General features: G+C 49.4%; 60 protein-coding genes (2 of these 60 running past the window's edge). 23 read left to right on the top strand and 37 right to left on the bottom strand.

The window, feature by feature from the left end; translation table 11 throughout:
• Nucleotides 1–534, top strand: the 3' portion of a protein-coding gene (locus tag AC2T0J_RS02740; protein WP_489808656.1) for a CPBP family intramembrane glutamic endopeptidase. The gene continues 381 nt to the left of window position 1, outside the view; the window shows 534 of its 915 coding nt (coding positions 382–915); the start codon falls outside the window, past its left edge; the stop codon is at nt 532–534.
• 12 nt (nt 535–546) lie between these two features.
• Here AC2T0J_RS02740 and AC2T0J_RS02745 read toward each other — a convergent pair whose 3' ends face one another.
• Genes AC2T0J_RS02745 through AC2T0J_RS02755 form a run of 3 tightly spaced genes read right to left on the bottom strand, consistent with a single transcriptional unit; the run spans nt 547 to nt 3099 of the window.
• Nucleotides 547–1071, bottom strand: a complete 525-nt coding sequence (locus AC2T0J_RS02745) for a RidA family protein (protein ID WP_489808657.1) — start codon at nt 1069–1071, stop codon at nt 547–549.
• Between the two features lie 27 nt (nt 1072–1098).
• Nucleotides 1099–1497, bottom strand: coding sequence for a c-type cytochrome (locus tag AC2T0J_RS02750; protein WP_489808658.1), 399 nt, complete (start codon nt 1495–1497; stop codon nt 1099–1101).
• Between the two features lie 18 nt (nt 1498–1515).
• On the bottom strand, nt 1516–3099 hold the full coding sequence (locus AC2T0J_RS02755) for a flavin monoamine oxidase family protein (RefSeq protein ID WP_489808659.1): 1584 nt from the start codon (nt 3097–3099) through the stop codon (nt 1516–1518).
• A gap of 433 nt (nt 3100–3532) precedes the next feature.
• Between AC2T0J_RS02755 and AC2T0J_RS02760 the strand changes: the two genes are divergently transcribed.
• Nucleotides 3533–4414, top strand: coding sequence for an alpha/beta hydrolase family protein (locus AC2T0J_RS02760; protein WP_489808660.1), 882 nt, complete (start codon nt 3533–3535; stop codon nt 4412–4414).
• Between the two features lie 7 nt (nt 4415–4421).
• On the opposite strand, the gene AC2T0J_RS02765 is transcribed toward AC2T0J_RS02760, so the two are convergent.
• The 3 genes from AC2T0J_RS02765 to pyrC are packed head-to-tail and all read right to left on the bottom strand — an operon-like array spanning nt 4422 to nt 7251.
• Complete coding sequence (locus AC2T0J_RS02765) at nt 4422–4829, bottom strand: ACT domain-containing protein (protein ID WP_489808661.1); 408 nt, start codon at nt 4827–4829, stop codon at nt 4422–4424.
• A gap of 9 nt (nt 4830–4838) precedes the next feature.
• On the bottom strand, nt 4839–6212 hold the full coding sequence (gene dbpA / locus AC2T0J_RS02770; RefSeq protein WP_489808662.1) for an ATP-dependent RNA helicase DbpA: 1374 nt from the start codon (nt 6210–6212) through the stop codon (nt 4839–4841).
• Nucleotides 6213–6219: 7 nt separating this feature from the next.
• Entirely contained in the window at nt 6220–7251 is a 1032-nt protein-coding gene (pyrC, locus tag AC2T0J_RS02775) for a dihydroorotase (protein WP_489808663.1), read from the bottom strand.
• A 472-nt stretch (nt 7252–7723) separates the two neighbouring features.
• Here pyrC and AC2T0J_RS02780 point away from each other — a divergent pair, with 472 nt between their 5' ends.
• A complete protein-coding gene (locus AC2T0J_RS02780) occupies nt 7724–7909 on the top strand; it encodes a hypothetical protein (RefSeq protein WP_489808664.1) in 186 nt (61 codons plus the stop codon).
• 241 nt (nt 7910–8150) lie between these two features.
• On the opposite strand, the gene AC2T0J_RS02785 is transcribed toward AC2T0J_RS02780, so the two are convergent.
• Nucleotides 8151–8711, bottom strand: coding sequence for a DUF7010 family protein (locus AC2T0J_RS02785; RefSeq protein ID WP_489808665.1), 561 nt, complete (start codon nt 8709–8711; stop codon nt 8151–8153).
• 263 nt (nt 8712–8974) lie between these two features.
• On the opposite strand from AC2T0J_RS02785, the gene AC2T0J_RS02790 reads away from it, so the two are divergent.
• Nucleotides 8975–9307 (top strand): hypothetical protein, encoded by a 333-nt coding sequence (locus tag AC2T0J_RS02790; RefSeq protein ID WP_489808666.1) that lies wholly within the window; start codon nt 8975–8977, stop codon nt 9305–9307.
• Between the two features lie 21 nt (nt 9308–9328).
• On the opposite strand, the gene AC2T0J_RS02795 is transcribed toward AC2T0J_RS02790, so the two are convergent.
• From AC2T0J_RS02795 to AC2T0J_RS02805, 3 genes are all read right to left on the bottom strand, one after another.
• Complete coding sequence (locus AC2T0J_RS02795) at nt 9329–9616, bottom strand: response regulator (protein WP_489808667.1); 288 nt, start codon at nt 9614–9616, stop codon at nt 9329–9331.
• Nucleotides 9617–9656: 40 nt separating this feature from the next.
• Nucleotides 9657–10214 (bottom strand): PhnA domain-containing protein, encoded by a 558-nt coding sequence (locus AC2T0J_RS02800; protein WP_489808668.1) that lies wholly within the window; start codon nt 10212–10214, stop codon nt 9657–9659.
• Nucleotides 10215–10287: 73 nt separating this feature from the next.
• A complete protein-coding gene (locus AC2T0J_RS02805) occupies nt 10288–10818 on the bottom strand; it encodes a lipocalin family protein (RefSeq protein WP_489808669.1) in 531 nt (176 codons plus the stop codon).
• Nucleotides 10819–10932: 114 nt separating this feature from the next.
• Here AC2T0J_RS02805 and AC2T0J_RS02810 point away from each other — a divergent pair, with 114 nt between their 5' ends.
• Both AC2T0J_RS02810 and gloA2 read left to right on the top strand, forming a co-directional pair.
• On the top strand, nt 10933–11877 hold the full coding sequence (locus tag AC2T0J_RS02810; RefSeq protein ID WP_489808670.1) for an aldo/keto reductase: 945 nt from the start codon (nt 10933–10935) through the stop codon (nt 11875–11877).
• Nucleotide 11878: 1 nt separating this feature from the next.
• A complete protein-coding gene (gloA2, locus tag AC2T0J_RS02815; RefSeq protein WP_489808671.1) occupies nt 11879–12262 on the top strand; it encodes an SMU1112c/YaeR family gloxylase I-like metalloprotein in 384 nt (127 codons plus the stop codon).
• Here gloA2 and AC2T0J_RS02820 read toward each other — a convergent pair.
• On the bottom strand, nt 12259–13143 hold the full coding sequence (locus AC2T0J_RS02820) for an ROK family protein (protein WP_489808672.1): 885 nt from the start codon (nt 13141–13143) through the stop codon (nt 12259–12261). The genes gloA2 and AC2T0J_RS02820 overlap by 4 nt on opposite strands.
• 398 nt (nt 13144–13541) lie before the next feature.
• Here AC2T0J_RS02820 and AC2T0J_RS02825 point away from each other — a divergent pair, with 398 nt between their 5' ends.
• Both AC2T0J_RS02825 and AC2T0J_RS02830 read left to right on the top strand, forming a co-directional pair.
• Nucleotides 13542–15491, top strand: a complete 1950-nt coding sequence (locus AC2T0J_RS02825) for an alpha-amylase family protein (protein ID WP_489808673.1) — start codon at nt 13542–13544, stop codon at nt 15489–15491.
• A 299-nt stretch (nt 15492–15790) separates the two neighbouring features.
• The gene (locus AC2T0J_RS02830) at nt 15791–15994 is read left to right on the top strand and encodes a hypothetical protein (protein ID WP_489808674.1); all 204 of its coding nucleotides are present in this window, start codon (nt 15791–15793) and stop codon (nt 15992–15994) included.
• A gap of 70 nt (nt 15995–16064) precedes the next feature.
• Here AC2T0J_RS02830 and folE read toward each other — a convergent pair whose 3' ends face one another.
• Nucleotides 16065–16751, bottom strand: a complete 687-nt coding sequence (folE, locus tag AC2T0J_RS02835; RefSeq protein WP_489808675.1) for a GTP cyclohydrolase I FolE — start codon at nt 16749–16751, stop codon at nt 16065–16067.
• A gap of 142 nt (nt 16752–16893) precedes the next feature.
• Here folE and folM point away from each other — a divergent pair, with 142 nt between their 5' ends.
• From folM to AC2T0J_RS02850, 3 genes are all read left to right on the top strand, one after another.
• Entirely contained in the window at nt 16894–17604 is a 711-nt protein-coding gene (folM, locus tag AC2T0J_RS02840) for a dihydromonapterin reductase (protein ID WP_489808676.1), read from the top strand.
• A gap of 82 nt (nt 17605–17686) precedes the next feature.
• Nucleotides 17687–18736: an agmatine deiminase family protein gene (locus tag AC2T0J_RS02845; RefSeq protein WP_489808677.1), complete on the top strand. Its 1050-nt coding sequence runs from the start codon at nt 17687–17689 to the stop codon at nt 18734–18736.
• A complete protein-coding gene (locus AC2T0J_RS02850; protein WP_489808678.1) occupies nt 18729–19622 on the top strand; it encodes a carbon-nitrogen hydrolase in 894 nt (297 codons plus the stop codon). Before AC2T0J_RS02845 ends, AC2T0J_RS02850 begins: the two co-directional genes overlap by 8 nt.
• Before the next feature lies 1 nt (nt 19623).
• Here the strand turns inward: AC2T0J_RS02850 and pdeM are convergent, their stop codons facing one another.
• Nucleotides 19624–20349 (bottom strand): ligase-associated DNA damage response endonuclease PdeM, encoded by a 726-nt coding sequence (gene pdeM / locus AC2T0J_RS02855; protein WP_489808679.1) that lies wholly within the window; start codon nt 20347–20349, stop codon nt 19624–19626.
• Nucleotides 20350–20351: 2 nt separating this feature from the next.
• Nucleotides 20352–22889 carry a ligase-associated DNA damage response DEXH box helicase gene (locus tag AC2T0J_RS02860; RefSeq protein ID WP_489808680.1) on the bottom strand — a complete coding sequence of 846 codons (2538 nt, stop codon included), beginning with the start codon at nt 22887–22889 and terminating at the stop codon, nt 20352–20354.
• A gap of 41 nt (nt 22890–22930) precedes the next feature.
• Between AC2T0J_RS02860 and AC2T0J_RS02865 the strand changes: the two genes are divergently transcribed.
• Genes AC2T0J_RS02865 through AC2T0J_RS02875 form a run of 3 tightly spaced genes read left to right on the top strand, consistent with a single transcriptional unit; the run spans nt 22931 to nt 25908 of the window.
• Entirely contained in the window at nt 22931–23257 is a 327-nt protein-coding gene (locus AC2T0J_RS02865) for a hypothetical protein (protein WP_489808681.1), read from the top strand.
• Between the two features lie 57 nt (nt 23258–23314).
• On the top strand, nt 23315–24337 hold the full coding sequence (locus tag AC2T0J_RS02870) for a ligase-associated DNA damage response exonuclease (RefSeq protein WP_489808682.1): 1023 nt from the start codon (nt 23315–23317) through the stop codon (nt 24335–24337).
• Nucleotides 24337–25908 carry a cisplatin damage response ATP-dependent DNA ligase gene (locus AC2T0J_RS02875; RefSeq protein ID WP_489808683.1) on the top strand — a complete coding sequence of 524 codons (1572 nt, stop codon included), beginning with the start codon at nt 24337–24339 and terminating at the stop codon, nt 25906–25908. The genes AC2T0J_RS02870 and AC2T0J_RS02875 overlap by 1 nt, the downstream gene beginning before the upstream one ends.
• A gap of 43 nt (nt 25909–25951) precedes the next feature.
• Here AC2T0J_RS02875 and AC2T0J_RS02880 read toward each other — a convergent pair whose 3' ends face one another.
• The 18 genes from AC2T0J_RS02880 to AC2T0J_RS02965 all read right to left on the bottom strand — a co-directional run bounded on the left by AC2T0J_RS02880 (nt 25952) and on the right by AC2T0J_RS02965 (nt 46096).
• A complete protein-coding gene (locus AC2T0J_RS02880) occupies nt 25952–26560 on the bottom strand; it encodes a glutathione S-transferase family protein (RefSeq protein WP_489808684.1) in 609 nt (202 codons plus the stop codon).
• A 145-nt stretch (nt 26561–26705) separates the two neighbouring features.
• The gene (locus tag AC2T0J_RS02885; RefSeq protein ID WP_489808685.1) at nt 26706–27158 is read right to left on the bottom strand and encodes a response regulator; all 453 of its coding nucleotides are present in this window, start codon (nt 27156–27158) and stop codon (nt 26706–26708) included.
• A 45-nt stretch (nt 27159–27203) separates the two neighbouring features.
• Nucleotides 27204–29528 (bottom strand): ATP-binding protein, encoded by a 2325-nt coding sequence (locus tag AC2T0J_RS02890; RefSeq protein WP_489808686.1) that lies wholly within the window; start codon nt 29526–29528, stop codon nt 27204–27206.
• The gene (locus tag AC2T0J_RS02895; protein ID WP_489808687.1) at nt 29521–30150 is read right to left on the bottom strand and encodes a biliverdin-producing heme oxygenase; all 630 of its coding nucleotides are present in this window, start codon (nt 30148–30150) and stop codon (nt 29521–29523) included. Before AC2T0J_RS02895 ends, AC2T0J_RS02890 begins: the two co-directional genes overlap by 8 nt.
• Nucleotides 30151–30328: 178 nt before the next feature.
• A complete protein-coding gene (ubiG, locus tag AC2T0J_RS02900; RefSeq protein ID WP_489808688.1) occupies nt 30329–31090 on the bottom strand; it encodes a bifunctional 2-polyprenyl-6-hydroxyphenol methylase/3-demethylubiquinol 3-O-methyltransferase UbiG in 762 nt (253 codons plus the stop codon).
• 13 nt (nt 31091–31103) lie between these two features.
• Nucleotides 31104–32744, bottom strand: coding sequence for an acetolactate synthase large subunit (locus tag AC2T0J_RS02905; protein ID WP_489808689.1), 1641 nt, complete (start codon nt 32742–32744; stop codon nt 31104–31106).
• An 83-nt stretch (nt 32745–32827) separates the two neighbouring features.
• Nucleotides 32828–33241, bottom strand: coding sequence for a DUF4112 domain-containing protein (locus tag AC2T0J_RS02910; RefSeq protein WP_489808690.1), 414 nt, complete (start codon nt 33239–33241; stop codon nt 32828–32830).
• Entirely contained in the window at nt 33238–34317 is a 1080-nt protein-coding gene (gene hemH / locus AC2T0J_RS02915) for a ferrochelatase (protein ID WP_489808691.1), read from the bottom strand. Before hemH ends, AC2T0J_RS02910 begins: the two co-directional genes overlap by 4 nt.
• 67 nt (nt 34318–34384) lie before the next feature.
• Complete coding sequence (locus tag AC2T0J_RS02920; RefSeq protein WP_489808692.1) at nt 34385–35965, bottom strand: AbgT family transporter; 1581 nt, start codon at nt 35963–35965, stop codon at nt 34385–34387.
• Nucleotides 35966–36225: 260 nt separating this feature from the next.
• Nucleotides 36226–37110, bottom strand: a complete 885-nt coding sequence (hflC, locus tag AC2T0J_RS02925; RefSeq protein WP_489808693.1) for a protease modulator HflC — start codon at nt 37108–37110, stop codon at nt 36226–36228.
• A 6-nt stretch (nt 37111–37116) separates the two neighbouring features.
• Nucleotides 37117–38289, bottom strand: a complete 1173-nt coding sequence (gene hflK, locus AC2T0J_RS02930) for an FtsH protease activity modulator HflK (protein WP_489808694.1) — start codon at nt 38287–38289, stop codon at nt 37117–37119.
• A 77-nt stretch (nt 38290–38366) separates the two neighbouring features.
• Entirely contained in the window at nt 38367–39656 is a 1290-nt protein-coding gene (gene hflX, locus AC2T0J_RS02935) for a ribosome rescue GTPase HflX (RefSeq protein WP_489808695.1), read from the bottom strand.
• A gap of 17 nt (nt 39657–39673) precedes the next feature.
• Nucleotides 39674–39922 (bottom strand): RNA chaperone Hfq, encoded by a 249-nt coding sequence (gene hfq, locus AC2T0J_RS02940; RefSeq protein WP_105935156.1) that lies wholly within the window; start codon nt 39920–39922, stop codon nt 39674–39676.
• 84 nt (nt 39923–40006) lie between these two features.
• On the bottom strand, nt 40007–40933 hold the full coding sequence (gene miaA, locus AC2T0J_RS02945) for a tRNA (adenosine(37)-N6)-dimethylallyltransferase MiaA (protein WP_489808696.1): 927 nt from the start codon (nt 40931–40933) through the stop codon (nt 40007–40009).
• Nucleotides 40926–42674, bottom strand: coding sequence for a DNA mismatch repair endonuclease MutL (gene mutL, locus AC2T0J_RS02950; RefSeq protein ID WP_489808697.1), 1749 nt, complete (start codon nt 42672–42674; stop codon nt 40926–40928). The genes miaA and mutL overlap by 8 nt, the downstream gene beginning before the upstream one ends.
• Nucleotides 42675–42697: 23 nt before the next feature.
• A complete protein-coding gene (locus tag AC2T0J_RS02955; protein ID WP_489808698.1) occupies nt 42698–44017 on the bottom strand; it encodes an N-acetylmuramoyl-L-alanine amidase in 1320 nt (439 codons plus the stop codon).
• A gap of 73 nt (nt 44018–44090) precedes the next feature.
• Complete coding sequence (gene tsaE / locus AC2T0J_RS02960; RefSeq protein ID WP_489808699.1) at nt 44091–44573, bottom strand: tRNA (adenosine(37)-N6)-threonylcarbamoyltransferase complex ATPase subunit type 1 TsaE; 483 nt, start codon at nt 44571–44573, stop codon at nt 44091–44093.
• Between the two features lie 23 nt (nt 44574–44596).
• Nucleotides 44597–46096 (bottom strand): NAD(P)H-hydrate dehydratase, encoded by a 1500-nt coding sequence (locus AC2T0J_RS02965; RefSeq protein WP_489808700.1) that lies wholly within the window; start codon nt 46094–46096, stop codon nt 44597–44599.
• 6 nt (nt 46097–46102) lie between these two features.
• On the opposite strand from AC2T0J_RS02965, the gene queG reads away from it, so the two are divergent.
• Complete coding sequence (gene queG / locus AC2T0J_RS02970; RefSeq protein WP_489808701.1) at nt 46103–47245, top strand: tRNA epoxyqueuosine(34) reductase QueG; 1143 nt, start codon at nt 46103–46105, stop codon at nt 47243–47245.
• 24 nt (nt 47246–47269) lie between these two features.
• Here the strand turns inward: queG and hemE are convergent, their stop codons facing one another.
• Both hemE and nudC read right to left on the bottom strand, forming a co-directional pair.
• Nucleotides 47270–48361, bottom strand: coding sequence for a uroporphyrinogen decarboxylase (hemE, locus tag AC2T0J_RS02975; protein ID WP_489808702.1), 1092 nt, complete (start codon nt 48359–48361; stop codon nt 47270–47272).
• A 242-nt stretch (nt 48362–48603) separates the two neighbouring features.
• On the bottom strand, nt 48604–49428 hold the full coding sequence (nudC, locus tag AC2T0J_RS02980) for an NAD(+) diphosphatase (RefSeq protein ID WP_489808703.1): 825 nt from the start codon (nt 49426–49428) through the stop codon (nt 48604–48606).
• A gap of 205 nt (nt 49429–49633) precedes the next feature.
• Here nudC and rsd point away from each other — a divergent pair, with 205 nt between their 5' ends.
• From rsd to AC2T0J_RS03010, 6 genes are all read left to right on the top strand, one after another.
• Nucleotides 49634–50098 carry a sigma D regulator gene (gene rsd, locus AC2T0J_RS02985; protein WP_489808704.1) on the top strand — a complete coding sequence of 155 codons (465 nt, stop codon included), beginning with the start codon at nt 49634–49636 and terminating at the stop codon, nt 50096–50098.
• A 71-nt stretch (nt 50099–50169) separates the two neighbouring features.
• Complete coding sequence (locus AC2T0J_RS02990) at nt 50170–50643, top strand: transcriptional repressor (RefSeq protein ID WP_105935147.1); 474 nt, start codon at nt 50170–50172, stop codon at nt 50641–50643.
• Nucleotides 50633–51097, top strand: a complete 465-nt coding sequence (locus AC2T0J_RS02995; RefSeq protein ID WP_489808705.1) for a chemotaxis protein CheX — start codon at nt 50633–50635, stop codon at nt 51095–51097. The genes AC2T0J_RS02990 and AC2T0J_RS02995 overlap by 11 nt, the downstream gene beginning before the upstream one ends.
• Nucleotides 51087–51527, top strand: coding sequence for a secondary thiamine-phosphate synthase enzyme YjbQ (locus AC2T0J_RS03000; RefSeq protein ID WP_489808706.1), 441 nt, complete (start codon nt 51087–51089; stop codon nt 51525–51527). The genes AC2T0J_RS02995 and AC2T0J_RS03000 overlap by 11 nt, the downstream gene beginning before the upstream one ends.
• Nucleotides 51528–51609: 82 nt before the next feature.
• The gene (locus tag AC2T0J_RS03005) at nt 51610–52821 is read left to right on the top strand and encodes an OmpA family protein (RefSeq protein WP_489808707.1); all 1212 of its coding nucleotides are present in this window, start codon (nt 51610–51612) and stop codon (nt 52819–52821) included.
• A 397-nt stretch (nt 52822–53218) separates the two neighbouring features.
• The gene (locus AC2T0J_RS03010; RefSeq protein WP_489810426.1) at nt 53219–54139 is read left to right on the top strand and encodes a glycosyltransferase; all 921 of its coding nucleotides are present in this window, start codon (nt 53219–53221) and stop codon (nt 54137–54139) included.
• A 20-nt stretch (nt 54140–54159) separates the two neighbouring features.
• On the opposite strand, the gene kynU is transcribed toward AC2T0J_RS03010, so the two are convergent.
• Together kynU and AC2T0J_RS03020 are read right to left on the bottom strand one after the other, a co-directional pair.
• On the bottom strand, nt 54160–55395 hold the full coding sequence (gene kynU / locus AC2T0J_RS03015; RefSeq protein WP_489808708.1) for a kynureninase: 1236 nt from the start codon (nt 55393–55395) through the stop codon (nt 54160–54162).
• Nucleotides 55392–56225 carry an alpha/beta hydrolase family protein gene (locus AC2T0J_RS03020; RefSeq protein ID WP_489808709.1) on the bottom strand — a complete coding sequence of 278 codons (834 nt, stop codon included), beginning with the start codon at nt 56223–56225 and terminating at the stop codon, nt 55392–55394. The genes kynU and AC2T0J_RS03020 overlap by 4 nt, the downstream gene beginning before the upstream one ends.
• A gap of 338 nt (nt 56226–56563) precedes the next feature.
• Between AC2T0J_RS03020 and AC2T0J_RS03025 the strand changes: the two genes are divergently transcribed.
• Nucleotides 56564–56995 (top strand): hypothetical protein, encoded by a 432-nt coding sequence (locus tag AC2T0J_RS03025; protein ID WP_489808710.1) that lies wholly within the window; start codon nt 56564–56566, stop codon nt 56993–56995.
• Nucleotides 56996–57006: 11 nt separating this feature from the next.
• Nucleotides 57007–57324 carry a helix-turn-helix domain-containing protein gene (locus AC2T0J_RS03030; protein ID WP_489808711.1) on the top strand — a complete coding sequence of 106 codons (318 nt, stop codon included), beginning with the start codon at nt 57007–57009 and terminating at the stop codon, nt 57322–57324.
• A gap of 21 nt (nt 57325–57345) precedes the next feature.
• Here the strand turns inward: AC2T0J_RS03030 and dnaB are convergent, their stop codons facing one another.
• Nucleotides 57346–57671: the 3' portion of a replicative DNA helicase gene (dnaB, locus tag AC2T0J_RS03035; RefSeq protein WP_105935178.1), read on the bottom strand. 1063 nt of this gene lie beyond the right edge of the window; the window shows 326 of its 1389 coding nt (coding positions 1064–1389); its start codon lies beyond the right edge, outside the window; it ends in the stop codon at nt 57346–57348.

The following is a 57671-nucleotide window of genomic DNA, read 5'->3' on the forward strand; positions in this document are numbered from 1 at the left end:
GTAAAAGCCAACAGTCTGGCTGCCAGCGTTTATCTGAATACCGACAAGGTACTTATCGCCTGGGCGTTACTACAATGGATACCGGTATGGAAAAAAAATACCCGCGTTTCCTCCACAGTGCCGGGGTGGTTTTCGCTGGTATTGCCATTGCTGGCGATACCGCTAATCATGCTGCTTGCAGTTCAGCTTGGCTTACTTAGATGGCAGCCGCAACTTTCCGGACTGTTGATTATTATCGTGGTATCCAATCTGCTTAATACCTGTTTTACTGAAGAATTACTGTTTCGTGGTGGACTGCAACATTACCTGCAAGAAAAACTGGGGATGTTTGGCGGGTTGGTGATTGCCAGTGGTTTGTTTGGTCTCGCACATTTTGCCGGTGGCGGCTGGTATATGCTGCTGGCCACATTGGCCGGACTGCTTTACGGCCTGGTATATCTGTTAAGCGGACGGCTGATGTGGGCAGTACTTTGTCACTGGGGACTCAATACCACCCACATGCTGTTGTTTACCTGGCCTGTGGCTCAGGCCTGACAATCATTTCTTTTATTCAGGGCGGACCGCGGTAACTTCAATTTCTACCAGATAGTTGGGGTTAGCCAGGCCGGCCACCTGAAAAGCCGAACGAGAAGGCAGGTTAGGTTGTTCTTCGGTTCCGAAAAACTGTTTATAGCCGCGCATAAACCCGGCGAAATCCATCTTACCGTCCATCGCCGGGTCACCTACTAAAAAGACCTGCATTTTCATTACATCGCCCATGGTCAGCCCCAGGCTCTTTAAGTTTTCGTCAATTCGGTTGAGCACGCTGACGGTTTGCATTTCGGTATCACCGTAGGCTTCCATACTGCCCTTGGGCGCATCAGGATTACTCACGCCGGGCACTGAACCGCTTAAAAAAACAATGGTGCTGGTAGCTGGCACTTCTGAAGCGCGCAGGATTGGAAAGTCTGAGCCAATCAAGCCATGGCGGATGACGGTTTCTTTGGCCGGTGAAGTTGCTTCAGCGTCATTACATCCGGTCGTGGCAATTACCGTGCTTAACAGCAGTGGGGCAAGGAATAATTTTTTCATGTTGTGTTCCTGTGTTCTGGTTAGTGTTTATCTTTTTGCAATGGTTTTAACGTCGTCGGCGTCAACCACGTCGGTAAAGTGATTACCAAAATGGCTACGGGTGTAATTCACCACTTCGGCGATTTGTTTATCAGACAGGTATTGCTTGAGCGGCGGCATCCCGCCCATGCCGTTGCTGACCATATAAACCACATAGGCACCCGCCGCCAGTTTGGGGTTCTTAGCCAATGCCGGATACCTGCCGGCGCCTTGCGCGCCTTCGGCGTTGGTCATATGACAGCCCTGGCAAATGGCATGATAAAGCGCTTCGCCGGTCACTTCCTCGAAGTTAGCGCCTTCAGAAAACCCGGCATCATCGGTGGCATGCAAGCAAGTACTTACAAACAGCATAGATCCGGCCAATAAATATTTTTTCATCTTATTCATGGATGCATCCTCGGTTAATTAAGCCACCGTGCTCAGGGCTTTGTGATGGAGTCGTTTAATCGCGTCGTGGGCCGATGAAATTGCGCCTTCCTGCCAGGCAGGTAAGTTGGAGGCATGTTCTCCTGCCAGCACAAGACGGCCGTCTACCTGACAAAGATTCTCGTAATGCTCTGCCCGCTTTTCTTCTGTCCATAAGCCAAAACAGCCTTGTGTCCAAGGCACCCGATGCCAGCCCACAGAAATACCATTGTCGAACTCTTCGGCATACTGAGGATGAATTTGTTTGCCATATTCCACGGCTTTCTTCACTCGTTCAGCAGGTGGCAATGAGGTAAATTCAAAGGCATTCGCTCCCCACACATAACCGCCCAATAATACACCCTTGCCTTTATCGCAAAATTTGGTGCTGGGATAACTGATATTGGTAATAGGTAAGTTGGTGTAGCTCACACCACCGTAAATGGCTTCGTCCTGTTCCCAGAAGCGACGCTTAAATTCCAGACCAACTTTTACCGAAGCAGCATAAGGTACGGAACGTATAGCAGCGCGCATTCCGCTACTTGCCTGAACGGGGATCTGACTTAAGATAGACAAAGGGATTGTACACACACACCAATCGGCCTGAGCGGATTTAGCCTCGCCGTTCTGCTCGAAGTTAACCGTAACGCCGCTGTCGCTCTGGTCAATTTTGGTCACTTTGGCACTGTATTCAATAAGATCGCCCACGCGCTTTTCAAACGCTTTGGCAATATTATCCATGCCGCCAACCGGCTGAAAAATACTACTTTGAAACTCAATATCCTGACCGTTGACGATGTACTTCCATAGTTCAGATTGTATTAGTGTACTTTGATCAAACGGTTCACTGGGTTCTGGCTTCGGTGATAACCCGCCACCCGGCGGGATGGCAAAACCGCGACGCAAACTGACTTCATGGGATTTTTTATAATCCCCTTTAGCATCCAGTGCTCCCCAGTGACGCAGAGATTCAAAAAGCTTTTCCCGATCTTCTAGTGTCAGCGCTTCATCCAACGCATTTTGATTTAATGCCTTACCCAGTAGTTCGGCGGCATAACCCTGATAGTCAGCCTGAACTTCACGATAGCGCTGCGGTTTACCATCAAAAGCCTTGGTGGAATGCACCAACGCGTTATAGTTCACCTGAATGAATGGCTCGATAGCAATATTGAATTCATTAATATAAGACATTACATGATGGTGGTGATAGGGCACTCGCCAGGGGCCAGGATTGATATAATTTCCCTCGGCAAACTGACATTGCTGAGTCACGCCGCCCAATTCGGTATAGGTATCACCGCCACGTAGCGTCCAACACCGCCCGCCAGCACGGGCATTAAACTCAAGAATCTTTACTTTGTAACCCGCCTTTCTTAATTCATAGGCAGATGCCATGCCTGCAAGCCCGGCGCCCAGTACCAAGACCGTTGCACCTTTTTTGGCCCCGCTCAAATTTAGCTTACCTGGATGTGAAGACTCTGCCGCAAAGCCCAAGGAAGTCATGGCCTGATACATTGCACTGGCGCCAGCCGTTTTGCCTATCCAGCCCAACAATGCCCGGCGGCTCATAGCGTGATTATTCAACGAAAACACCCCTCGTATAAATGTAAAAACTGATGGTTGCACAGATAATGCACTGCCAATGCCAGCTTGTTCACAGACAGGGTTAACGTTATATAATATACGATTAATAACTAATAGTAGGCTATAAAGGGGACTTTACGCACAAATCGAATACAAATCACCCAACAGTTAAGCTAAAATATGTACCAATATGATGCAGAGTAATGCACCTATTAGGCACAGGGTTATTCTTCTTCCCGGCGGGGAATGGCTACATACTCTTTTACACTTATTCACACAGAACGGATAGCACCGCGGCGGTTATTGGTTAAACTATCGCCGCTTAAACCTAACTCGTCACAAAAAAGGAATTGACGTGATGTTACCTAAGTTATTGTTACTTTTATGTTGTCTGATAAGCGGCTGCGCTCAGGCAACCGTTAAAAGCTCGTCAATGAAAGATTGTTTCCGCGGCCCGTTCAGCAGCTACGAAACCTGGAAAAAGACCCTCGCCAGTAAAAAGCCAAACTTTAACGAAAAAGCATTCAAATGGGCTTTCCCCGAAGAAAAATACAGCCGAATCAGACAAGTGCTGGACTGCTATGATTTTACCTATGAAGTGGATGGGCTCACCGTTGAGGGCTATTACCTCGCGCCCAAAGAGCGCCAGACGAAGTTACCTGCGGTAATTTATAATCGCGGCGGTAATGCTGAATTTGGTTATGTTATATTCGCCAAGAAATTACTGCTTCAGGCAGAGCTTGCCCAGGCGGGGTATGTGGTAATTGGCAGCCAGTATCGCGGCGCCAGCGCACGCTTTATCAAGAATAACGGCGCCGATGTGGATGATGTCACTGCACTGATAGATGTTCTGGCCGAAATTCCGATGGCCGACAGCAGCAGGATCGCCCTGGTTGGCTGGAGCCGGGGGGCGATGCAGTCTTATCTCGCCGCCAAAGTGTTATCCGGAGTAAAAGCTATTGTCGGCATTGCCGGTGTTACCGACCTAGAAAAGGAGCTTAGCTGGCGTCCGAAAATGGAGAACGTATACCGGGGCCGAATTCCCGGCTACGACAACAATAAATCTGCCGCTCTCGCTGCGCGTTCGGTATTAAACTGGCTGGATGAATTACCCAATGCACCGGTATTACTACTCCACGGAAGCGAAGATAAGCGGGTCAATCCGGAACAATCCCGTTTGCTTGCCGCGGCTCTGGATAAAGTGGAGCACAAAAACAAACTGGTTATCTATGAAGGCGACAATCATGGCCTGGTTAACAATCGTCAGGCCATGCAACAGGAAGTTATTGCCTGGCTCGATGAATACATGAAGTAAAACAGGGTTAGTTATGCTCGGCGGTCAGCGCTTTGAGGGCCGCCATCGCCTGCTCAGCATCGGCCTGCGGCACAAAAATATGATCATGATAAAATGCCGCGATGACATTGGAACTAATACCCACCTTGGTCAATGCCTGTGACATAGCGGCCGTTAGGCCTACCGCCTCCAGGCTGGAGTGAATTTCGCAAGTAATGCAGTTAAAAACTGTCTCATACGCAAAGCCTTCGGCGTCGGCCACCGCTTGCAACAATACAAGAGTGACGCCTTCCTTTTCACGGAACATGACCTTGGGATCGAGTCTGACAAACACCTCAGGATCCAGCACTAAGATGCTGACAAATACCCAGGATTCTGGCTGTAGTACCGGATTAAGCCCGTCAAGCAGCGTTTTTAAATCTGTTTCCCCTGTCATAACTTCCCCTTACAGTTTAAACGCTCTAACCCGTTTACCTTTGATTTTACCTTCCCGAAATAGCTTTAATGCGCGTTTCACACTGCGCCGTTTAATTGCCACAAAACTTTCATTGGCCTGTACTTTAATTTTACCAATGTCCTCACCCGGCACATCGGCGTCTTTGGTGAGTGCGCCAAGGATATCTCCAGGTCGCAATTTAGCTTTCTTCCCCTCATTCAGATTCAGGCAAACAAACTCCGGCTCAATGATACGATTGGCATGAAAGCGCAGGCTTTGCGCACCTTTCTTTTTTAAATCCTGTTTGGTATGAATTTCAATTGCCGCCAGGGCCGCGCCTTCACTTTCACTCATCAGGGTGAAAGCCATGCCCGGCTGCTGAGCCCGGCCAGCCCGACCGATACGGTGAATATGCGCATCCGGGTTTTCGCTGACCTCGTAATTCACTACACAATCCACACCGGCAATATCCAGACCTCGGGCCGCAACGTCTGTTGCGACCAGTACATTTAAACAATCACTGGCAAAGCGCATCAGCACCCGGTTACGGTCCACCTGCTCCATATCTCCCTGAATCGCCGCCACCACAAAGCCTTCCTGAGCCAGCATGTCAGCCACTTCCTGGGTGGTTCGTTTGGTTCGACAAAACACCATGGCACTGTTTGGTTGCTCTGTGGTGAGGAGGGCTTTCAAGGCATTAAAGCGCTGCCCTTCATCTACGGTGTATACCAACTCACCCACGTTAGCCCGCTGTTCAGAATCCACTATAATGGATTCCGGATCGCGTAAATAGGCCTGAGCCAAAGCCGTGGTTGCCTCGGTAAACGTGGCAGAAAAGAAGAGGGTTTGCACCGGCCCGCGTAAGCCGGCAAAAATCACCGCCAGATCATCCGTAAAGCCCATATCCAGCATGCGATCGGCCTCGTCGAACACGCGCACTTTTAAGTGTTTAAGCGTGATCCGCTTTTTCTGCACGTGATCCATTACTCGTCCGGGTGTGCCCACTATAATGTGGCAGCCGTGCCGAAGTGAGTTAATTTGCGGCCCCATGGGCTGACCTCCACACAGCGTCAGCACTTTGGCATTTGGCATATCCTTAGCAAGCACGCGACACTGCTCTGCCACCTGTTCGGCTAGCTCCCGAGTGGGGCACAGCACAATGGCCTGCAGGGCATTCTTATTGATATCCAGCTGCTGCAAGCAACCCACCGCAAATGCCAGGGTTTTACCGGATCCGGTTTGCGCCTGAGCCAGCACATCCCGTCCGGCGAGTATGGCCGGCATACTCGCCTGCTGAACAGGACGGGGGGCGGTATAACCCGCACGAGCAATTGCCGAGATAACCTCAGGGCGCAAATTGTAGTCGCTAAACAGTTCGCTCATAAGTACATTAAGCCAGTTTCCAGTTGAGGGTTTGTCCGGCAAAAAACGGTACCATTTCAGTGCCATCGGCCAGGGTTACCCGTTCAGGTACCTGCCAGCTTTCTTTCACCAGGGTAATGGTGCCTTCGTTGCGCGGCAGTCCATAGAAATCCGGACCATTATTGCTGGCAAAGTCTTCAAACTTATCCATAGCGCCCAGTTGCTCAAACACTTCAGCATAAAGTTCAATGGCACTCCACGCGCTGTAGCAACCCGCACAGCCACAGGCATTTTCTTTGCGATGCTTAGCATGCGGCGCGGAGTCCGTACCTAAGAAGAATTTTTTCGAGCCTTCGGCTACCACTTCGCGCAAACGAGCCTGGTGGGTATTACGCTTTAATACCGGTAAACAGTAATTATGCGGCCGAACCCCACCCACCAGCAAATCATTGCGGTTAAGTAATAAGTGTTGCGGCGTAATAGTAGCGCCAACGTTATCACCGTGGGCCAGTACAAAATCGGCCGCGTCCGCCGTGGTGATATGTTCGAAGACCACTTTCAGCGCCGGGAAATCGTTAACGATCTTCACCATGTACTCGTCGATAAATACTTTTTCACGGTCAAAGATATCCACATGGGATTCGGTCACTTCACCATGCACCAGCAGCAACATACCGTCTTTCTGCATTTGCTCAAACACCGGATACAGCGCGTTAATGCCCTTTACAGCCGCATCAGAGTTGGTGGTTGCACCAGCAGGATAAAGCTTGCAAGCCGTGACCCCGGCCGCTTTAGCATCGGTAATATCCGCGGGGGTGGTTTCGTTAGTCAGATACAGCGTCATTAAGGGCTCAAACTGACTTCCTTCAGGACGCGCTGCCAGGATCCGCTCTTTGTAGGCCATGACGAGCGATGCATTCGTTACCGGCGGCACCAGATTGGGCATGACAATTGCGCGAGCAAAACAGCGGGCCGTCGCCGGAACCGTTTCAGCTAACATTTCATTATCGCGAAAATGGAGGTGCCAGTCGTCTGGCTGGCGGATAGTAATTGACTGCATGGAAGGCCCCGAATAATAAACGCATGGTTAAGATCAGTCGCACATTATAGCAACTTTAACGGTTAATAGTGTAATTGAAGGTAAAACTGTCCTTTTGGCATCTATTGTAAGCATGCCTGCCTCAGTACACTGCTGTCATATTGCTTAAAAGAAGATGAGTTATGGCTGCTATCAATAACCCTAAACACACTACACACCGGCAATTTTTTCTTGCGATTGGCTGTGCGCCCGCCATGATCACATTATTGTTGTTGATTTACACTTGGTTTACTCAAAGAATTTCGGTGTTGGGCAATCCCGCAACTGAGTCTTTCATTCTGTACTTATTACTCGGTCAGTTAATCGAAAACCGCTTGCCGTTGAACGGTAGTAAACCGCCCCAAAACTACCAATAAATACAGTTACTGTTTCGCCTGAAAGTATTCTCCATGCTCAAGCAGCAATTAGGTGCTGCGACGATTTTGGAGAAAAAATGAGAGAACTTACTTTTAATGAAACAGCGACCATTAATGGTGCTGGAGAAGTTAGCGATTATCTGGAAGACCGGGCCCATGATGTAGGCTATGCGATTGGTTATACAGCAGGTTATATCCACAAGAATAGACTAATTGGTAATGGTGTAGTAGACAATGTAGCGTCGTTGACCGCAGGCCAGTAAATAAGGAGAAAACAGATGGATACTTTATCTGAAGAGCACTATGCAAGCGTCAACGGCGATTCAATTACCAGTATGATTATTGCCAGTGCCGGTGTCATTGGCACGTACATCATGCTCCTGGACTACGCATAAAGCTTTGGTGAAGGTCTGGGTGAAGGCCTGTAGATGGACTCCACAAAGAATAAACGCTGCGATTCATCACCAGTTGCTCTGTTTTGAAGTGCAAAGCAGACTAGCTAGTTTACTTCGCTTTGGGCAGATTGCGCCACCTGAGTTCCAGAACAGTGATGACAACTATATAAAGCACAACGATCACCAGCGATACTGCCAGGAAACGCTGCTCAGGAAAAAGATACCAGGCGACTACCACGAGCACCGTTCGTAATACGCCGTGCACTATGCCTACCCAGTGCTGAATGATCCAGCTGATTGGCAGCCACATCAACCCGGTGAGCACTCCTATGGTTAACGGCAGTGAGGTGTAGTCAGTCATAAAGAAAGGGATCGCAATGGCGTAAACCAGTACGGCCATGCCAACCGAGTACATAAACAGCGTATCAAAAGTATTTTTTGGCCGCGATTTATCGAGAAAATTTTCCCCGGTAAGTTTTGAAATAAACAACCCGAGGTACACAATTGACCCGGTGGCAGCGAATGTCAGCAAACTGACCGCAACCGGTCCCAAAAATAATGAACCTACAGCAACAATCAGCCAGGCAATTAATCCTGCAATAGGGGTAGCAATCAGACGTCGGCTGGCAAACTCAGCGCGCTGCTCCTCCAGACTACGATGTGGTGACATGGTGTTCTCCTTATCTTCTGTCAGCATAAAGTTTATTGATAGTAAGTGCCTGACAAATATGTAAGAAAGTGTAAAACAACGGCTCTTCTCTGATTACCTTATCGTCCTGATTAGTTAACGTTCTAGCGGCTATTTATCACAGTCGGGGGGGGGGTTCACATATAAACTTTTTTCCGGCACCTCAGTGCCGGCATTGCATCACTGACTGTAGGCGCCTACCTTTCATAGTCTGAGCTAAATACCGGAATGCTTATGCGGTCACGGTGATTGATTTACCTGATGGCGTGGTTATCACCAACGTGTGGGCCAAACAGCTGTCTCCCAAAGCCGGGCACACAGAATATGCCATAAGTCGCGAGGGTCAGGTGTTTAGTCAGGCAATGATAGTGCGAGGCAAAGACCAGCTACCAGCAATGCGCTTTGATAGCATATACAAGCGAGTGGCTTACAGCTATCCGAAAAGCGATGTCCGGGATAATTCACTATGGCTGAGTTACGCCGTTAATAAAGAAAACATTGCTGTCACCCGGCTAGTGCTGGAGTCACTTAGCGCTTCAGCCCAGTGCTATGCCAACAGACGGTGTAAACAGCTGTAAAGCAATTGCAGATCGATTGGCTTACCAATGTGCAAAGTGAACCCCGCAATTAAATAAGCACTGACATCGCGAGGCGACACATTTGCAATCAGGGCTACTATGGGCAAGTTCAAGGGCTTCGAAGCCATCCATTTCCGGCATCTGAATATCCATTAACACCCGATCAAAGCTGGCACTGCCAAGCGCTTCCCGCCCATTTGCAACAAATTCAAGTTCAACCTCGGTTGGCACCAGCATCGAGGCCAGCACCATTTGGTTAATATTATTGTCTTCAGCAACCAGGATCTTAAGAAGCCCCCCGGATAACACCTCTCGGTGTTTCCGGAGTAAAAACAGGCGAAGCTTCTTTTTACTTTTTCGTATAGGCCGCTATGATAACTATAGTCTGGCCGTTTACTTTGCCTTCGATATGCAACGGGTTATTGGTTAAACGGATATTACGCACCGGCGTGCCTCGTTTGGCAGTAAAATTAGCGCCTTTAACGGTGAGATCTTTAATCAGATGAACTGAATCTCCGGCTTTGAGCACATCGCCATTGCTATCCAGAGTAGGTTCCCTGTCGTCAATACCCGCTTTAGCCCATTCCAGCGTATCATCGTCAAGGTACAACATATCGAGCAAATCCTGAGCCCAGGTTTCGCTTTCTAGCTGTTTCAACATCCGCCATGAAACCACCTGCACCGCCGGCACCTGAGACCACATGGCATCATTGAGACAACGCCAGTGATTCACGTCAACAGCGCTCTCATCTTTTAACTGCGGTAAACAGGTCGAACAAACTGCTATTGCGCAATTATCTGAGTCGTTGGGTGATTCAGGTACCATGTAAAGGCTCAGGCCTTCACTGTTACCACATAACTCACATGCGTCATTTGCACGTTTAAATACTGCTTGTTCGTTTGCCATTGTTTATGCCCGAAAGTAAAAAAAACGCGAGTATAACACAGGCTAAAGATTTTATAATAAGCAATATACCCATTTAGCTTGCGCTATCTTTGTGCTCGACCCATATCAGTTTGGATGTATCAAATCCCAGCGCTTTTGCTTTGCCGAGTAAACTGTCCAGTATGTCTTGTGGCAGTTCTGGCGTTCGTGCCAGTATCCACAGGTAAGTCTTATCCGGGCCGGTCACCAGTGAATAACGGTAATTTTTTTTGTCCAGTTCTGCCACCACATAACTGGCATAAAACGGACCGAAAAAAGACACCTTCAAATGCCCCGTTTGCTTATCCTCAACAAAATAAGCCTTACCTTCAGCCTCATTCCACTTACCTTCCTCGGCGTTATAGCCACGGTTCAGTACCCGAATACCACCGTCATCACGCATAGAGTAGTTAGCCGTAATTTGCGAAAGGCCACGCTCGAAACTATGATCAAAACGGGCAATTTCGTACCAGGTTCCCAGATAGCGATCAGCCTCAAAGCCCTTTACTGGTTTAACGCCTTCTGGCACAGATGTACACCCGAAGACTAACCACACAGTGGAAAGGACCAATAAAAAACGAAACATAATAATTCCTTGTAACGAAAAGTGTTGTCAGCCCTCAATACGAGCGTCAACTAGGTTTGTATCACTTAAAGCTTTAAGATAGGGTGTGGCCAACATAAAAAATCGAAAACCATTATGCTAAAAACACAATTTCCACATGCCTCAAAGCTAATCTTTGGATGCATGGGGCTGGGCGGGAACTGGTCTCACCAACCCTACACAAAGGCCGATTTGAATCTGGCCACCAAAGCCGTTGAACAAGCGTTATCGTCTGGTATTACAGTGTTCGATCACGCCGATATCTATACCCATGGCAACGCAGAAAAGGTCTTTGCCGAAGTGCTGAGTAACCAGCCGGACTGGCGTGATAAAATGATTATTCAGTCTAAATGCGGGATCCGTTTTGAAGACAATCAGGGGCCAAAGCGTTACGATTTCTCTCCCGCATGGATATCCGCATCAGTTGACGGCATTTTGGGTAGACTGAATATCGAGCACCTCGACGTATTATTGCTGCACCGCCCGGATCCACTGGCCGATTTACCCGCGGTTGCAGAGTGCCTGACACGGTTACATCAGGCAGGTAAATTTGGTCATCTGGGTGTTTCCAATATGCACTGGTATCAGATTGACGCCCTCAACAAACTCCTGCCATTCCCGGTTATTGCCAATCAGTTAGAAATGAGCCTCGGCTACCGTGACTGGGTAGAAGAAGGTATTTGCACCAACAGTCCGCTCAATAGCCAAAATGGTTTTACACCGGGCACACTGGAATATTGTCAGCAGCACGGAGTACAGCTACAAGCCTGGGCACCGCTGGCACAGGGCAGGTATTCGGGCAATGGCGATACAGTCTGCCCCACCAGCAAACTGGTAAGCGAACTAGCCACCCGGTATGGCGTGAGCAGAGAAGCAATCGTGTTAGGCTGGTTGATGCGCCATCCCGCTGGCATTCAACCGGTCATTGGTACCACCAATCCAGAACGTATAGCTGCCTGCGCTGAAGCAGAAACGCTTACTTTGTCCCGCGAGCACTGGTATCAGTTGTTCGAATCCGCCCGCGGTCAGGAAGTGCCTTAATATGTTTAATGCTATTCACCACGTCGCCATTATTTGTAGCGACTATGCCGCCTCTAAAACGTTTTACCAACAGGTGCTGGGGTTTCAGTTAGTAGCCGAAAACTACCGGGCTGAGCGCGATTCCTATAAATGCGATCTGGCGTTAGCCGATGGCACACAGATTGAGCTGTTTTCTTTTCCGGGTGCGCCGGCGAGGCCTAGTCGGCCGGAAGCCCAGGGCCTTCGCCATCTAGCGTTTAAAGTCACGGACATCGATGCAGCAATTCAATATCTGACTGACCATCAGATTGAATGTGAACCGGTAAGGGTTGATCCTTACACCCAGCGCCGCTTCACTTTCTTCAACGATCCTGATGGCTTACCGCTGGAACTCTACGAAATTTAGTTATCCAGTAACGCTAATGCACCAAACAATCCCGAGCGGGTGTCCAGGCCTGGTAAACAAATAATGTTTTCCAGGCTTATCCCTTCGGGCATGACAATATAGTCATTGAGTTTACCACGGGTGGCCGCAATCACTTTATCAACCAGGCCATGCTTTTGCATCACTCCCCCGCCCAGTATGATTTTTTCAGCACTTAAGGTCACCATCAGGTTATGGCACATATCGCCCAATACTTCACTCAGACCATCCCAGGCCGGGTGATCATCGGCAAAAGTGTGTGAAGGCTGCGACCAGATTTTGCCTAACGCGGTTCCCGAAGCTAACCCCTCCACACAATTCTGATGGAAGGGACACACGCCATTAATACCAGCCGGAGGCTGCACCAGCATATGGCCAATTTCCGGATGCACCAGACCATGCAACGGTTTACCGTTGATTACTACACCGCCGCCCACACCGGTGCCCACGGTAATATATACCGCAACGGTTGTATCCTGAGCAGCGCCCCAGCGATATTCGCCCAGTGCCGCACCATTTACATCGGTATCAATGGTCACTTCACAATCAAGTTGAGCAGCGAGGTGACCGGCTAAATTGATCTGGCTCCAGTCTGGTTTCGGTGTTTTAGTAATATAGCCATAGGTAGCCGAAGCGGGATTCAGATCCAAGGGGCCAAAACTGGCAATGCCCATCTGAGTGAAAGCATAACCTGCTTCACGTTGCTGCTGAAAAAAAACCACCGTTCTAGCTAAGGTCTCCTCGGGCGTTGTGGTTGGAATACGTATTTCCGCCACTATCTCGCGCCCGGGGGTCACCACTGCACAGTTAAACTTGGTACCGCCGGCTTCTATTACTGCGTAGTAAGGATCGGTTAACGCCATTTGCTATTGCCTCAAAATTCTTGACGAGGTGTTAGATAAACCCGATAGCAGGTTCCGGGCTATCATTACATCGATTAGCTTTAAATACACACCTGTTGTGCCTGTTTATAAGTTGTAGCACGGTATAACGGGTTTGGCTTACTATCCCAACCGCCTTCATTTAACAAAAAACACACAACAGTAAAAACTTAACTTTTAAACTTAATTTAAGAAATTAGTAACCCAATAAACCTCTTATCGGAAAGCACTGACTTTCATTCGTTATTTACTTGTAAATTTCTTGATAAAATAACTTAATCGTTTAAGATTAAAATTAGCAAAGCTTAGTTTTGCTGTAAACAAATTTGTGAAACTTTTGTAAAACCACCTGAAGCAAGTCAGTTGGCTGGAGAATACTGATGAATTATGCGGCGTCGAGTGAACAATGCCTGAACAGAATACTGGCAGGGTTAGACTTATCGTTTTTGTCACAGCGCGACATTAAGCTCTTCACTAATCGCCTTAACAGCCACTTTCAAGAATTATTTACGCGTTATGTGGATGTCTACGGACACCAGTACGACTGTTATTATCACTTGTCACAGTTGGTCCTATCGCTTGCCATGGGGCTTAAGAACCGTAAAGCCGATCTGAAACGCCTGGATAAAGCCAGAAACAATGATGACAAGCTGTGGCACCAGCAGGCAAACCAGGTCGGTATGGCGTGCTATGTTAATCTGATGGGGCCCACCCTTACCGATCTGCAAGCCAAAATACCCTATTTTAAGTCGCTCGGGCTCACTTACCTGCACCTTATGCCACTTTATGCTTCGCCGGAAGGTGATAGCGACGGCGGCTATGCCGTGTCTGACTATCGCAAGGTCAATCCGATTCTGGGTAATATGAAAGAGCTCGAGGCGCTGTCTAAAGCGTTACGGGAAGCCGGTATTAATCTGGTACTGGATTTTGTATTTAACCACACCTCCGACGAACACCGTTGGGCAAAAGCCGCTCTGGCTGGCGACGCAAATTACCAGAACTACTACTACCTGTTTGATGACCGCACCATTCCAGACCAGTATGAGCAAACCCTGCGCGAAATATTTCCGCAGGTTCGCCGTGGCAGCTTTACCTGGAACGAAACGATGCAAAAGTGGGTCTGGACCACTTTTAACAGCTTTCAATGGGATCTGAACTACAGCAATCCGGCAGTGTTTAATGCCATAACCGAAGAAATGCTGTTCCTGGCAAACATTGGCTGCGCTGCCTTACGCCTGGATGCCCTGGCTTTCATCTGGAAGCAGATGGGTACCAACTGCGAAAACCAGCCTAATGCACACAAGCTAATCCAGGCTTTTAACTGCTGCCTGCGGATCACTGCACCGGCGGTGGTGTTTAAGTCGGAAGCCATTGTCCACCCCGACGAAGTGCTCAAATATATTCGTCAGGACGAGTGTCAGCTTTCCTACAACCCACTGTTGATGGCACTTATCTGGAACAGTCTGGCAACGCGCAAGACGCGCCTACTAACCAGCTCAATGCAAAAGAGTTTTGCCATAGAGCAGAATTGCAGTTGGGTAAACTATGTACGTTGCCATGATGATATTGGCTGGACTTTTGATGATGCCGTGGCTCATCAACTGGGCATTAACCCATACGATCATCGCTATTTCCTGAATCAGTTTTTTACCGGCCGTTTCGAGGGCTCTTATGCCGACGGCGTGCCATTTGCGGAAAATCCATCAAACGGCGATTGTCGTGTTTGTGGCTCACTGGCCTCGTTATGCGGACTGGAAGGAGCGTTAAAGGCCAATGATCAACAGGCAATTAACACCGCCATACGCCGCATTATGCTGGTGCACGGGGTAATTATGAGCATCGGCGGCATACCATTGCTTTATTCCGGTGATGAAATGGGTTTACTCAATGACTATAGTTACCGTGACGATCCGGCCAAAGTCCATGATGACCGCTGGGTAAATCGAATTGCCGTCACTACAGCACAAATAAACGACATTGAAGTGCCGCCGGCCCCCACTGATTCGCTCGAGCGAAAAACCCAAAAAGCGATATTCACCGGCATAAAACAGCTTATTACTCTGCGCAAAAAACACGCTGTGTTTGGTCAGGCCCGCACCCATATTTTACAAACTGGCAATCAACATTGTTTTGTGTACTGCCGGGTGGCGGATGACGGTCAGAAGCTGCTGGTCTTATGTAATTTCAGTGAGCACTCACAAACACTGGAGGGTAAGGTAATTGAAGTATTTGGTGGAAAGCCTGCGAAAGACCTGCTTAGCAACAGGCGCATTGATAGGGCCTCTGACATCCACTTAGCACCTTACCAGCAATACTGGTTATTAGGCTAAAGTCGAGTAGAAAAGGAGGCTCAGTGCCTTCTTTTCTGCTTTTTTCCTTTCCATAATGATCGCCCCCTCCCGTTAACCAGTATCTATCACCAATTTGGTTTCCGATCTACCGGTGACATTTCGCAGAACTGCTATACTTAACGTATGTTGAGTTGCGGTTCACTTTAATGAGCTCATTACTGAGATAATGAGGCGTCGGGTATCACTTATATACCCAGGTACAGTTAGAAGCAGAGCAACCAGCTTTTGGTTGTTTAGAAAGGAATCACTGTTTCAGCAAAACAAGGAGCAAACGGAAAATGCTAAGCCCTGCTTATTTGGAATATCGCTGTCCTCGCTGTGGATATATAAATGCCATAGCCAGAGAAACCGTTTTAGACATGTATAAGGAACAATCCGATGCGTGTCAGCACTGCCAGCAAAAACTCGAAATTATTGCTGCCAACGGTATTAATGATCAAATCAACCTTATCGTCTCAGAACAGGAAGACTGCGCAAAGTAATTGTCAGTAAACGAAAAAAGGGAATGCTGGTAAGGCATCCCCTTTTGGGTTTCAACTAAATCTTCGGTGACTAGCCGCCAAAGAACTCCCGGCGCAACTGTACGTCAGCCAGAAATTGTCCGCCCAGTGCCGATGTTTTAGTGTAGGAAAGACTATCGCGTATGCCTCTCGCCTTTACACAATAATGCGTTGCGTTAATCACTACCGCCACATCCTCAGTGCCGGTCAGCGCCTGTAATGCCACCAGCACCTGCTGAGTAAGGCGCTCCTGCACCTGAGGGCGCTGGGCAAAGAAACCTACCAAACGATTAATTTTAGACAAGCCAATCACGGTGTCCTTTGGAATATAGGCTACCGTGGCGGTCCCATCAATGGTGACAAAATGGTGCTCACAGGTACTGGTAAGACTAATATCACTTACCTGAACCGGCTGACCCACCTGCATTTTATTTTCAATCTGGGTGATCTTGGGAAACTTGCGATAATCCAGCCCCGAGAATATTTCATCGACATACATTTTAGCGATACGTTCTGGAGTCTCAGACAGGCTGTCATCAGACAAATCCAGGCCGAGCGTTTCCATCACGTCCCGCATGGCGTGTTCTATCCGCTGACGCTTTGCCTCGTCGCTCAAACCATTTTCTAGCATAGGTGTTTCCAGGCCCTTCTCTACCAGTGCTTCATGCACCAGCAACGCCTCTCTGGAAATGCCCAGCTTTACAGCATCGCGCACAACTACCGCTTCTTTTGCTAACATTCACTCATTCCGTAACAACGACTAACCCTGCTTATACTATCCAGACTGCAGATTAGGATTAAAATAACCTGTTAATTTGTCATTAAAACGATCTGCAATCCGTGTAAAGTCGTAATTAGTACCAAAATTATCGGAGGTATTTTTGTCTTTACCTATACTCATCACCGGTGGAAGTCAGCGTCTTGGACTTGCTATTGCGCAAGATATGCTGGCCAACGATCAACCGGTTATCATCACATACCGACGACACAAGCCGTCTGTCGACGCGCTTAAAAATGCCGGTGCTATTGTGTTGGAGGCGGATTTTAGCACCCAGGCGGGTATTTCGCGAGCAATAGAAGAAATAAAACGCACGGCGCCAACGTTGCGTGGCATTATCCATAATGCGTCAGATTGGGTGCCGGAAAACCCGGAAACTGCGCCCGGCGACCTGATGCATGCCATGATGATGGTGCATGCCAATGCCCCTTATCAACTCAATCTGGCATTGAAGGACGCTTTGCAGTCTGAAAACGGTATGCAATCGGACATCATCCATATGACCGATTATGTGCAGGACACCGGCAGCGAAAACCACATTGCCTATGCAGCCAGCAAAGCCGCTCTGCATAACCTGACCCTGTCATTTGCCAGGGTTTACGCGCCCCTCGTTAAAGTAAACAGCATCGCGCCGTCACTGGTGATGTTTAACGACCAAGACTCCCTTGAATATCGCGAAAAGGCGCTCAACAAAAACCTGCTGGGCATCGTCCCCGGCGCGCAGGAAGCGGTGAAAGCGGTTAATTACCTGCTTAACGCGGAGTATGTCACCGGCCAGACCTTACATTTAAACGGTGGCAGGAACTTAAAATAGCCAACATCGTCCGCCTAAGTTGTTGGCCCATAAGGGCCGACAGCGTATAATTACCCCGTTAAATACTTAATCAGGAAACACTGTGACCACCTCACTTATTCCAGAATGGAAAGCCAGCGAAGCGGTTATTCTGGCCTGGCCGCATCAGGACACTGACTGGGCACCGTGGCTGGAGGAGACGCGCCAGACTTATCTGTCTATCATCCGCATTATCAACGCCAATCAGGCCGGTGTACTATTGTTGTGCCGCGAAGAAGACATGGATGATGTGGAAAAACGGCTGGCGGCCGATGCCCGGGTTATGTTAATCAAAGCAGATTACAACGATACCTGGGCGCGGGATTTTGCTTTTTTGAGCTGCGGCAACCCTGAAGCTCCCTACCCGGTAGAGTTCACCTTCAACGGCTGGGGTAATAAGTTTGACGCCAGCAAGGATAATCGGATTAATCAACGGTATCTTGCACCATTATGCCGGGAAAAACTGCGTACCTCGTCGATTGTAGCCGAAGGTGGCGCATTGGAAATTGACGATAATGGTCACCTGTTATCCACCGCATCCTGTCTTTATAATCCGGCCCGTAATGGCCAGATGAGCGCCGACGCTTACCGTGAGGCATTTACCGCTTATCTGGGCTGCGCGCAGCTGTCAATATTCGCCAACGGGCATCTGGAAGGCGACGATACCGATGGTCACATTGACACCCTGGTACGTTTCACGCCCACCAGTGGTCTGGTGATTCAGGCAGCCGATAATCGCCCCGAAGACACTCATTACAACGGGTTGTCTGCTCTGGTGCAGGAATGTGCGGAGGCATTGCCGGATCATACTCATTATTTATTGCCATTACCGGCCATGTTTAACGACGATGGCGACAGGTTGCCGGCATCTTATGCTAATTACCTCATCTGTAATCATACCGTTTTATTACCGGTTTACGGTCAGCCTGAAGACAGTGAGGCAGTAGCCGTGATGCAACAGGCTTTCCCGCATCACGAAATAGTGCCGGTTAATTGTGCCACCCTGGTTCAACAATTTGGCAGCCTGCACTGCATTTCCATGCAGGTACCCTGTAACACCTTAAAAACCGATGCCATTCACCAATTAAACTCAGGAGTGACCCGTTATGTCTGAGCGCACCTTAAAGGTTGGACTGGTACAGCAGTCTGTCGCCGACAACGATAAAGCCACCAACTGGCATAAAAGCGCAGCCAGAATTGCTGAGCTGGCAGAGCAAGGCGCCGAGCTTATTTTACTGCAAGAGCTGCACAGCACCTTGTACTTCTGTCAGAACGAAGATACCGATGCTTTCGATCTGGCCGAACCTATTCCCGGCCCGGCGACCGCCTTTTTTGGTGAAATCGCCGAACAGCACAATATCGTGCTGGTAACCTCATTGTTTGAAAAACGCGGTTCAGGGCTGTATCACAACACCGCCGTGGTGTTCGACCGCAGCCGTGAGATCGCCGGAAAATATCGCAAAATGCACATTCCGGACGATCCAGGCTTTTATGAAAAGTTTTATTTTACCCCGGGCGATATGGGGTTTGAGCCCATTCAAACCAGTGTAGGCAAACTGGGCGTGTTGGTGTGCTGGGATCAATGGTATCCGGAAGCCGCCCGCCTGATGGCCATGGCCGGCGCTGAAATTCTGTTTTATCCCACCGCAATTGGTTGGGATATGACCGACACCGATGATGAGCGTACGCGTCAGCATGATGCCTGGCATACCATTCAGCGTGCCCATGCAGTAGCCAATTCGGTACCGATAATTGTGGCTAACCGCACTGGCTTTGAAACATCCCCTACCGAGGGCGATCCGGGTATTCAGTTCTGGGGACAGAGCTTTATTGCCGGTCCACAGGGTGAGATCCTCGCCCAGGCCAGTAGTGACAAGGAAGAAACCTTACTGGTGGACCTGGATATGACCCGTACCGAACAAGTCAAGCGAATTTGGCCTTACTTCCGTGACCGCCGCATCGACGCCTACGACGATCTGGTCAAGCGCTGGCGCGATTAACCTAGCTACCAGCAGGCAGTACGATAACCCGCTGTTCACACAATACATAGCACTGGCGTTGCGATTTAGGCGCCAGTGCCGTTAATACCTCATCCTCTATGTTTAACCCACCGGTGTACTGGCCGAGTGCTGGCATCAGCATCAATTTGTCAGTAACCACCAGGCTTTTGCCGCGAAAACGCCGCTTACCTGAAGCAAAATACGCTTTGGGATGGAAGTGACCCACAATCTGTAAGCCACCGTTATCCTGTGGAATATGCCGGCAATGAATCAGGCTGCCCTGCTGAGTGTGTAGCGGATAATTCTCGGCTCGCAGCCCACCCAGCGCTTCAGGTACCTGGGGATCATGGTTCCCTTCCAGCCAGACCCATTCCTTCACACTTAGCACTAACGCCTTAAGTTGTGCGACATCTTCGGCTAAAAAGCGGTCAAATGCATGAATATCATGGAAGCTGTCGCCCAGGCAAAGTACCCGTTCCGGTTCGTAGCATGCCAGCAAGGCTGCAAGGCTACGCAGCGTTGCCCGGGAATCATAGCGGGGCAGCGGCGAGGCATATTGCGAAAGGTAACTGCCTTTTTCAAAATGCAGGTCGGCCAGTAACAGGCAGTCCTGCTCCGGCCAGTAAAGCGCGGCGCGGCTATCGAGTAGCCATAAGCTACCACCAAACCGGACGGGGAATACCTGCCTGGCATCGATTAACGGTTGCAATTGGGTTGTTGATAGCATTTTCAGCCGTCACCCGACAGCAGCGTTCTGACCTCATCAAGCATAGATTCGCCTTCCGCATAGAGTGCCGTCTGATCAAGTAGCGCCTGCTCGCCAGCCCCTTTAACCTGCTCACTACGTACATCCAGCACAATAGGGATCGCCATGGGTGACACCTTAGGTAGATCTACAAATTGCGTTTTCCCGACAAATCGAATCAAAGTATCTGCCAGCCGCCGAAGATCGAGTAATTCTCGCTCGGCATCTTCCCGTGCAACCTTGAGCAGAATATGGTCAGGCTCATATTCTCGCAGCGTATCGTAAATTAAATCAGTAGAAAAGGTCACCTGTTTCATGGTTTTTCGTGTGCTGTGATAACGCTGCTCGGTTAGCCCGCTAACAATGGCAACCTGGCGGAAAGAGCGTTTAAGCATGGGGGCATTGAGCATCCAGTCCTCCAGCTCATCACCAAGAATATCGGGCTGGAATAAGGTAGCGATATGACCTTCATCCAGTGGCTTGAGCGCGCATACCGAGAGTCCATAGTCTGTCACACTGAAACTTAACGGCTTAAGGTCGAGCTTTTCCATCCGCCGGGTCAGTAACATACCCAGTGTCTGATTAGCCTTGCGGCCCTCAAAGGTGTAATACAACGAATAAAACGCCCGGTGGTAAGGAAACTGTTCGATAAGCACCTTATCGCGGGCGGGAATTCGCGAAAAGGCCTGTTGCAAATCGAGCCACTCTCGAACCTGAGCAGGCAAAGCCTGCCACTGTGCGGGCTCATTTAATAACGCCCGTACACCATCGGCCAGATAAGTCGAAAGAGGTAGCTGTCCTCCCACATAGCTTGGAATTTTCGGTTCTTTACCTTTATCCGGACGGGCGTGTAACTGCATATCCCGTATGGCTTCAAAGCGCAGCATTTCGCCAGCAAACAAAAACGTATCGCCCGGCGTAAGTTGCTGGGCAAAATACTCTTCCACCTCGCCAATAATCTTGCCCTGATTGCCCCGACGGATCCGCTTCACTTTAAGCTTACCCGCCTCAACAATCGTACCGATATTCTGCCGATGCCGCTGGACTACCCGCTGACTGGCCGGTTTAAAGGTGCCGTCTGGTTGTTGAGTTAGCCGCTGATAACGCTCATAACCTTTAAGCGCATAACCACCGTCCATACTGAACTGCCACAATTGATTAAACTCATCAGGTGCCAGCCCCTGATAGGGTGAAGCATTGAGAATTTGCTGATACAGGGTTGCAGGCGTAATCACACCAGAGCAGGCGCAGTTAATAATAAACTGCGGGATAATATCCATGGCACCGGGCTGTACCAACGCACCATCACGCGCGCCCTGACTGATAGCCTCAATGGCAGCCTGACATTCCAGCGCTTCAAAGCGATTGGCCGGTACCAATAGCGCCTCGCTGGCTTCCTCAAACCGGTGATTAGCCCGTCCGATGCGTTGTAGCAGGCGACTAACCCCTTTCGGAGCGCCAACCTGAATGACCAAATCCACATCGCCCCAGTCGATGCCCAGTTCAAGGGCGGATGTGGTGACAATTGCGCGGAGCTTGCCGGAGGCCATCATCTCTTCGGTTTTACGGCGCTGCTCTTTACTCAGTGAACCATGGTAGAGGGCGATAGGCAGAACCTGGGAATTTTCTGACCACAACAACTGAAACAATAATTCAGCCTGTGCCCGCGTGTTCACAAACACCAGGGTAGTCCCGGCATTAACGATGGCCTGATAAATATCACCAATCGCGTATTTTGCCATAAAGCCGCCAAAGGGCATGCGCTGCTCTGAACGTAGAATGTTGATGGCCGGCTTGGCCGTATCTTCAACCTCCAGCAACGCGGCGGGTTCTCCGGTAGGCCCCAGCCAGTCTGCCACCAACATGGGTTTAGCCACCGTCGCCGATAACCCAATGCGTTTGAACTTTGGTGCCAGCGATTCCAGCCGGGCCAGAGCCAGCGTGGTAAAGTCACCACGTTTGTTGCCAATCAGGCTATGAACTTCGTCGATAATAACGGTACTTAGCTTGCCGAATATTTTTGGCGCTTCGGTGTAAGACAACATCAGCATTAACGATTCGGGGGTGGTGAGCAGGATATGCGGGGGCCGTTTACGCTGGCGCTGGCGTTTATGCGACGGCGTATCGCCGGTGCGCGTCTCCACCGTAATGGGCAGGTCCATTTCTTCTATGGGGCGCAATAAGTTACGATGAATATCCTGAGTTAACGCTTTTAACGGCGAAATGTACAAGGTATGCAGATACTCAGACGTCTCGTGCTGCAGATCTACCAATGACGGCAGGAAGCCCGACAGCGTTTTACCGGCGCCGGTAGGCGCTATCAGTAGCGTCGACTGTTCTGCGCCGGCACGATTGAGCATGTCCTGTTGATAGGCTCGCAGTGACCACCCCTGACGGGAGAACCATGCGGTAAATTCGGCGGGTAATGGCAAACTCAAGAGAGACAACAAATCCGGTTGGTTAACTGGTAAGGATATAGATACGTCCCCGCACACAAAGCGGTTTAATACCGCGCTCAACATTCGCTATACTGCCCGTTCACTTTATTACTGTGTCCACCTGAATGAATCTATTTACCGCGCGACTTTGCTTAATTACCGGTCTTGCAGGGCTTACCGCTTGTAGTGATGCGCCTCTACCGACTATTGGCCGTACCCATGGCGATGTGCCCATGAACCGATTGATTGCTTTTGACAGCCAGCAAAAATGCTATCGATTTTTGGAAAATGTATCATTTGAAGCCCCGTTTGCCGACGGTATGGCCTATCAACAAACCACCTGCCTGACTGCGGGGAAAAAAGTCGGCCGCAAAACTATCGATGAAGTCGCTAAATTGCATGTCTCGCTGACCTCTGACGGCGAATATTACATCGTCAAAGGCGGCTATTGAGCTTTTCTGCCTCACTCCGCGTAAAAGAAGCCAAATGGCTATTTTAACGGAGCGTTTTTGCAAGCTGACAAGTGGTTACAACCACGGGATAACGGCCTTTATTGCGTTGCCGCCGACTATTACATCGATCCTACCGCGCCGGTAAATTGCGCCCTTATTACCCATGGACACGCCGATCATGCCATTGGCGGGCATCATAGCGTTGTCGCTACAGCGCCCACCATTGCCATTATGCAAACCCGCTATGGCGAGGATATGGCGCAGACAGTTAAGCCAGTGGGTTACGGCCAGACCATTACTCTGGGGAAGCCGGATGACCCAGTCACCTGTACGTTTTATCCGGCCGGACATATTCTCGGCTCCGCTCAAATTCTGCTTTGCTATCGCGGTACCCGAGTGGTGATTTCCGGCGATTATAAACGTCAGCCGGATCCAACCTGCCCACCCTTTACCGCCATTAACTGCGATGTTTTTATAACCGAGGCAACATTCGCCCTACCGGTGTTTAAGCATCCGCCTATTGAGCAGGAATGTGAAAAACTGCTGCACTCATTAGCCCTGTTTCCGGAACGCTGTCATCTCGTAGGCGTTTATGCTCTGGGAAAATGTCAACGCATGATCCTTGGTCTGCGTGCCCTGGGGTATCACCAGCCTGTTTATCTGCACGGCGCTCAACGACGGCTTTGTGATTTGTATGAGGAACACGGCATCGAGCTTGGTCAGCTAATGGATGTGGCAGATGTATCTAACAAGTCTGAGTTGGCTGGTCAGATAGTGCTCGCCCCGCCTTCAGCCCTCAATGATCGCTGGTCACGCTCATTACCTGAGGTACGCAAAGCCATGGCATCCGGCTGGATGCAAATCCGTGCCCGGGCCCATCAGCGTCAGGTGGAACTCCCTCTGATAGTGTCTGATCACTGTGACTGGCAAGCATTGCTGGATACCATCGACGAAGTCAATCCGCGGGAGGTATGGATAACCCATGGCCGGGAGGACGCCTTGTTACATCAGCTAACAACACAGGGCGTAAAAGCCCGGGCGTTATCGCTGATTGGCTATGACGAGGATGCCACAGACTAATGGAAGCTTTTTCCCAACTCCTTCAACAACTGTATTTCACCAGCAGTAACAATGAGAAGAGTCGGCTACTGCGGCACTATCTGGCGCACACCGCAGACCCCGATCGCGGCTGGGCGATAGCCGCACTGGCCGGCACTTTAAAGTTTGAGTTTTTTAAACGCAATGCAGTGAAAAACCTGATGCTGGAACGGGTAGATCCTGAACTTTTTGCCATGAGTTATGACTACGTGGGTGAAATGAGTGAGACGGTAGCCCACTTATGGCCTGACGCTACCAACGGCATCGGCCTGCCCGGCCTGGCAGAGCTCATCGACCAATTCCGTCAGGCCAATCGCGAGCAGGTAAAAGTACTGCTGGTACATTATTTATCCGGCATGACGGCCGAGCAGCGCTGGTCATTGCTTAAGTTGGGTACCCGGGGACTCAGAGTTGGATTGTCGGCACGCAGCGTGAAGCGTATTCTCGCCGAATACGGCGCAGTACCGGTAAACGAAATTGAAACCCTCTGGCACGCGCTCAAGCCTCCTTACCGCGAATTATTCGACTGGTTGGAAGGCCGTGCGGAGAAACCCGATATCGCCGGTGCGGTCACCTTCCATCCGGTGATGTTGTCGCACCCACTGCCTGAAGATAAAGCCCCAGAACTTACCGTTGAGGACTGGCAGGTTGAATATAAATACGACGGTATCCGTGTTCAATTGGTGGTAACCGAACAGGGTAAAGCGCTTTACAGCCGTACCGGTGACGACATCAGTGAGTCTTTTCCCGACGTACTGGCAGGCATAGAAGCACGCGGCGTCATTGACGGTGAACTGCTGGTGATTAACAACGGTAAAATTGAATCCTTCAACGCTTTGCAGCAACGGCTCAACCGGAAGAAACCGTCAAAGAAACTCATTGCTGAGCGCCCCGCCGGGATAGTGGTTTACGATCTGCTAACAGATAACGACGAAGATATTACCCCCCTGCCGCTAATGATGCGACGTCAGCGACTCGCGCACTGGCTCTCCCGGGCCTTTGCCGACCACCTGCTGCTGTCGCCCTTACTTTCGGTTAATAGCAATGAACAGCTACAGCAAATCTATGCCGAAACAGCAGAAGATCCCGGCGTTGAAGGCCTGATGCTCAAGCGTAAAGACAGCAGCTATCAGCCCGGCCGTCCGAGCGGCCAATGGTATAAGTGGAAACGTGAGGCACTACATCTTGATACCGTCATCATGTACGCTCAACGCGGGCATGGTAAACGCTCAAGTTTTTACTCGGACTTCACCTTCGGCGTATGGCAGGGCGACACCTTGCTACCCATCGGCAAAGCCTATTCGGGCTTTACCGACGAGGAACTCAAGAAGCTGGATAACTGGGTCAGACGAAATGCCATTGGCCGATTTGGCCCGGTCCGGGAGGTGAAAAAAGAACTGGTAGTCGAAGTCGCTTTTGATGCTATTCATCCTTCCTCCCGGCATAAATCCGGCGTTGCCCTGCGCTTCCCCCGTTTTCACCGCATCCGCTGGGATAAGCCTGCCTGGGAAGCCGATACCTTGACCAATGCCAAAGCGCTTATCATCGAATAACTTGATGCCAGTAGACGGTTAGCCCCCTATCTGTGCAGTCCACTTAAGCTTTAGCGCTCGGGCGCTCACTCACCAACTTATACCAGCGCTGCAAATGCGTTTGCTCCTCGCCAATTCGAATCTTGACCACACGGGCAAAGTCAATTGCGCACAGGGCAATTATATCGGCAATTGAGAAATACTCACCAGCAATGTAGGTAGAATCTGCCAGTTGCTTATTCAGCACATCCAGAAACTTAACGGCATCTTTGCCTGCTTCCACACCATAGTCGGCAACAGGGGTCATACGATCGCTAAAATAACCGGTGGTATGCTGAAAGCAGTGCACTACAGGTAGCATCAGACACAAATCCACGCGCCGCTGCCACATGGCCACCATGCCCTTCTCAAGCGCACTTTCACCACACAAAGGTGGATTGGGAAACGCAGCTTCAATGTAAGTACAAATAGCATCGCTTTCACTGATACAGGTGCCGTCGTCGAGCTCCAGAATGGGCAACTTACCCATTGGATTCTTGCTCAGCAATTCCGGGCTAAGATTTTCGCCCCCCTTCAAATCAACCTGTATGTATTGAGCATTAATCCCTTTTTCAGCAAGAAACATTCTTACCCGCCGTGGATTGGGTGCCGTTTGCGTATCGTAGATTTTCATCGCGAGCTCCTGTTCAGTGAAGAAGGATCAGACTAATGGATTTGGCGACCAAATCAACTCACAATTGTGTAAATCAGGGTAAATGGTAGGCGGATAAACCATGCTTCACGGGCAATCTGCGCCCGCAAAACAGGTGAAGAATGGATTACTGAACGGTTAACAGCGTAGAGTTGCCGGTCCAGTAAAGCAGGATAACCTGCATAGCGTCGGTCAGACTCAGGTAATCACAAGGTTTGGTCATATAAGTGTTACAGCCTAAATCGTAACAGTCTTTTACATCCACGTCGGTATCTGATGTCGAGAACATGATAACCGGAATATGTTTCAAGTCAGTATTTTCACGGATCGCAGATAGCACTTCGCGGCCGCCCATTCTTGGCATATTCAGATCAAGAATAATGAATGAGGGCAGAGAACCGGTAGTGGTTAACTGCTCCATCAAATCCACCCCATCTACGGCGGTTTTGATCTGGGTTTGCATTAAATTACTATCGATTAAGGCATCGGTGATCAGTTCGCGATCGTCTTCATCATCATCAACAATGAAGATGAAATTTAACTCACTGATCTTCTTTTGATTAATTTCTAAAGTGTTCATAGCTCGTTCATTATAACATTTTATCTCAATGACCTCACTGACGGTTTACTTTACCGGTAGTTGCATGTAAAAAACGCTACCTTCGTTCTCACGGCCTTCGGCCCAGATACTTCCATTGTGTTTTTCTACAATTTTCCTACAAATTGCGAGGCCCATTCCGGTACCTTCAAACTCACTCTTGCCATGCAGGCGTTCAAATAGATTAAAAATTCTTTTTGCATACTGATTGTCAAAGCCAATGCCATTGTCTTTGAATGCCAGGGTAATATGTTCCTCCGTTAACTCCTCTACCGTAATCTCGATGACAGGTTGTCGCTCCGGGGCAACAAATTTCAGGGAGTTCTGCAGTAAATTCTGAAAAACCCGCATTATATTTCCCTTATCAGCAAGAATGACACCAATTTTTTCGACCCTGATATCCGCCTGCTTGTCATTCACCAGCAACGAAATATCATCAAGCACCGCTTGAATAGCATTGTTAGCATTGATCAGGCGAAACTTCATGGCGTCATTGCTTAACCGTGAAAAGCTAAGGGTATTTTTAATGAGTGTCTGCATACGTTCAGCAGACGCCCGCATCCTTTTTAAATAGGACTGATTCTTCTCTGAGAAAGTGTCGCCAGAGCGCTGGATCCGGTCACCAAAAGTCTGAATTTTTCGCAAGGGTTCCTGCAGGTCATGAGAAGCAACAAAAGCAAAGCGTTCCAGCTCCCGATTTGAGGTCTCGGCTTTCTCCAGTGCTTCAAGCAGATGTAATTCTGCTGTTTTACGTTGTTTAATTTCCAGATTGAGTTCAGCCGTACGGTGAGTGACTAACTCTTCGAGCATATTGTTCATCTGCAGCACTTTCTCAGACTCAAGAATCATTTTACTCTGGATCATACTGCGCAGCTTCAATGCACCTTCCCGCTCGGCTTCCTGCCAGGGCGCGGACTTTTTATAAACGTTTTGTTTCCAGAGCTCAAATGAACTTCTCGGCATTAAGCGATGACTGCCGTCATCGGTAAACTCAATCACCTTTTCCGGTTTGCCACCCCAATTCTTCGCCTGAATAATTTCTCTGCGAAACCACAGAATATATGAACTGTTGTCCCCAGAGAGCGACACCATCATGACCCCACTGGCAATGTCTGCAAGTTCAGCAAACTGTGGGTTGTCGATGCCAAGCTGGTGTGTAAAGTACGCTTCTTCCTGTTCGGTTATTTGTTCTGCCAGCCACTGATGTAACGGCGCTATAATATCCGGTTCAGGGACATCCCCTGCACTTTGTATCGTGCCGTCAAGGCACCATACGGCCCCACTGGCCTCCACCAGTGCGAGCAGTTGATCGGCTTTTATCTTCAGTGCATTCTGATATTCCCGCTCCTCGGCCATTGCTGCTGAGATCTGACCCAGCATAGCCAGTTGCCGGGCATTTCGTTGTGTATCTTCTTCCTGAATTTTGACCGATATCAGTTGTGACAACATTACTGAGATGTACTGAGCGATTTCACGTACTTCAAAAGGGACAAAGTTACGTGAGTAATGGTGACAGGCGATGAGTCCCCATAATTTGCCGTTAATGATAATGCTGATAGACATGGAGGCTTTTACGCCCATATTACGCAAATACTGTATGTGGATAGGCGATACGCTGCGAAGCGAGCAGTAACTTAAATCTACGTGAGGTTGAGCCGGGTACAACCGGGACACTTCAGCCTCCACATCACACAACAGCCGGATAGGGTTTTTGATATACAACTCACGGGCTTGTTGTGGAATATCCGACTCAGGAAAATGCTGTTTTAAAAACGCATTAAGATGGGGCTCTTTGGCTTCGGCAATCACCTCACCGTTGTACTCATGATCGAACTGGTAAAGCATCACCCGGTCGAAGCCTGAGAACCGTTTTACCTCTTCCACCACAGTCTGGTAAATCAGGTCGAGTTTGTGCACACCCATTAACGACTGAACAGAGTTCTTGAGCATTTTAAGCACAGACTCATAGGCCTTATCACTAACCTTACTATCCGGCTCCAGCGCTATCAGGATCACCGAGCCATTGTAGGTGGCAATAGCGGTCATCTTAAGCAGCTCTGAGTCGGCATGCTTAATTTGCACGGATGTAGGATTGAATAGCTGTAAATTTTCGGATTGCCAGTGCTTATTGATGATAGCGCAGTATTCCGCATCAACGACTTCAACAAGGCTTTTACCGATACATTCTGACAAGGGTATGCCGCACAACTCAGTGATATTTTCGCTCACACAACTCAACGCCATTGTGGCCGGCTCGACCACCAGCAAATAGCCGTGCGGCTGGATAGAACCGGGGATATGAATAGGCTCTTTGTGACAGTTATCCAGAGTTACTTCAAAGTTATCAGTCAAACTGAACTCCTTTCATCAGCTCAGACATATTTGAAAATGACTGGTTGGCGCCGTTAATAATCTGCTTTTCACTGCCAGGGTTTAAGGTCACAAACTGCTCCAGGGATAACTGAAAGTCCCGCCACATCGTCGGCGTTTTGGGTCCGTAACTGTGAAAAAAGCGTAACCCGAAACGCCCTTTGAATTGAGGCTGGTGACGTAATCTGTCAAGGATATGTCCGCCGCCAAGAGTAGCGCCCTCAAAGACATACAAAAATCCCCACGCCTGAGCCTCGTTATCCGGTAATGTGAGTGCTATGCTTGAATATGACTCGCTATCAGCGACAAATTGGCCACTGTTTTTCTCAAGGTAGTCGATATCACTGTCCAGCCAGCTAAGTTTGGAGCGCTCTTTCATCATCGCTGCGGTGCTGTTGTATTGTTCGAGCCTGACTTCAACCAGCTCGTAATACGAACGGTGGAGTTTAAGCATGTGTTGATAGGCCTGAAGGTCAAGTGATGTGGCAAACAACAAGTCACTCATCACCGCTTCAATCCGGCAATGGGCGTCGCGGGTTTCCCGCCGCAGCCGCATGCCGATGTCGGATTTGGCTACCTTGCAAGCGGTTACGCTATCCTTCATGTTTCACTCTACTCTGAAATAACTGGTCTTGAAATGGGCTGGTAATGCCAATCAATATACTTGCCCCCTGTTTTTGTCAACAGAATCTTGAGAATTATCAATAGGAATCAAACAGATCTCATTAATAGCTATCGCTGAATTGAGAACTGTCTATTGTGTCCCGCCAGCTAAGGCGCCATTAACGATGGTAAACCTGAATGTAATTTACCGCGAGGGAGTCAGATAACCGCCAAACACCGGTAAACGGGTTTAATTTCATACCAGTTTCATTAATCAGCGTAAATTGCTCCGAAGACACCCACTCTGCAAGCTGTTCAGGGTTAACGAACATTTTCCAGTCGTGTGTGCCCACCGGCAAATAACGCATAATATACTCAGCCCCCAGGATGGCAATGAGCCAGGACTTGACCGTGCGGTTCAATGTAGCCAGGATCAGAGTGCCGGAAGGTTCAACGAGTGTCGCACAGTCGTGGACAAGCGCGGCCTGATCCGGCACGTGCTCGACCACTTCTGCATTAATAACAACATCAAATCGCTCACCTTCAGCTCGTAGCTCTTCTGACAAACAGTGCCGGTAATCCACTGACAGTCCGGACATTTTTGCGTGACGTTTCGCCACTTCTATACTTATCGCACTGGCATCGATCCCGGTCACCACAGCCCCCCGTTTGGCCAGGGCCTCACTGATCAGTCCACCACCACAGCCAACGTCGAGTATGCGCAAACCCTCAAGACACCTGGCGGCATCCGGGCGCCGTCCGTGACAAGTCGCCAACTGCGCAATCATGAAATGGGTACGCGCCGCATTAAACGCCAGTGCGGTTTTATATTTGCCGTTGGGGTCCCACCACTGCTCAGCCAGCGCATTGAAGCGAGCCACTTGTTGTTGTGAAACATTTTCGGCGCCGACTGTGCCTGTGACTTTGCTTTTATCCAGCATGACAAGACTTCATTTACAACTGCTCGCTGAGACGGCGAATATCATGATTAAGTTTACGGTCATTCTCGCTATAATCTACCGGGCAATCAATGATATGCACACCAGATTCTGCAATACAACTACGCATAAGAGGGCCTAATTCTTCCGTGGCGTTAACCCGGTGGCCTGTCGCGCCATAGCTTTGCGCGTAGGTGACGAAATCCGGGTTACCGTAATCCAAGCCGAAGTTATCAAACTCCATGTGAGCCTGCTTCCACTTAATCATACCATAGGCGTCGTCGCGCAGAATAAGCACCACCAGATCAAGCTTAAGGCGAACCGCGGTTTCAATTTCCTGACTGTTCATCATAAAGCCGCCGTCACCGCAAACCGCCATGACCGGTTCATCCGGATTCACCAGTTTTGCAGCCATCGCCGAAGGCAAGCCAGCCCCCATGGAGGCAAGCGCATTGTCGAGTAACAGAGTATTCGGTGCGTAAGCCGGGTAATTTCGGGCAAACCAAATTTTATAGATGCCATTATCCAGCGCTACCACACCGTTTTCAGGCATGACTGCACGGACTTCGCTAACCAGTCTTTCCGGCAGGACAGGAAACCGGTCGTCACTGTCTGATTCCTGGCGATGCTGCACATAAGCATCGTGAACGTCCTGGTAGAGATCCCGCTTCCAATGCGCCTGGGGCGTCAGGCGCTCGTTGATCTGCCAGACGCTGTTCGCAATATCACCAACCACTTCCAGTTGCGGAAAATACACCGGATCCACTGCCGCGGACTCAAAGTTAATATGGATTACCTGCTTGCCGTTGTGGTGCATAAAGAATGGTGGCTTTTCGACTACGTCATGACCCACATTAATGATGAGATCAGCCCGTTCAATCGCCTTGTGCACAAAATCGCCGTCTGACAGAGCCGTATTGCCAACAAACAAGGGGTCAGACTCATTTAAAACGCCCTTGCCCATTTGGGTCGTCACAAACGGGATCCCGGTATGATCGACAAAGCGGCGCAACATTTTAGCCGTCAGTTTACGGTTCGCTCCAGCACCAATGAGTAATAACGGCGCTGTAGCCTGTTCAATCATGGTCTTGGCTCGCTCCACCGCTTTTTCCTCGGCAACCGGGCGACGAGACTGACTTTGCTTCAACAAGGGCGCAGTGGTGGATTCCCGTGCAATATCTTCTGGAATCTCAATATGTACTGCCCCGGGACGTTCTTCTGCGGCGAGTCTGAATGCCTCGCGAATGACTGACGGAATGCGTTCGCCGCTAACTATTTGCGTGGTGTATTTAGTAATCGGCCGCATCATATCAACCACATCAACCACCTGAAAACGCCCTTGTTTACTGGTTTTAATTGGCTTCTGGCCAGTAATCATCAGCATCGGCATAGCGCCGAGCTGAGCATAAGCGGCAGGTGTTACCAGATTGGTAGCACCGGGGCCCAGGGTGGATAAACAAACCCCGACTTTACCGGTGAGTCGGCCGTAGGTGGCAGCCATAAACCCTGCGCCCTGTTCATGCCGGGTGAGCACCAACTTAATGGATGAATGGCGTAATGACTCGAGTAAATCCAAATTCTCCTCGCCGGGAATGCCGAAAATATACTCGACACCCTCAGCTTCCAGAGCTTGCACAAACAAATCTGCTGCTTTCATATTCCTGTTACTTATTGGCTTAGCGTACTAGTTGCTACGCAGACAGTGAAAAATAGTTTAGTTCAACAATGAATTAGCGCGTATTACTGAGCGGCTTTCCAGTTTTCCAGCGCATCCTGGGTATGCTTATCAATGGCGTCTTTGTTGTTGCTGACCCAGTATTTTTCCATGATCCGCACATTGGCCTGATTGGCTTTGTAAAAGAAGTCAGCAATATCACCAACCAGCGGAATAAACCCCAGCCCAAAGTCGAGCAGACAATTGCGGATCATCACTTTAATCAGTCCCCTGGGCAGCCCCATCTGTTTAGCGAGATGCACAATCCGAAACGACACCAGCAACATCAGCACATCACCAACGCCTGGAATTAACCCCACGATGCCGTCTAAACCAATGCGAAAATTAATCAGCGGGATTCTAATCGACGTATCCAGAAGGTTCGCCAGTTTTTGCGCTTTCAGTAACAGTTTAGGTGCCGAACCGTTGTAGTCTTTCATCTTGGACATCCGTGTTTTTTGGCCAGTTGTGCACGCTGTTCCACGTCAGTGTCCACCTGCCAGCCATGCAGGTTTTCCTTTACGAGGTCGAACAGCATTGAGATGTGGGACGATTCACTGTTGAGCGCCGGGATGTATTCATAACGTACTCCGCCGGCTTCCAAAAAGTAATCACGATTCTCTTCGCCAATTTCTTCAATCGTTTCCAGACAATCCGATGAGAAGCCGGGACAGACCACCTGTACTGACTTAATACCCTTGGCAGGCAGCGCCTTAAGGGTTTCATCCGTATAGGGTTTTAACCACTCTTCGCGACCAAATCGCGACTGAAAAGTGGTCATAAACTGAGTGTTATCCAATCCCAGCTCTTCGGCTATCAGCCGCGACGTTTTAAGGCATTCACAGTGATAAGGATCGCCATTTTCTAGATACCGTCGGGGTACCCCATGGTAAGACAGGATCAGTTTTTCTGCCTGGCCATTAATTTCCCAGTGCTGGCGTATGGTTTCGGCAACCGCCTTAATATAGCCCGGACGGTCGTGATAATGACTGACGAACCGCAGGTCCGGCAACCACCGACGCTGTTGAAAATCCGCCGCGATAGCATCAAAGGTAGAGCCGACGGTTGAGGCGCTGTATTGCGGGTATAACGGCACCACCAACAGTTTTCGCACACCGTTACTGAGCATTCGCTCAATCACTTGATTTACCGCAGGCTCGCCATAACGCATGGCAAAATCAACTACCACGTCATCACCAAACTCCCGCTCACAACACTTAGCCAGCGCTTCGGCCTGTGCTTTGGTATGCACCATCAGCGGTGAACCTTGCTCAGACCAGACGGTTTCATAGGCTTTAGCCGACCGTTTGGGGCGAATGTTTAAAATAATGCCATTGAGAATAAACCACCAGATAAGGCGTGGTACCTCAACCACTCGCGGATCCGATAAAAACTCTTTAAGGTACGGTTTAAGTGCGCCTTTCGTGGGCGCCTTGGGCGTACCCAGGTTGGTAATTAAAACACCAATTTTATCTGCCTGATGATGGCTGAATCCCGCGTTACCGGTGTACTTCATAAATATCGAATCTCAATAGTAAAATAGTTAATTGCAAATAATACGGCGCAACGACTAAATTGGACTGCTATGACTGATAATAGGTGGGCGTTTCCCAGCCTACCGGCAGCCCCAGCACGAACACCCACAGATAAAACAGCAGTGTCCAGCCAACAATAAAGACCATTGAATAAGGCAGCATCATAGCGATTAATGTCCCCATCCCGACATCTTTTTTGTACTTGGCGGCCATAGCCATGATCAGTCCGAAGTAGCTCATCATCGGCGAAATAACATTTGTTACTGAATCACCGATACGATAGGCGGCCTGAATCACTTCCGGGGCATAGCCCAGTAGCATTAGCATTGGCACAAACACCGGGGCGGTAACCGCCCATTGCGCTGATGCACTCCCCAAAGAGAGGTTTACCAAACCACACATGAGGATAAACAGCAGGAAAACCTCCGGGCCTTTCAAATCAAGCTGAATAAGCAGTGCTGCACCCTCTACCGCCAGTACTGTACCCAGGTTGGTGTACTTGAAAAAGGCGACAAACTGAGCGGCAAAAAAGACCAGAGCGATGTAAAGCCCCATGCTACTCATGCTACGCGCCATACCCTCGATAACGTCGCGGTCATTTTTCATTGTTCCCGCCACCTTTCCGTACACAAAGCCAGGAATAGCAAACATGACAAAAATTAATACCACGATCCCTTTCAAAAAGGGTGAGCCTTTTAAGCCGCCGGTTTCGGGGTTACGCAGAACACCATCTTCAGGTACCACTGCCAATGCGACTACTATGCACAGCCCCAAAAATGCCAGACCGGCCATTTTCATGGCTTTCATTTCCTGAGCACTAGGCGATGCCATAGCTTTCTCATCCAACACCATGGTCGATTTGGATTCATCGAATTTACCCAGCCGAGGTTCAACAATCCGATCGGTCACAAAGAAACCCAACGCCGCTATCACAAAGGTACTGGCAATCATAAAGAAGTGATTAGACTCTGCGCCAACCACGTAATTGGGGTCGATCATCTGCGCTGCTGGTGTTGTTATTCCGGCCAGTAACGGGTCAATAGTACCTAAAAATAAATTGGCACTGTAACCAGCTGAAACGCCAGCAAACGCAGCAGCCAGGCCGGCCAGAGGGTGACGCCCCAGGGAGTGAAATATCATCGCCGCCAGCGGGATCAGTACGACATAGCCAAGTTCAGAGGCCGTATTGGACAAAATACCACTTAACACCACGATAAACGTGACCAACCGGCGGGGGGCATTGAGTACCAGGGCCCGCATGGCAGTAGATAACAATCCGGAATGTTCAGCCACCGACACCCCCAGCAATGCCACCAGTACCGTCCCTAATGGTGCAAAACCAGTAAAGTTGGTGACAATGTGTGTCATCATCCAGTGCAGACCTTCCACGCTCATTAAGGAGACGACTTCAATAGTCCCCGAAGCGGTCTGCGCGTCTTCTGGCCTTGGGTCGGCGACAGAGACGCCAAGCCAGCTTAAAAAGCCACTAAGCAACACAATAAACACAGTTAAAATGGCAAACAGTGTAACGGGATGGGGTAACAGATTACCTAACCATTCAACCGTTGCTAAAAATCGGGAAAACCAGCCCTTATTATTCTCTGTTGTTGTAATACTTTTTTCTGTCAAAACATTTCCTCAATCTTTCTTATTATAGCTGTAGCCTTAGCCGACATTGCTGTGCAATGGAGGACAACTACAGTCCGGTAGTCCCTGACCGGATGTTGGCATATTATGTTGGCACTGAAGCTTCGCTCAGACCATTATTTTTATGGCAGCAGTTTACCTTAAATCGATGCCCTTTGGCAGAGTTGGCTACTTTTAGCGGCAAAATTCACGCATAAAAAAACCGACTGTGAAAGTCGGTTTTTTTAGTCTGGCCAGAGTCGTTACTGACCAGAGCGTTTGTTCATATAGCGGAAGAAGTCGCTGTCAGGCTCGACCACCAGGATGTCGTCCTTACTATCAAAGCTAGCGCGGTACGCGTCCATACTACGCAAGAAGCCATAGAATTCAGGATTCTTGGAATAAGTTTCAGCATAGATCTGCGCCGCGGTCGCATCACCTTCACCGCGAAGCTGTCGGGCATTACGCTCAGCGTCGGCCAACATAACAGTTACCTTGGCTTCGATGTTGGCTTTAATGACTTCTGCCTGCTCCTGACCTTGTGAACGGTGCTCACGGGCAACAGCCGCACGTTCAGCACGCATCCGTTGGAAGATTGAATTACTGACTTCCGTCGGCAGGTTAATTTGTTTAACCCTTACGTCAACGATTTCAATGCCAAGTTCATCAGATGAACTGGAAGCTTGTTCCATTGCTTGTTCCATTAACTCGGTACGTTCGCCAGAAACGATTTGCGCAATCGTGCGGCTACCAAACTCTGTGCGCAGACCGTTGTTAACTTTCTGCTTTAACAAGGCTTCGGCCTGTAATTTGTTACCGCCATTTGTTGACAGGTAATAACGGGCAAAGTCTTCAATGCGCCATTTCACATAGGAATCAACGATTAAGTCTTTTTTCTCTGACGTTACAAAGCGGTCTGGCGAGTCATCCAGGGTCTGGATCCGCGCATCTAACTGGCGCACGGTGTCGATAAATGGCAATTTAAAATGCAGACCCGGTTCGAATACTCTGGTATCGCCGGTTGCGGCATCACGCTGCACCTTACCAAACTGAATAACGATGGCGCGCTGCCCTTCCCGAACCACAAACAGTGAACCGGTGGCCAGAACCAAAACCGTAATTATGATAGCTATAATAAAGTTTTTCATCAGTGCTTATCTCCCACCACGACCACTGTCACCGCGAAGGCCAGAAGGCGTCGATGACGAGTTTCGGGAGTTGTTCCCAGTTGAGTTAGCGACGTTATTTTGTAAACCTTCGAGTGTATTGCGCATACGCTCCAGGCTTGACTTACTGTCAGCGCCCTGGTTTTGCATCATCTTATCCAAAGGTAAATACATAATGTTGTTACCACCATTACCACTATCAACCATGATTTTGGTGGTATTTGAAAACACCTGTTCCATGGTTTCCAGATAAATACGCTGGCGAGTAACTTCCGGCGCTTTTTCATACTGTGGCAATAACTCTTCGAAGCGTGAAACTTCACCCTGCGCTTCCAGTGTTACACGCTCTTTGTATGCCTGCGCTTCTTCGTTCATCCGGTTAACCTGACCACGGGCACGAGGCTCGATCTCACGGGCATAAGCTTCCGCTTCACGGATAAAGCGCTGCTCATCTTCCTGTGCGGAAATAGCGTCATCGAACGCATCCTTGACCTGCTCAGGAGGGCGGGCATCTTTAAAGTTCATATCAACAATGGCAACACCAATATTATAAGGTTCAAGAATGGCTTCAAGCTCTTCCCAGACACGTTGGCGGGTCAATTCACGGCCGTCGGTCAGTACATCGTCCATAGTGGAATGCCCCACCACATAACGTATAGCACTGTCCAATGCCTGACTCAGGCTCATTTCCGGACTGGTTACCGCAAACGTCCAACGGTACGGGTCAACAACCCGGTATTGTACTTCCATCTGCACGCTGACCACGTTTTCATCTTCGGTCAGCATTGAACCAGAGGAAGACTTATAGCGAATTGACTGAACATCCACCGGGATAACCGAGTCAATGAATGTCGGTTTCCAGCGCAAACCCGGCTCAACCAGTGAGTTGTACTCACCAAACCGCAGTACAACGCCCGACTCAGCCTCACGAATGGTGTAGAAACCACTAACAAAGTAGATAATTGCCAACAAGCCAATCAGGAAGGCCGCACCAATGCCACCCAGCTTTTTGCCAGAGCCACCATTACCACCGCCGCCCATTCTACCGAGCTTACCAAACAGGTTCTTAAACACATCATCCAAATCCGGAGGACCTTGGTCTCGTCCTCCGCGATTTTTCCACGGGTCATTATTTTTATCACCCGGCTCATTCCAAGCCATGCTAGTACTCCGAAAATTTAATTATTTAATACTGAATTCTATTATTTTTAGATTTCAAAATATATAAAACTGCCAAATCAGTGTTTTACTACAAACTCTGATAAACCATGATCTAAACGCTTTTCCAGCCGGTTCCAATCAGCTGCCGGCATCCGCACATCCACCACCCAGTCCCCTTGCGCATCGTAAGATTGTTCGGATATACAATCCAGTTCATAAAGAACACCGCGTAAACGGCTCTGCGCCGGAGGAATCTTCAGGGTGTAACTTACCATGCTCTGGGCCAGACAATCATTAATTGCCTCGAACAACAGTTCTGTGCCCTGACCGGTTTTAGCAGACAGCCAGACGCGTATTGGTGTGCCTTCCTCGTCCCGATCAATTTTTGGTTCTACTTCTTCCAGCTGATCAATTTTATTACACACAATCAGCTGCTGAATTTCACCGGCGTCAATTTCATCGAGCACCGTATTCACCTCATCCATGGTTTCCAGATAATTGTTGGCGGAATAATCCACCACGTGTAACAACAAATCGGCTTCCTGAGTTTCCTGCAACGTGGCTTTAAAAGCTGCAACCAGATCATGGGGGAGGTGACGAATAAAACCAACCGTGTCGGCAAGAATCACCGGGCCAACCTCTTTCAGGTCCAATTTACGCAACGTGGGGTCCAGCGTCGCAAACAGCTGGTCAGCCGCATATACATCCGCATCGGTGATATGATTGAACAGAGTAGACTTACCGGCGTTGGTATAACCGACCAACGACATGGTGGGTATTTCAGCCCGTTTACGCGAACGACGGCCCTGTTCCCGTTGCTTGGCGACTTTTTCCAGACGGCGCAGAATAGTTTTAATTCTGCCACGCAATAAACGTCGGTCAGTTTCGAGCTGGGTTTCGCCCGGGCCACGTAAGCCGATCCCGCCTTTTTGGCGTTCAAGGTGAGTCCAACCCCGGATCAAACGGGTGGAAATATGTCGCAGTTGGGCAAGTTCAACCTGCAGTTTACCTTCGTGAGTACGGGCACGCTGCGCAAAAATATCGAGAATTAGCCCGGTGCGATCGATCACCCGGCACTTGCAGATTGCTTCGAGGTTTCGTTCCTGTGAAGGAGACAGGGCGTGGTTAAAGATCACCACATTAGCCTCATGGGCTTTCACTGCAGCAGCGATCTCTTCAGCTTTACCCGATCCAACAAAATATTTTGGATGAGGGGCGCCCCGGGACGTGGTTAGTACATCAACAGCATTAACGCCCGCCGATGAAACCAGTAATTCCAGCTCAGCCAAGTCTTCACGACTGTCTTCATCGGCAAAATTTACATGAACAAGTATAGCCTGTTCACCGGCTTCATAACGGTCAAACAAGCAGGTTACCTTTGTATTTACTCACTTTTGTTCTCAGAATCCCCTTGCGCGCTTGGCATCGTAATAGCTCGTGAAGGCACGACCGTTGAGATAGCATGCTTGTAAACCATCTGACTCACTGTGTTCTTTAACAGGATAACAAACTGGTCGAATGACTCTACCTGCCCCTGGAGTTTAATACCGTTAACTAAATAAATAGATACCGGAATCCGCTCCTTCCGTAATGCGTTTAAAAACGGGTCTTGTAATGATTGCCCTTTAGCCATCTCAGATCCTTAATTTTTATTATTAAACCGACAACTCAAAAAATTGTCCCAGCGCTAATTAAATTTATATCACACTTGCTCAAACTAAAGTGTGACTTTTGCAGTAATTTTAGTCAAATTATCTTTAGAAAATGTGTCAAGCCAGGTTAAGTCAGGCCACCCTCGTAACCAGGTTAACTGTCTTTTCGCTAACTGCCTGGTTGCAATGATACCTTTATCACGCATTTCTGCATAGCTTAACTCACCTTTAAGATACTGCCATACCTGACGATATCCCACAGCCCGGATTGCTGGCATGTCCTCATGGAGGTCTCCACGTTCGTACAACGCTTTCACTTCGTCCACCAATCCTTGCGCTAACATCAAATCAAACCTTTGTGCAATGCGATCATGTAACACGGCTCGCTCCTGAGGTGCAATCGCAAACTGGTCAATCTTGTACGGACAACGATAAATTGCCTTTTCCTGCCAGTGGGTTAGAGATTTCCCCGAACTGCGATACACTTCCAGTGCCCTGGTCAGTCGTTGCGGATCATTAGGATGGATACGCGTAGCACTGACCGGATCGACCTTTTCGAGGTCCGCATGCATTGCCTGCCAGCCCCGCTCATTAGCTTCACCAAGAATCGCTTCACGAATCTCAGGATTAGACTTAGGTAGGGGCGAAATACCATTTATCAAGGCATTGAAATACATAATTGTTCCGCCCACCAAAATGGGCAGTTTTCCTCTGCCGTGAATTTCACTGATCAGACGTGTGCTATCGGCCACAAAGTCCGCCACAGAATAAGCCTCATTGGGCTCAATAATATCGACCAGCCAGTGTGGTGCAATAGCCATTTCCTCGGGGGTCGGCTTGGCGGTACCAATATTCATGTGTTTATAAACCAGCGCTGAGTCAACACTGATTATCTCAGCGGGTACCTGACTGGCCAGTTCAAGCGCCAATCCGGTCTTGCCGGATGCGGTCGGGCCCATTATCGACACCACCGGGCCTGTTTGATTACTCATTGCTTGTTGTTATCCAGTGTATAAGCTTGTGCTGCGCGACCCCGAGGCCGTGTTGTTCTAGTATGTCAGTCTGTGCAGAAACCGCCAATTGATCAAACCACTGCCACGAAGGGATTGTCTTCGTTTCCTGTTTTTGCATAGCCTGTGCTAAAACATCATACAACCCTTCTTCCTGCTCGGGAGAAGACTCCACTAACGCAGGAAACAAGCCTGCCCAGGGCAATTGACGCAAACCGCCTGGTACTTTTAGCAGACGGGACTTACCGCCTGCGATGCTGATTTCAAAGCCCTGCGCTGCCAACAACTCCGAACTCTGTGCGGTCAGCGTCTGGCTTACAGCCACGGGCATCAGCAGCGGTTGAGCCACACTCGCCTGGGTAAGTGTGTCAACCAGCCAGGCTCGGATAAGCTGCCGGGACTCTAACAGAATGCATTGCCCGGCTTGCACATACAGTCTGTTTCCCTGCAGTTCAACGAACCTCAGTGCGCTATCCCGATGCTCTGAAGCGTCCTGAGTTGGCGTCATAAGTTGCTGATAATGCTGCTGATACTGACCACTTATGCGGCTACCGGTGGGTACATAGGGAGTGCCACGTCCCGTTGACGCTCCAGGCCCCGACGAGCGGACCTGATGAGATGTACCGGCTGGCGTGCCATACTCATTGTCACTGCGCTGGACTAGGGGGCGGATGTAGTCATGGCTGGGTTCAGAAGCAGGCCCGGGTAACCTGTCTTCAGGAGTTGTGGCGCTGTTGCCCAAGGCATCACAAATTGCCTTGCAGATAAAATCGTGAACCAGCCGGCTTTGCTGGAAACGAACTTCGTGTTTGGCCGGATGCACATTAACATCAACCTCTTTAGGGTCGATGGTTAAATACACCACAAAGGCCGGTTGCTCCGGCAAGGCCAATACCGACTCATAAGCCTGTCGCAAAGCATGGAGAATAAGCTTATCGCGCATGCCCCGGCCGTTAACGAAACTATACTGGCAGTCATTGCTGCTGCGCATCTGACTGGCATCTCCGAGCCAGGCCTCGAGGGTAATGGAATCATACTCACACCGGGTGTGGGTGGCATGTTGCACAAAAGCCTGGCCACAAACCTGCCCAACCCGCGAAGCAAGCTGATCCTCACTCATGGCGCTGAACCGTTTAGTCACCTTGCCGTTATGACGCAACATAAAAGCCACTTCCGGGCGACTTAACGCAATGCGCTTGACCACCTCTTCAATGTGCTGGTATTCCGTTTTTTCCGTGCGTAAGAACTTGCGCCGCGCTGGCGTATTATAAAAGATATCCACCACATCTATGGTCGTGCCATCCGGGTGAGCGGCCGGTTGCAGGGTTACCGCCATATCACGGCCTTCACAGATTGCTTGCCAGGCTTGCTCTTGCCCGACAGGTTTCGACGTCAGCGACAGTCGGCTGACAGAAGATATACTGGCCAGTGCTTCACCGCGAAAGCCCAGCGATAATATCTGTTCCAAGTCATCGAGCGTGGCAATTTTACTGGTCGCATGGCGCGACAACGCCAGCTCCAACTCGTCTTTTGCGATGCCAGAACCGTTATCGCGCAATTTGATACGCTTATGGCCGCCTTTCTCAATGTCGAGCTCTATTCGGGTAGCGCCGGCATCCAGGCTATTTTCCACCAGTTCTTTTACAACCGATGCGGGGCGTTCAACCACTTCACCGGCGGCAATCTGGTTTGCCAGTCTGGGCGGCAATAATTTAATGGGCAAAGAAAATCCTGTTAACGTTTTGCTTAGGTACTGGGAATCGTGAGCACCTGACCGATGCGGACCATGTCACCATTGAGATTGTTGGCGGCTTTAATGCTGCTGACTTTTACATTATACCGCTGTGCCAGCAAGGATAAAGACTCACCGCTGCGAACCTTGTGTGTACGGCTTTCTGACTTGATCGATGCCCAGAGCGTACCATCCGGCGGCGTTTGCCGGAAATAGCGCTTGGTGGCCGACAACAACGCATCAGCCAGTTGTTGGCGATACTTGGACCAATTCAGGTTTTTCTCTTCCTGCGGATTCGAAATAAAACCCACTTCAACCAAGATGGAGGGAATATCTGGTGCGGTAAGTACTGCAAAACTCGCTGCCTGCGGAGCTCGTTTATGTAACCGGGTAATCCCTTTTAATTCACTGATGACTTTTTTACTCAGGTCGTAGCTGGTCGACATGGAGTGATCCATCGACAGTCCGAGAATCGTTTCAGCCAGATACCGTTCTGAGGCGTTATCTGAAATCACCTCGGCCGCGCCGCCAAGTAATTCAGAATGCCGCTCGCTCTTCTCCAGCCAGCGACCCAGTTCACTGTCGGCACGTCTCATTGAAAGCACCCAAACCGAAGCGCCGCGCGGCTGAGGCTGACTAAACGCATCAGCGTGAATTGAAATCAGTAAATCGGCTTTATGTTTACGGGCAACTTCCGGCCGCCCATTGGGCGAAATGTAATAATCGCCGCTTCGCGTCATCACCGCACGCATGCCGGTTTCGGCATTAATTCGGCTTTCGAGCATTTTGGCAATGCTTAGGGTAATATTTTTTTCAAAACTACCAGCAGGACCAATAGATCCTGGATCCTTACCACCATGGCCGGCATCAATGGCCACAATAATGTCACGATCACGGCTGGACTGGTTCATATCCAGCACTACCCCCGGTTCACCGGGAGGCGCGGTATCAACCAGATCCACTACTAACCGGTGACCTTTGTCTTCAGCAGGTGCGATGGCAAACAGCGCCGTTTCGGCTTTACGATTCAGTTCCAGTACAATACGGGTAGATGAATTGTCTTTAGGGGTGGAGTATCTGACTCGTTTGAGCAGAGGCCCCTGTTTATCAATATCCAGTGAGGTGTCACTTTGGGTGGCAGCCAGGTCGATAACCAGCCGGTCCGGATTTCGTAAAGTAAAATAAGTGAACTCAGGAGAACTTTTGAGATCAAAAACTACCCGCGTACTGCCCTCGGATGGCCATACACGCATGTTGTTTATGTCGTTTGCGGCACTCACATTAAAGGTAAGTAAGCACAAACTTATAAAGAGTAATAATGTATCGCGCAACATACTTAGCCCTGGTGTTAAATTATATTTATCAGGCCGTAAATTCCCCCGAATGACGAATGGATAAAGCGCCAGGCTATATCCGCTTACACAATTGCAATGCGGCTCGTCCTGTTAGCGAAATCGCAGCAATGTTAAATCGTCTTCCAGACTTGTCTGGTTCTATACTAATCACTAAATCCGCTGGTGCCAAGTTTTGACCACCATTTTGCGGCCACTCAATAAGGCAAACGCGATTATTACCGAAGTAATCCCGGATCCCCATAAACTCCAGTTCTTCAGGATCCGCCAGCCGATACAGATCAAAATGGAACACTTCCAGACCTGCCAGCGAATACGGCTCAACCAGCGTATAGGTTGGACTCTTAACGTTGCCTGAATGGCCCAGGGCCTGAATAAAATGGCGGCTAAATGTGGTTTTACCGGCGCCAAGATCGCCTTGCAGATAAACCACTATACCTTGGGGTAACTGCTGCTTTACCGCCTGAGCCAAATCTGTCGCCAGCCTGGCTGTATCCTGTTCTGATGCCGCGTAAAACGCCCCTTGCGCTAATGCCATACCGATTACTGCTATTTAAATGATTACTGATTGACCAAGGCCCGCAGTGACTCAAACAAATCACTGGCAAGCATCCCGCGCTGACCATACAAACGAGCAACTTCATCACCGGCTTTTGCATGAATCGAAACACCGTATTTCGTCGCGATATCCTTGCTTAACCCCTGGGACAGCAAGGAGCCAAGAATACCACTTAACACATCACCCATGCCAGCCGTTGCCATGCCGGGGTTGCCATGCTGACACACCCAGGTCTGAGTTTCGTTGTCGATAATCGAACCCGCACCTTTCAACACACAAGTGGCATGAAACTTCTGCGCACACTGTTTGGTGCTGTTAAACCTGTCGGCTTCCACTTCATCGACACTGGTATTAAGCAACCGCGCAGCTTCGCCGGCGTGAGGAGTGATAATGCAATCCGAAATAGAATACGACAGAGCATGTTTACTGAGCAGGTTTAGTGCATCAGCATCTATGACCATGGGTTTGGGGTGGGTCTGACAGTGCTTCATCGCTTGCTCAAACGCTGCCAGCGCCCAGTCATCCTGTCCCAGCCCTGGACCAATCACTACACAGGATGCCCAGTTAAGCGCGTCCTGTAGATTCTCATGAGACACCATCAGCTCTGGTCGGCCGGCGCTCACCTGAATGGTTGAGGCCTCATGACAAAAGACTTTCACTAACCCGGTGCCACAGCGTAATGCCGCCTCACTAGCTAAACGAATAGCGCCAGCCGTACCCCGATTACCACCAATACAAAGCAACCTCCCATACGTGCCTTTGTGGCTATGAATTTCTCGTGGCGCCATGCCCTGGAACTGTTCGATTGTCAGTAAAGTGGCAGATGAACGAGCCAGCTCCACGAAGGCTTTACCAATACCCAGATCGTCGAACACCAAACGGCCGCAGGATTGTTTACCGGCACCCGTGGTCAATCCAGGCTTGATACCGACAAAGGTCACTGTCACGTCGGCTTCAATGCAACGCCCTAGTGACTGACCGGTATTGGAATCGAGGCCGGAAGGTACATCAATACTCACCACCGGCCTATCGGCCTGATTCACTGCATCGATAATATCGGCGAACTCATTGCGAATATAACTGTTGATCCCCGTCCCTAACAACGCATCAACTATCAGCTCGCATTTCTCAATGTGAGCTGCGGTGAAAGGCTCGATTTTACCGCCCGCATCAAGCCATTGTTGTTGTGCAGTACCTGCATCGCCCTCGAGGATCCGATGAGGCTCAACAGCACACAGCAACACCTGCTTACCGGCTTCTTTAGCATGTAAAGCGGCAATGTAACCATCGCCTGCATTATTGCCCTGCCCCACCAGCACCAAAAACACATCGGTGTTAGGCAACAATAACTGACATTGCTTAAATACCGCTTTTCCGGCCCGCTGCATCAGCTCAAACATTTCCACACCGGACTGTTCAGCCGCGGTACGTTCATTTTCCCGAACCTGGTCGGCGCGATAGAGTTTATATGGTAAACTGTCGAGCAGTTGAGTATCTAGCATGTGTACATGTCCACTTTACAATCGATAGATCTGGTCAATTTGGTAGACGATATCAAGGCTTGGGCCATTGCGCTAGGCTTTCAGCAGGTTGGTATCAGTGATATTGATCTTAGTCAGCATGAATATGCCCTGCAACAGTGGCTGGATAACCAGTATCATGGTGACATGGACTACATGGCCAGCCACGGGATGAAGCGGGCCCGCCCGGCCGAATTAGTGCCAGGGACATTACGGGTAATTTCCGTCAGGATGGACTACCTTCCCCCGGACGCCTCCTTTGCCCGCCACCTTAAAGACGGTGATATTGGCTATATTTCCCGCTATGCACTGGGCCGCGATTACCATAAGGTATTACGAATAAAGCTTAAACAGCTGGGCGAACAGATCAGCGAACGTCTGACCGATACCGAGTACCGCCCGTTTGTAGACTCCGCGCCGGTACTCGAACATGCCATCGCTGAAAAAGCGGGGCTGGGCTGGACCGGTAAACATTCCCTTACACTGAATAAACAAGCGGGTTCGTGGTTTTTCCTGGGCGAGCTGTTTATTAACCTGCCGTTACCGGTGGATGAACCGGTAGCCGAAAATTGTGGTACTTGCACCGCCTGTATCACCATGTGCCCCACCCAGGCTATCGTTGCGCCCTATCAGGTCGACGCCAGACGCTGTATTTCTTACCTGACCATCGAATATAATGGTGTGATCCCCGAATCCTTGCGCCCGGCCATGGGCAATCGCATCTACGGGTGCGATGATTGTCAGCTGGTTTGCCCATGGAATCGTTTCGCTCCGGTCACTTCAGAGAGTGATTTTCATCCTCGCCAGGTCCTGCACGGGCAGTCTTTACTTACGTTATTTAACTGGGATGAAAATACGTTTTTGAAAAACACCGAAGGCTCGCCCATTCGGCGTATAGGTTTTGCGAAGTGGCAACGAAACCTGTGTATAGCAATTGGCAATGCACCGTATTCTGCCAATTATGTTACAGCGCTGACGGCAGCCAGAACCAATGCCTGTGAACTGGTATTGCCTCATTTGGAGTGGGCACTGACGCAGCAGAAAGAGAAACGGCAAACCAGTAATCAGGAAAACCGGCAACTGGCCAGGCTCACCCGGACCATTGAGAAAGGACTGCCGCGCGACGCCTGAGGTCACGCGGCCACTACAGTAATATTACTTGTGGTACTGGGCGCTTAAGCGGTGGACCGCCTCTACAAACACACCGGCGTGCTCGGGCGGCACGTCCAGATGGATACCGTGGCCAAGGTTAAACACGTGGCCATTACCTTCACCAAAGCCAGCCAGAATATCGCCGACTTCCTGCTCAATACGGGCCGGTGGCGCATATAACATGGAAGGGTCCATATTACCTTGCAGGGCCACTTTATCTCCGACCCGGGTTTTCGCCTCGGCAATATCGATGGTCCAGTCAAGGCCTACTGCATCACAGCCGGTTGCTGCGATAGCTTCCAACCACATGCCGCCGTTTTTGGTAAACAGCGTAACCGGAACCCGGCGACCTTCGTTTTCACGAGTTAAGCCTTCCACAATGCGCTGCATATACTGCAACGAGAATTCTTTGTAGTCCCGTGGTGACAGCACACCGCCCCAGGTATCAAACACCATTACCGATTGTGCCCCGGCGGCTATTTGCGCATTTAAGTAACTGGTCACAGAATCTGCCAATTTGCCAAGCAGTGCGTGTAATACCTGTGGCTCAGCAAACGCCATTTTCTTAATTTTGGTAAATGCTTTGCTGGAGCCGCCTTCAACCATGTAGGTAGCCAGTGTCCACGGGCTGCCTGAGAAACCGATTAGCGGCACATCGCCTTTGAGCTCGCGGCGAATGGTACGCACGGCATTCATGACATACTGGAGTTCGCCTTCCGGGTCGGGCACACCAATACGATCGACATCCGCTTTACAGGAAATCGGGCGTTCAAAACGTGGACCTTCACCGGTTTCAAAATATAACCCCAATCCCATAGCATCAGGAATGGTGAGAATATCCGAAAACAAGATGGCAGCGTCCAGTGGGAAACGACGCAGTGGTTGCAAAGTTACTTCGCAGGCCAGCTCGGCGTTTTTACACAACGACATAAAGTCGCCGGCGACGGCACGAGTGGCCTTATATTCTGGTAAATAACGACCAGCCTGACGCATCATCCATACCGGCGTTACGTCTACAGGTTGCTTGAGCAACGCACGCAGATAGCGGTCATTTTTTAAAACTGGGCGCTCAAGGCTGCCATTGGTTTCTGCCATGGGGATCCCCGGAATCAATTACACTACAAAAAATTGGCGGCGAGTATAACAAGATTTGGCGAATGATGCGTATAAATGAACAGCCAGATGAAAATTGCAGCGATTTACTTGATTTATCGCATATGCTCTGCTACTACTATTAAGCATAAGTACAGAAGCTCGCCAACGGGCCCTCAGTTAAACATACTCAAACCCCGCATTTTGCGGGGTTTTTTATTGTTTCTCCACGTTTTAAGGCTCATTTAAGGCGCTTGGCGAAGACGGTCAATTAATGCTTCAAGTATTTTCCCGGCAATCGACAATTTAGGTGGCAGCATTGGCAGGTTATCAATATGATACCAGTCTGCATCGACAATTTCTTTTTCATCGATAACGATGTCGCCACTGTCATATTCGGCCAGGTAGCCCATCATCAGTGAGTGAGGGAATGGCCAGGCCTGGCTGCCAAAGTATTCCAGATTTTTGATTTTGACCCCCACCTCTTCGCCGACTTCCCGGTGCGTTGCCTGTTCGACACTTTCGCCGCTCTCGACAAACCCGGCGATGATCGAATACATTTTAGAGTTACTGTGACGCACACCTCTGGCTAACAGGATTTCCTTACCACGATAGACTGCCACAATCGTGCACGGCGACACCCTTGGATAACAGCGATGCCCGCACTGATGGCACTGCACCGCCATTTCCCAGTCGACCGCCTGGGTGGGAGACCCACAGCGGCCACAGAACCGATGGGTGCGCTGAAAATGCACATATTGCCAGGCGCGGGAGAGGGTTTCATAGGTTACCGGTGGCTCACTGGTCATCAATTCCCGCAAACCGGCATTGCGCCAACCCGCAGCACTGATATTCTCAGCGCCGAGATCGATAATGTATAACGGATGAGAGAGCGGTAAGTCAGCGGCATGCAGGTGGTGAACCTGATCCTGATAATGATGTAAAAAAGGTAAATCTGACCAACTCATTAATGGCAGCAAGTCACCTTCTTCAGGCACCAGTAACTGATCGCGATTGAAGATAAGCCAGTGACCCGGCTGCACTATGGTGTTTCCTGTAAACTTTAACATATCAGCTACCATTACGACGTTGGTTTTATTCTACCACAGTGACATTTGATTGAACCAAGAAGCGCTGTCTTTTTACTTGCTGCACGGTTAATTCCTATTATCCTTTAGATGGTTAAGGTGAATTATTTCCGACTGTCATTTGTGAGACTCTGAGGCAGTGTTATACTCAAATTAGATTGATGACAGCCTCATGAGGACGTTCAGAGTGTTAAATCAGGTAGAAAAAGCCCGGCAACGCTGGGGCGGCGCGAGTAAAACCATTGATAACTGGCTGGATGAGCGCCGGCAGTTATTGATCCAGTATTGCCATTTAGCCGGGGTCAATTACCAATCAGCCAATACACTGCCTGATGAAACCGAGGTAAACGAATTTTGTGCACTGCTAATGGATTACCTGTCAGTGGGTCATTTTGAAGTTTACGAGATGCTGGTGAACGACGATGAGGATGGACAAGCGCTTAAACAGGAGCTGTTTCCAAAAATCAGCGCCACTACCGACCATGCACTGGACTTTAACGATCAGTTTGCCGAAGGCTTCAACGCTCAGAATACCCGGGGGTTTGAAGTTGCCATTACTCAGTTAGGGGAAGCCCTGGATGACCGCTTCGAATTGGAAGATCGGTTAATTCAGAGAATGCATGGCCTCGTCAACGACGAGGTAGCCGGTTAGCGTCCCGGCCTGGAAACAGTTATCATAATTTCTTATGCCATTAATTCGTATCAACATTATTAAAATTCAGCATGAAAAATAGCACTATAATAAGTAAAGCGAGAGCCTACTGCGAGCAACGGGGAGCACGATTTACCCCATTAAGGGAAAAAGTGTATGAACTCATGCTGGAAAAGCACGGCCCCATGGGTGCCTATGAGTTGCTCGACGGCCTGAAAGAAACTGAGTCCAGCGCCAAGCCGGCAACCGTATACCGGGCACTGGATTTTTTGCTCGACTTCGGCCTGATTCATCGCCTTGAATCCACGAATGCGTTTGTGGCTTGCTATCATTTTGGTTGCCACCACCCGGTACAGTTTCTAATTTGCGACAGTTGTGGTGACGTCTCAGAGATACAGTCGGAAGGATTGAAAGAAACGCTTGATAACCAGGCCAAACAACACGGCTTCAAAATTTCCAAACAAACCATTGAAGCCCACGGCCTTTGTGCAGACTGTCAGGAGAGTGAGTCAACTACACTGGGAGAGGAACAACATGAATGCTGAGTTCGTAAACCCGTTTATCGGCGGCCTGCTAAACGTTTTGGAAACCATGGCTCAGACGACGCTAACCCCCGGTAAACCCAAGAAAAAAAATGATGACGTTGCCCACGGCGACGTATCTGGATTAATCGGCATGGTGGGGCCCAATGTAAAAGGGTCAATGTCTATCACTTTCGATGAAGGATTAATTTTGAGCATCATGCAAAACATGCTGGGCGAGGCTTCCAGTGAAATTGATGCAGAAGTGGCCGACATGGTCGGTGAAATTACCAACATGATTTGTGGTAACGCCAAGCGTGATCTGGCCGAGAAAGGTTATGAGTTTGGTATGGCTACACCGGTTGTTGTCTCTGGAAAGCAACACAGTATAAGCCATCAGGTAGACGGGCCGAAGATTATTTTGCCGTTTAACCACGAACTCGGAAAAGCGTACCTGGAAATCTGCTTTGATAAATAATTACTGGCACTCTGAAAAAATTACCTTACCACCTCATCCCAGAGGCTTTCATTTAATTACTGATTCAATCACCAGCGCAATACCACAGATTCGTGACGTTGAGGTGGGTTTACTGCACCTCATGCTGCAACATACCAGTGCCAGTTTAACCATTAATGAAAATGCCGACCCATCGGTAAGAAAAGATCTAGAATCCTTTTTTAATCATACAGTTAAAGAAAATACACCGTATTTCATTCATACTTATGAAGGGTCTGATGATATGCCGGCTCATATTAAAAGCAGCCTTATGGGATGCCAGTTAACCATCCCGATACAACAAGGGCGGCTCGCACTCGGCACCTGGCAGGGTATCATCCTCGGCGAGCATCGCGACAGCGGGGGGTCCCGCTCAATTATTGCTACTATTCAGGGCAACACAGGCATATAATAGTTAGACTTAAGTTCAATGCTGGCACGGCTTTAGCATAGAACTACAGGACACACTTTATTGCCAACACAGGAAGTCAATAATGAAAAAATCTACTATTACTCTTGCACTCATTGCAGCAGGCTTAGTTTCTGCCCCTTCATTTGCTCAGGAATCAGACGCGAAAAACTGGGCGGGTATCTATGGCCTGTACTACAGCACGGACGAAGGCAAACCAGAGCCAACCGGTCAGTTGGACGACGGTTTTGGTTTGGGTGCTGAATACGGTTTCCGATTTGATGAAAGCTGGGCAGCGAGAATTTCAGCTTCTTACCTTGATATCGATGGCACCAATGGTGGCAGCGATGAAAGCGGCCCAATGTTGGGCGTTGATGCCATGTACTTCTTCCAGGACGACCTCTTCTATGTTTTCGGTGGTTTGTACCACCAGGATCTCGACGATGATTACCAAATGCTGGGTTACGGTATGGGTAAACACTGGTCAGTTAACGACGATGTTGCCGTCATCAGTGAAATTGCGGCTTACCGTGATCTGAGCGACAACTTATATGACTACAGCGTGAAGCTCGGCGTATCTTACACCTTCGGCGGTACATCAAGCTATTCAGAGCCAACGCCTGCCCCTATGACAGCCGCACCGGCTGATTCAGACTACGATGGCGTAGTGGATTCGCTGGACAAGTGCCCGGGTACTCCTTCAGGAACCGTTGTCGACAGCATGGGCTGTAACGCAGATAAAGATGGCGACGGCGTAATCAACAGCCAGGATAAATGCCCGAACACCCGTGCCGGTTTAGCCGTTGATGGCGTGGGTTGTGCTATTGAGCCTGACTCAGATAACGACGGCGTTATCGATAGCCAGGATGCTTGTCCGGATACGCCTAAAGGCGACAAAGTGCACCCGAATGGTTGTACCGTGTTTACCAATAAAGAAGTGTCGATTGAAGTTCGTATTCTGTTTGCCAACAACAGCGCTGGAATTGAAGACAAAAGTGACCCGCAAATTGAAGAACTTGCTGCCTTCCTGAATCGTTACGGCAGTACCTCTGCAACTATCGAAGGTCACTCTTCAGCACCGGGCGCCCCAGCATACAACAAAGACTTGTCTCTGCGTCGTGCGAAAGCATTAAAGTCTGTGCTGGTTAATCAGTACGGTATCGATGCAAGCCGCTTAGATACCGTAGGTTACGGTGAAGAGCGTCTGTTAGATACTGCTAACACTAAAGAAGCACACCACCTAAACCGTCGTATTGAAGTTAAAGTAAGTGAGACTATTGAAGTACCCGCTCAATAATCTTTAACCCAATCAATAATAAAAGAACGCCTGCGACTGCAGGCGTTTTTGTTTTACTTATGACTGTATTATCGGACTGATGGCTTCGCATTGCGCAACGCGGATTGAAGAACTGAAGTGCGCGGGATGAGTATGCCTCCCGCAAATCCGCTTAAAGCTCTCACGGTTCGATGAACAATACATTTCCTCAATGGCTAGCGCTTGCATAATAACTACTTAATTATTATTCTCGGTGAAGTTGGGAGCTCACAGTAGATTTTTGTGCCGCCAATCAACCATCACGATAAAAAGCTGGCAGGGATTGCCAAAACCCCTTTTCAGTTTTGTTTTTAAGCAGCACTTTGGCAATACACAATATGTTTGAGAAAGTTATATGTCCTGTGCCATTTCTGTTTTAATGCCTGTACTAAATGGTGACTTCACACACCTCTCTGAAGCTATCGACAGCATTCTCGTGCAATCATTTAAGGACTTTGAGTTCTTAATTGTGGATGACGGCAGCAACCAGGAAACCAAAGACTTTCTGGCAGAGTATGCTGGAAAAGATAAACGCATCATCATTATAACTAACCCAGTCAATATGGGTGTAGGCAACTCACTCAATAAGGGGCTGGAAAACGCGGTGGGGCGCTACACGGCCAGACATGACGCCGACGACGTTGCTCATCCTGAGCGCCTGGCCAAACAATTTGCTTACATGGAAGCCAATCCCGACATAACCTTAAGCTGTACCTCGGTAAATCATATCGATATGCAGGGGAACAAGATTGGCGGCTATCCGGTTAGTACCGACAGCGAATTACTAGCCGCAGAGCTATTACTCAATAGCCGGCTGTGCCATCCCAGCCTCATGTTTCGAACCAAAGAGATCCGCGATAATGGTAGTTACCCGGTCACTAAAAGTGCGCAGGATTATTTGTTATACCTGAGGTCACTTAAAGCAGGTTTTAAGTTTGGCGGGCTAGATGAACCTTTAGTGGATTACCGGATAAATACCGAGAGTATTACCCGTAAAAACCGCAGTAAGCAATTATCTACGGCACAAGCAGGCTCTTATGATCATGCTACAAGGCTGGTGGGAGAGTTAGACCAAGAGGCATTTGAACGTTTTTGGTTCTTTGTAGCAACTCAGGGCCAAAGTGATCTGCGGATCAGTGATTTAAGAAAATTACGTCCGATACTCACCTTCATCAGGCAAAATCCGCCATACTACCGGGCCTGGAAAGGTTCGTTTCGTTACGTTTCCCGTAATGCACTAGCTATCAGGTTCTCACTAAGACGTTTGCTTATCGCTTTGTACTTTCGTTATCAATATTAACTATTACAGTAACGCTAAGTCTACGTCACAGCCAGCTTTTGCTGATGCTCTGGCAGCAAATAAGTCTGCTCTGTCACAATATGCTTTAACTTTTCAGCTGCCAGCCACAGTTCCCCAAAACTAACATAAAGCGGCGTAAAACCAATTCTGAGCAGATCTGGTGCCCTGAAGTCGGCAATCACGCCGGCTTCGATCCAAGCCTGGCAAATCGCGTAGGCGTGTTCATGTTGAAAGGCCAGTTGACTGCCTCTTTCTAATGCAGAGTCGGGCGACACACTAGTAAACTCTTCATCCAGTCCACAGGCCTTAAGGCACTCCAGAAAGAATTCCCCCATGGCCAGAGATTTCTGCCTCACTTGCAGCATGTCTACGTTTGACCAAACATTAAGTGCCGCTTCCAACACACTCATCGCAATCACTGACGGCGTGCCGGAGAGATTTTGTTTTACGCCGGCCACGGGCGTGTAAGCTGAGTCAAAAGTAAAAGGCGCGGCGTGTCCCATCCAGCCACTAAGCGGCTGCTGAAAAGCGTTCTGATGGCGTTCAGCAACATAAATAAATGCCGGCGCGCCGGGACCACCGTTAAGGTACTTATAAGTACAACCTACGGCGAAATCCACGTTGCAGTCATCGAGTTTTACCGGCAGTGCACCGGCAGAATGTGCCAGATCCCAGATCACCAGGATCCCCCTGGCATGGGCTAACTCAGTGATCTTCTGCATATCCAGCAATCGTCCACTCCTGAAATTCACCTGGGTCAGTAACAGAATGGCGATACTCTCATCCAGTTGCGCTTCGATATCACTTTCCTCGCACAGCACCAGCTCACAGGACGCCTCACCCAACTGTTGTTTAAGCCCCTCAATGACATAAATATCAGTCGGGAAATTATCTGCCGTGGTTATCACCTTTTTGCGTCCTGCCTGCATCTGCAAGGCGCCGCTCAGCACTTTAAATAAGTTAACCGAAATAGAGTCGCAACAAATAACCTGCCCCGGCGCGGCACCAATAATCGGCGCAATCAACTCGCCACACTGATGGGGCAAATCAATCCAGGCGTGCTTGTTCCAGCTGGTGATAAGGTCCTGCCCCCATTGCTGATTAACAACGTCTATAGCACGTGCTTTGGCTGCCACAGGCATTGGTCCGAGCGAATTGCCGTCCAGATAAATGGTGTTCGGGGGCAAATAAAACTGCTGACGGAGTGGCGCGAGAATGTCCTGCTCATCGAGATTCTGCGCAATAGACAACATCATTCGGCTCCTTTTAATAATTGATTAAGCAACAACTGATAGGCGGATGTCTGGCTGTGTAACCAGTCAAAATGACCGGCCCCTTCACTGATAATGACTTCACTGCCCGATAGCTGACTTTGGTTAACCGGCACGATAGCATCGGCATCCCCCTGAAGCAGAATCACCGGTGCCTTGATACGCGCAACATCCGGCGTTGCAGCCGCATACGCCTCGGGAAGTTCATCTGGCATACCGTTAAAAAATGGCGGCGTCGCCGTCTGACAACTGTTAGCCCCTTTGGCATAAGTAACAGGATCAGTAATAGCTGCCAGGCCAATGATTTTTTCTACCGGAAACGTTAAGGACTGCGCAGCCAACAAGGCCAGATGCCCACCTGCCGAATGACCCGCCAGATAAACCGGTACGTCTCCCAGTGATTGTTCATTCAGCCATTGTTTCACCTCGGGTAGGGCCTGTTGAATGTCGGTAAGCGTGCCGGGCCAGCCACCACCAGCATCACCCGTGCGACGATACTCAATAGCAAATGTCGCTATCCCTTGTTTGGCCAGTGCAGTAAACGTGCCGCGGGCATGGGTGTAATCATAGGCATTTAGCCAGCATCCGCCATGGATAAAAATTAGCGCACTTTGGGTTTTGACCTGAGCCGGCCAGTAATAAATACGCTGTAGCGTACTGTCTGCATAAGCAATACTGGACGCTGCAATCTGGTAACGCTGACTAACCACTTCGCTGTACGGCACATTCTTTACCTCGTTTATCGAACTGTCCGGTAAAGTCTTACATGCCTGCAAAGCGACCATTACGGCCAGGAGGCTGAGTACTCTTATCATAGAGGGCTTCTCTTCTGCTCCGTTGCATACTCGCACTGTAACTCCTGGGATACGCCGGTTTAGCGGGCCATCAGAGTAACGGCTATTGAAAACCGGTGCAATAAGCATGGTCAATCCAAGCTTACCCGAAAATAGTTTGCAAGTACTTACTTCCTACTCATAACATAAAATAAAAGAATGTCACAAAAACTGTCATATGCCAGTCGGCTTGCAGTCGCCCTGCTGTCGTCACGCTTTGTCGGATGAACATGCTGCAATAGCGACGTCAACTCAGCACAACCTTTGTACTGACGACGAACGAAAATTACAGGTTATTATATAGGTATGGAGTCCCGAATATGGCACACTTAAATTCATCCAAAGACAATCAAAGCACTGCAATGTCATCACCCAATTTCATCGACGGATACTGGTTTTATTTTAACGATGGCGATACCGATATTGCCGTCCACGGCTCAGCCTGGTCGGGTAAAGAAACGGTTTATGTTAATGACAACCCGGTGTCGAGCAAACGCGAATTATTGAAAACGGTAAGCGAGCACCAGTTTGTCCACAACGGACACAACTATCGTGTGCGCTATCATATTACCAGTTTATTGCGCGGCGATCTGGAGTGCGAAGTGTTTAAAAACGGCGAATTACTGGCGTCTCAGTCAAAGGCGTTTGTTTCATCGTCTAAGCGAAGCTGGCTTAACATTGTCAAAATGTTTGGTATCGGCTTTATCTTCGGTTTATCGGCGGTTGCGCTAATCAAATACCTGGTTGCATAGGGATCAGCGCTGTGGAAATCGATGCACTGCGAATAAAAGCGCTACGGCAACAGCACCAGTGGACCCAACAACAACTCGCCGAGATGTGCGGCGTGAGCTTACGCACCATCCAGCGCGTTGAAAAAGAAGGTAACGCAGCGACAGAAACGGTGATGAGTCTGAGTGCAGTATTTGAAGTGACGCAGCAGTCCTTACAGGTGGTGCCAGAAGCAGACTCGTCATCCTGGCAATCTATTAATATCGGTAAGCAAACGCTGAGTATTCTGCTTGCCTTGTTAGTGGGTATGGTTACCGGTGGCGCGCTGATGTACTGGCTGTTGAGCTCATAATCCTTTGCGTGTTCGAGGGCTTTAATACTCGTCGGGTACTGCCGGGCCCGCGTAATTGTCAAAACGAGAGAACTGGCCCTGGAAGGTTAACCGGCAGGTACCGATGGGGCCGTTACGCTGCTTACCGATGATGATTTCGGCGACACCTTTATCTTCACTGTTTTCGTGATACACCTCGTCACGATAGATAAACATGATCAAGTCGGCATCCTGCTCAATCGAGCCCGATTCCCGTAGATCGGAGTTCACCGGGCGTTTATCGGCCCGCTGCTCCAGACTCCGGTTCAGCTGTGATAAGGCTATAACCGGGATATTGAGCTCTTTAGCCAGCGCTTTAAGCGAGCGTG

The organism is Alteromonas sp. ISO5, from assembly GCF_058105165.1.

Excerpts from the sequence above, each read along its gene's own strand:
- AC2T0J_RS02745 (WP_489808657.1), bottom strand. The coding sequence starts at position 1,071 with ATGAAAAAATTATTCCTTGCCCCACTGCTGTTAAGCACGGTAATTGCC.
- AC2T0J_RS02750 (WP_489808658.1), bottom strand. The coding sequence starts at position 1,497 with ATGAATAAGATGAAAAAATATTTATTGGCCGGATCTATGCTGTTTGTA.
- AC2T0J_RS02760 (WP_489808660.1), top strand. The coding sequence starts at position 3,533 with ATGAAAGATTGTTTCCGCGGCCCGTTCAGCAGCTACGAAACCTGGAAA.
- AC2T0J_RS02765 (WP_489808661.1), bottom strand. The coding sequence starts at position 4,829 with ATGACAGGGGAAACAGATTTAAAAACGCTGCTTGACGGGCTTAATCCG.
- dbpA (WP_489808662.1), bottom strand. The coding sequence starts at position 6,212 with ATGAGCGAACTGTTTAGCGACTACAATTTGCGCCCTGAGGTTATCTCG.
- pyrC (WP_489808663.1), bottom strand. The coding sequence starts at position 7,251 with ATGCAGTCAATTACTATCCGCCAGCCAGACGACTGGCACCTCCATTTT.
- AC2T0J_RS02780 (WP_489808664.1), top strand. The coding sequence starts at position 7,724 with ATGAGAGAACTTACTTTTAATGAAACAGCGACCATTAATGGTGCTGGA.
- AC2T0J_RS02785 (WP_489808665.1), bottom strand. The coding sequence starts at position 8,711 with ATGTCACCACATCGTAGTCTGGAGGAGCAGCGCGCTGAGTTTGCCAGC.
- AC2T0J_RS02800 (WP_489808668.1), bottom strand. The coding sequence starts at position 10,214 with ATGGCAAACGAACAAGCAGTATTTAAACGTGCAAATGACGCATGTGAG.
- AC2T0J_RS02805 (WP_489808669.1), bottom strand. The coding sequence starts at position 10,818 with ATGTTTCGTTTTTTATTGGTCCTTTCCACTGTGTGGTTAGTCTTCGGG.
- AC2T0J_RS02810 (WP_489808670.1), top strand. The coding sequence starts at position 10,933 with ATGCTAAAAACACAATTTCCACATGCCTCAAAGCTAATCTTTGGATGC.
- gloA2 (WP_489808671.1), top strand. The coding sequence starts at position 11,879 with ATGTTTAATGCTATTCACCACGTCGCCATTATTTGTAGCGACTATGCC.
- AC2T0J_RS02820 (WP_489808672.1), bottom strand. The coding sequence starts at position 13,143 with ATGGCGTTAACCGATCCTTACTACGCAGTAATAGAAGCCGGCGGTACC.
- AC2T0J_RS02825 (WP_489808673.1), top strand. The coding sequence starts at position 13,542 with ATGAATTATGCGGCGTCGAGTGAACAATGCCTGAACAGAATACTGGCA.
- AC2T0J_RS02830 (WP_489808674.1), top strand. The coding sequence starts at position 15,791 with ATGCTAAGCCCTGCTTATTTGGAATATCGCTGTCCTCGCTGTGGATAT.
- folE (WP_489808675.1), bottom strand. The coding sequence starts at position 16,751 with ATGTTAGCAAAAGAAGCGGTAGTTGTGCGCGATGCTGTAAAGCTGGGC.
- AC2T0J_RS02850 (WP_489808678.1), top strand. The coding sequence starts at position 18,729 with ATGTCTGAGCGCACCTTAAAGGTTGGACTGGTACAGCAGTCTGTCGCC.
- pdeM (WP_489808679.1), bottom strand. The coding sequence starts at position 20,349 with ATGCTATCAACAACCCAATTGCAACCGTTAATCGATGCCAGGCAGGTA.
- AC2T0J_RS02860 (WP_489808680.1), bottom strand. The coding sequence starts at position 22,889 with ATGTTGAGCGCGGTATTAAACCGCTTTGTGTGCGGGGACGTATCTATA.
- AC2T0J_RS02865 (WP_489808681.1), top strand. The coding sequence starts at position 22,931 with ATGAATCTATTTACCGCGCGACTTTGCTTAATTACCGGTCTTGCAGGG.
- AC2T0J_RS02875 (WP_489808683.1), top strand. The coding sequence starts at position 24,337 with ATGGAAGCTTTTTCCCAACTCCTTCAACAACTGTATTTCACCAGCAGT.
- AC2T0J_RS02880 (WP_489808684.1), bottom strand. The coding sequence starts at position 26,560 with ATGAAAATCTACGATACGCAAACGGCACCCAATCCACGGCGGGTAAGA.
- AC2T0J_RS02885 (WP_489808685.1), bottom strand. The coding sequence starts at position 27,158 with ATGAACACTTTAGAAATTAATCAAAAGAAGATCAGTGAGTTAAATTTC.
- AC2T0J_RS02895 (WP_489808687.1), bottom strand. The coding sequence starts at position 30,150 with ATGAAGGATAGCGTAACCGCTTGCAAGGTAGCCAAATCCGACATCGGC.
- ubiG (WP_489808688.1), bottom strand. The coding sequence starts at position 31,090 with ATGCTGGATAAAAGCAAAGTCACAGGCACAGTCGGCGCCGAAAATGTT.
- AC2T0J_RS02905 (WP_489808689.1), bottom strand. The coding sequence starts at position 32,744 with ATGAAAGCAGCAGATTTGTTTGTGCAAGCTCTGGAAGCTGAGGGTGTC.
- AC2T0J_RS02910 (WP_489808690.1), bottom strand. The coding sequence starts at position 33,241 with ATGAAAGACTACAACGGTTCGGCACCTAAACTGTTACTGAAAGCGCAA.
- hemH (WP_489808691.1), bottom strand. The coding sequence starts at position 34,317 with ATGAAGTACACCGGTAACGCGGGATTCAGCCATCATCAGGCAGATAAA.
- hflC (WP_489808693.1), bottom strand. The coding sequence starts at position 37,110 with ATGAAAAACTTTATTATAGCTATCATAATTACGGTTTTGGTTCTGGCC.
- hflK (WP_489808694.1), bottom strand. The coding sequence starts at position 38,289 with ATGGCTTGGAATGAGCCGGGTGATAAAAATAATGACCCGTGGAAAAAT.
- hfq (WP_105935156.1), bottom strand. The coding sequence starts at position 39,922 with ATGGCTAAAGGGCAATCATTACAAGACCCGTTTTTAAACGCATTACGG.
- miaA (WP_489808696.1), bottom strand. The coding sequence starts at position 40,933 with ATGAGTAATCAAACAGGCCCGGTGGTGTCGATAATGGGCCCGACCGCA.
- AC2T0J_RS02955 (WP_489808698.1), bottom strand. The coding sequence starts at position 44,017 with ATGTTGCGCGATACATTATTACTCTTTATAAGTTTGTGCTTACTTACC.
- tsaE (WP_489808699.1), bottom strand. The coding sequence starts at position 44,573 with ATGGCATTAGCGCAAGGGGCGTTTTACGCGGCATCAGAACAGGATACA.
- AC2T0J_RS02965 (WP_489808700.1), bottom strand. The coding sequence starts at position 46,096 with ATGCTAGATACTCAACTGCTCGACAGTTTACCATATAAACTCTATCGC.
- queG (WP_489808701.1), top strand. The coding sequence starts at position 46,103 with ATGTCCACTTTACAATCGATAGATCTGGTCAATTTGGTAGACGATATC.
- hemE (WP_489808702.1), bottom strand. The coding sequence starts at position 48,361 with ATGGCAGAAACCAATGGCAGCCTTGAGCGCCCAGTTTTAAAAAATGAC.
- nudC (WP_489808703.1), bottom strand. The coding sequence starts at position 49,428 with ATGTTAAAGTTTACAGGAAACACCATAGTGCAGCCGGGTCACTGGCTT.
- AC2T0J_RS02990 (WP_105935147.1), top strand. The coding sequence starts at position 50,170 with ATGAAAAATAGCACTATAATAAGTAAAGCGAGAGCCTACTGCGAGCAA.
- AC2T0J_RS02995 (WP_489808705.1), top strand. The coding sequence starts at position 50,633 with ATGAATGCTGAGTTCGTAAACCCGTTTATCGGCGGCCTGCTAAACGTT.
- AC2T0J_RS03005 (WP_489808707.1), top strand. The coding sequence starts at position 51,610 with ATGAAAAAATCTACTATTACTCTTGCACTCATTGCAGCAGGCTTAGTT.
- AC2T0J_RS03010 (WP_489810426.1), top strand. The coding sequence starts at position 53,219 with ATGCCTGTACTAAATGGTGACTTCACACACCTCTCTGAAGCTATCGAC.
- kynU (WP_489808708.1), bottom strand. The coding sequence starts at position 55,395 with ATGATGTTGTCTATTGCGCAGAATCTCGATGAGCAGGACATTCTCGCG.
- AC2T0J_RS03020 (WP_489808709.1), bottom strand. The coding sequence starts at position 56,225 with ATGATAAGAGTACTCAGCCTCCTGGCCGTAATGGTCGCTTTGCAGGCA.
- AC2T0J_RS03025 (WP_489808710.1), top strand. The coding sequence starts at position 56,564 with ATGGCACACTTAAATTCATCCAAAGACAATCAAAGCACTGCAATGTCA.